The sequence below is a fragment of the Pseudomonas sp. RIT778 genome (assembly GCF_019718735.1).
GTDB lineage: Bacteria > Pseudomonadota > Gammaproteobacteria > Pseudomonadales > Pseudomonadaceae > Aquipseudomonas > Aquipseudomonas aphyarum.
This window is the reverse complement of the sequence record NZ_JAIHBA010000001.1, coordinates 167,726-225,020: the sequence shown is the minus strand read 5'-3', so window position 1 is coordinate 225,020 and position 57,295 is coordinate 167,726. Positions and strand designations below refer to the sequence as shown.

51 protein-coding genes (2 of these 51 cut by a window edge) are annotated in these 57,295 nt (G+C 60.5%); 35 read left to right on the top strand and 16 right to left on the bottom strand.

Translation table 11 applies throughout. The annotated features are described in order from the left end of the window. Positions 1-1,047: the 5' end (the start) of a glycerol-3-phosphate 1-O-acyltransferase PlsB gene (gene plsB, locus K5E37_RS01105; RefSeq protein ID WP_221532922.1), read on the bottom strand. It extends 1,458 nt beyond the left edge of the window; the window shows 1,047 of its 2,505 coding nt (coding positions 1-1,047); it begins with the start codon at positions 1,045-1,047; the stop codon falls past the left edge of the window. Between the two features lie 237 nt (positions 1,048-1,284). Between plsB and K5E37_RS01100 the strand changes: the two genes are divergently transcribed. After that, entirely contained in the window at positions 1,285-1,494 is a 210-nt protein-coding gene (locus K5E37_RS01100; RefSeq protein WP_007954750.1) for a cold shock domain-containing protein, read from the top strand. Positions 1,495-1,626: 132 nt separating this feature from the next. Here K5E37_RS01100 and K5E37_RS01095 read toward each other — a convergent pair whose 3' ends face one another. From K5E37_RS01095 to K5E37_RS01080, 4 genes are all read right to left on the bottom strand, one after another. Next, positions 1,627-2,004: a hypothetical protein gene (locus tag K5E37_RS01095; RefSeq protein ID WP_221532921.1), complete on the bottom strand. Its 378-nt coding sequence runs from the start codon at positions 2,002-2,004 to the stop codon at positions 1,627-1,629. A 75-nt stretch (positions 2,005-2,079) separates the two neighbouring features. Next, positions 2,080-2,889: a putative RNA methyltransferase gene (locus K5E37_RS01090; RefSeq protein WP_221532920.1), complete on the bottom strand. Its 810-nt coding sequence runs from the start codon at positions 2,887-2,889 to the stop codon at positions 2,080-2,082. Next, complete coding sequence (gene dapE / locus K5E37_RS01085; protein WP_085605201.1) at positions 2,889-4,040, bottom strand: succinyl-diaminopimelate desuccinylase; 1,152 nt, start codon at positions 4,038-4,040, stop codon at positions 2,889-2,891. The genes K5E37_RS01090 and dapE overlap by 1 nt, the downstream gene beginning before the upstream one ends. A gap of 98 nt (positions 4,041-4,138) precedes the next feature. Next, a complete protein-coding gene (locus K5E37_RS01080) occupies positions 4,139-6,730 on the bottom strand; it encodes a glycosyltransferase (RefSeq protein WP_074691288.1) in 2,592 nt (863 codons plus the stop codon). Between the two features lie 274 nt (positions 6,731-7,004). On the opposite strand from K5E37_RS01080, the gene tcdA reads away from it, so the two are divergent. Beyond that, complete coding sequence (gene tcdA / locus K5E37_RS01075) at positions 7,005-7,823, top strand: tRNA cyclic N6-threonylcarbamoyladenosine(37) synthase TcdA (protein WP_039769652.1); 819 nt, start codon at positions 7,005-7,007, stop codon at positions 7,821-7,823. 141 nt (positions 7,824-7,964) lie between these two features. Here the strand turns inward: tcdA and K5E37_RS01070 are convergent, their stop codons facing one another. The 4 genes from K5E37_RS01070 to K5E37_RS01055 all read right to left on the bottom strand — a co-directional run bounded on the left by K5E37_RS01070 (position 7,965) and on the right by K5E37_RS01055 (position 11,151). Then, the gene (locus K5E37_RS01070) at positions 7,965-8,372 is read right to left on the bottom strand and encodes a SufE family protein (protein ID WP_085688747.1); all 408 of its coding nucleotides are present in this window, start codon (positions 8,370-8,372) and stop codon (positions 7,965-7,967) included. After that, positions 8,369-9,574 (bottom strand): aminotransferase class V-fold PLP-dependent enzyme, encoded by a 1,206-nt coding sequence (locus K5E37_RS01065; protein ID WP_085605207.1) that lies wholly within the window; start codon positions 9,572-9,574, stop codon positions 8,369-8,371. The genes K5E37_RS01070 and K5E37_RS01065 overlap by 4 nt, the downstream gene beginning before the upstream one ends. A 148-nt stretch (positions 9,575-9,722) precedes the next feature. Further along, positions 9,723-10,757: a 2,3,4,5-tetrahydropyridine-2,6-dicarboxylate N-succinyltransferase gene (gene dapD, locus K5E37_RS01060; protein ID WP_221532919.1), complete on the bottom strand. Its 1,035-nt coding sequence runs from the start codon at positions 10,755-10,757 to the stop codon at positions 9,723-9,725. 31 nt (positions 10,758-10,788) lie between these two features. Continuing rightward, a complete protein-coding gene (locus K5E37_RS01055) occupies positions 10,789-11,151 on the bottom strand; it encodes an ArsC family reductase (protein ID WP_221532918.1) in 363 nt (120 codons plus the stop codon). A gap of 182 nt (positions 11,152-11,333) precedes the next feature. On the opposite strand from K5E37_RS01055, the gene K5E37_RS01050 reads away from it, so the two are divergent. After that, the gene (locus K5E37_RS01050) at positions 11,334-12,965 is read left to right on the top strand and encodes a Na+/H+ antiporter (protein WP_007954765.1); all 1,632 of its coding nucleotides are present in this window, start codon (positions 11,334-11,336) and stop codon (positions 12,963-12,965) included. A gap of 8 nt (positions 12,966-12,973) precedes the next feature. Here K5E37_RS01050 and K5E37_RS01045 read toward each other — a convergent pair whose 3' ends face one another. From K5E37_RS01045 to map, 4 genes are all read right to left on the bottom strand, one after another. Continuing rightward, entirely contained in the window at positions 12,974-13,702 is a 729-nt protein-coding gene (locus K5E37_RS01045) for a M12 family metallopeptidase (protein ID WP_221532917.1), read from the bottom strand. A gap of 167 nt (positions 13,703-13,869) precedes the next feature. Beyond that, the gene (gene dapC, locus K5E37_RS01040) at positions 13,870-15,069 is read right to left on the bottom strand and encodes a succinyldiaminopimelate transaminase (protein WP_221532916.1); all 1,200 of its coding nucleotides are present in this window, start codon (positions 15,067-15,069) and stop codon (positions 13,870-13,872) included. 43 nt (positions 15,070-15,112) lie between these two features. After that, the gene (locus K5E37_RS01035) at positions 15,113-17,815 is read right to left on the bottom strand and encodes a [protein-PII] uridylyltransferase (protein ID WP_221532915.1); all 2,703 of its coding nucleotides are present in this window, start codon (positions 17,813-17,815) and stop codon (positions 15,113-15,115) included. Between the two features lie 40 nt (positions 17,816-17,855). Beyond that, positions 17,856-18,638, bottom strand: a complete 783-nt coding sequence (map, locus tag K5E37_RS01030) for a type I methionyl aminopeptidase (RefSeq protein WP_039769663.1) — start codon at positions 18,636-18,638, stop codon at positions 17,856-17,858. A 374-nt stretch (positions 18,639-19,012) separates the two neighbouring features. Here map and rpsB point away from each other — a divergent pair, with 374 nt between their 5' ends. The 23 genes from rpsB to ispD all read left to right on the top strand — a co-directional run bounded on the left by rpsB (position 19,013) and on the right by ispD (position 45,148). Continuing rightward, positions 19,013-19,750: a 30S ribosomal protein S2 gene (rpsB, locus tag K5E37_RS01025; protein ID WP_008052780.1), complete on the top strand. Its 738-nt coding sequence runs from the start codon at positions 19,013-19,015 to the stop codon at positions 19,748-19,750. Between the two features lie 190 nt (positions 19,751-19,940). Beyond that, positions 19,941-20,804 carry a translation elongation factor Ts gene (gene tsf, locus K5E37_RS01020; RefSeq protein WP_011332682.1) on the top strand — a complete coding sequence of 288 codons (864 nt, stop codon included), beginning with the start codon at positions 19,941-19,943 and terminating at the stop codon, positions 20,802-20,804. A 211-nt stretch (positions 20,805-21,015) separates the two neighbouring features. Then, positions 21,016-21,759: a UMP kinase gene (gene pyrH / locus K5E37_RS01015; RefSeq protein ID WP_003222124.1), complete on the top strand. Its 744-nt coding sequence runs from the start codon at positions 21,016-21,018 to the stop codon at positions 21,757-21,759. Then, on the top strand, positions 21,756-22,313 hold the full coding sequence (gene frr, locus K5E37_RS01010) for a ribosome recycling factor (RefSeq protein ID WP_007954771.1): 558 nt from the start codon (positions 21,756-21,758) through the stop codon (positions 22,311-22,313). Before pyrH ends, frr begins: the two co-directional genes overlap by 4 nt. 14 nt (positions 22,314-22,327) lie before the next feature. Continuing rightward, on the top strand, positions 22,328-23,083 hold the full coding sequence (uppS, locus tag K5E37_RS01005; protein ID WP_007954779.1) for a polyprenyl diphosphate synthase: 756 nt from the start codon (positions 22,328-22,330) through the stop codon (positions 23,081-23,083). After that, on the top strand, positions 23,083-23,889 hold the full coding sequence (locus K5E37_RS01000; RefSeq protein ID WP_007954781.1) for a phosphatidate cytidylyltransferase: 807 nt from the start codon (positions 23,083-23,085) through the stop codon (positions 23,887-23,889). Before uppS ends, K5E37_RS01000 begins: the two co-directional genes overlap by 1 nt. Next, positions 23,886-25,076, top strand: a complete 1,191-nt coding sequence (ispC, locus tag K5E37_RS00995) for a 1-deoxy-D-xylulose-5-phosphate reductoisomerase (protein ID WP_221532914.1) — start codon at positions 23,886-23,888, stop codon at positions 25,074-25,076. Before K5E37_RS01000 ends, ispC begins: the two co-directional genes overlap by 4 nt. Before the next feature lie 53 nt (positions 25,077-25,129). Further along, positions 25,130-26,482, top strand: a complete 1,353-nt coding sequence (gene rseP, locus K5E37_RS00990; RefSeq protein ID WP_007954785.1) for a sigma E protease regulator RseP — start codon at positions 25,130-25,132, stop codon at positions 26,480-26,482. 74 nt (positions 26,483-26,556) lie between these two features. Continuing rightward, positions 26,557-28,932, top strand: coding sequence for an outer membrane protein assembly factor BamA (gene bamA, locus K5E37_RS00985; RefSeq protein ID WP_007954787.1), 2,376 nt, complete (start codon positions 26,557-26,559; stop codon positions 28,930-28,932). A gap of 45 nt (positions 28,933-28,977) precedes the next feature. Further along, positions 28,978-29,481, top strand: a complete 504-nt coding sequence (locus K5E37_RS00980) for an OmpH family outer membrane protein (RefSeq protein WP_003222140.1) — start codon at positions 28,978-28,980, stop codon at positions 29,479-29,481. A gap of 3 nt (positions 29,482-29,484) precedes the next feature. Further along, positions 29,485-30,540: a UDP-3-O-(3-hydroxymyristoyl)glucosamine N-acyltransferase gene (lpxD, locus tag K5E37_RS00975; protein ID WP_007954790.1), complete on the top strand. Its 1,056-nt coding sequence runs from the start codon at positions 29,485-29,487 to the stop codon at positions 30,538-30,540. 106 nt (positions 30,541-30,646) lie between these two features. Beyond that, a complete protein-coding gene (gene fabZ / locus K5E37_RS00970; protein WP_003222142.1) occupies positions 30,647-31,087 on the top strand; it encodes a 3-hydroxyacyl-ACP dehydratase FabZ in 441 nt (146 codons plus the stop codon). Further along, a complete protein-coding gene (gene lpxA, locus K5E37_RS00965; protein ID WP_007954792.1) occupies positions 31,084-31,860 on the top strand; it encodes an acyl-ACP--UDP-N-acetylglucosamine O-acyltransferase in 777 nt (258 codons plus the stop codon). The genes fabZ and lpxA overlap by 4 nt, the downstream gene beginning before the upstream one ends. Positions 31,861-31,862: 2 nt before the next feature. After that, a complete protein-coding gene (gene lpxB, locus K5E37_RS00960; RefSeq protein ID WP_011332691.1) occupies positions 31,863-32,993 on the top strand; it encodes a lipid-A-disaccharide synthase in 1,131 nt (376 codons plus the stop codon). Positions 32,994-33,004: 11 nt separating this feature from the next. After that, positions 33,005-33,631, top strand: coding sequence for a ribonuclease HII (gene rnhB, locus K5E37_RS00955; protein ID WP_007954798.1), 627 nt, complete (start codon positions 33,005-33,007; stop codon positions 33,629-33,631). A 76-nt stretch (positions 33,632-33,707) separates the two neighbouring features. Then, a complete protein-coding gene (gene dnaE / locus K5E37_RS00950) occupies positions 33,708-37,229 on the top strand; it encodes a DNA polymerase III subunit alpha (RefSeq protein WP_221532913.1) in 3,522 nt (1,173 codons plus the stop codon). A 139-nt stretch (positions 37,230-37,368) separates the two neighbouring features. After that, complete coding sequence (locus K5E37_RS00945) at positions 37,369-38,316, top strand: acetyl-CoA carboxylase carboxyltransferase subunit alpha (protein WP_007954801.1); 948 nt, start codon at positions 37,369-37,371, stop codon at positions 38,314-38,316. Between the two features lie 146 nt (positions 38,317-38,462). Next, a complete protein-coding gene (gene tilS, locus K5E37_RS00940; RefSeq protein WP_221532912.1) occupies positions 38,463-39,791 on the top strand; it encodes a tRNA lysidine(34) synthetase TilS in 1,329 nt (442 codons plus the stop codon). Between the two features lie 274 nt (positions 39,792-40,065). Further along, positions 40,066-41,697, top strand: coding sequence for a CTP synthase (locus tag K5E37_RS00935; protein WP_007954805.1), 1,632 nt, complete (start codon positions 40,066-40,068; stop codon positions 41,695-41,697). 5 nt (positions 41,698-41,702) lie between these two features. After that, on the top strand, positions 41,703-42,548 hold the full coding sequence (gene kdsA, locus K5E37_RS00930) for a 3-deoxy-8-phosphooctulonate synthase (RefSeq protein ID WP_007954807.1): 846 nt from the start codon (positions 41,703-41,705) through the stop codon (positions 42,546-42,548). Between the two features lie 156 nt (positions 42,549-42,704). Then, positions 42,705-43,994, top strand: coding sequence for a phosphopyruvate hydratase (gene eno, locus K5E37_RS00925; protein WP_007954808.1), 1,290 nt, complete (start codon positions 42,705-42,707; stop codon positions 43,992-43,994). Between the two features lie 171 nt (positions 43,995-44,165). After that, positions 44,166-44,444, top strand: a complete 279-nt coding sequence (ftsB, locus tag K5E37_RS00920; protein ID WP_003222158.1) for a cell division protein FtsB — start codon at positions 44,166-44,168, stop codon at positions 44,442-44,444. After that, positions 44,441-45,148: a 2-C-methyl-D-erythritol 4-phosphate cytidylyltransferase gene (gene ispD, locus K5E37_RS00915; protein WP_221532911.1), complete on the top strand. Its 708-nt coding sequence runs from the start codon at positions 44,441-44,443 to the stop codon at positions 45,146-45,148. The genes ftsB and ispD overlap by 4 nt, the downstream gene beginning before the upstream one ends. On the opposite strand, the gene K5E37_RS00910 is transcribed toward ispD, so the two are convergent. After that, on the bottom strand, positions 45,145-46,041 hold the full coding sequence (locus tag K5E37_RS00910; protein ID WP_007954817.1) for a LysR substrate-binding domain-containing protein: 897 nt from the start codon (positions 46,039-46,041) through the stop codon (positions 45,145-45,147). The genes ispD and K5E37_RS00910 overlap by 4 nt on opposite strands. Before the next feature lie 115 nt (positions 46,042-46,156). Here K5E37_RS00910 and K5E37_RS00905 point away from each other — a divergent pair, with 115 nt between their 5' ends. From K5E37_RS00905 to rpoS, 8 genes are all read left to right on the top strand, one after another. After that, positions 46,157-47,269 carry an S-(hydroxymethyl)glutathione dehydrogenase/class III alcohol dehydrogenase gene (locus K5E37_RS00905; protein WP_007954819.1) on the top strand — a complete coding sequence of 371 codons (1,113 nt, stop codon included), beginning with the start codon at positions 46,157-46,159 and terminating at the stop codon, positions 47,267-47,269. Positions 47,270-47,324: 55 nt separating this feature from the next. Next, positions 47,325-48,170: an S-formylglutathione hydrolase gene (fghA, locus tag K5E37_RS00900; protein WP_085605227.1), complete on the top strand. Its 846-nt coding sequence runs from the start codon at positions 47,325-47,327 to the stop codon at positions 48,168-48,170. Between the two features lie 43 nt (positions 48,171-48,213). After that, positions 48,214-48,687, top strand: coding sequence for a 2-C-methyl-D-erythritol 2,4-cyclodiphosphate synthase (gene ispF, locus K5E37_RS00895; RefSeq protein ID WP_007954821.1), 474 nt, complete (start codon positions 48,214-48,216; stop codon positions 48,685-48,687). Further along, on the top strand, positions 48,684-49,742 hold the full coding sequence (gene truD / locus K5E37_RS00890) for a tRNA pseudouridine(13) synthase TruD (protein WP_011332702.1): 1,059 nt from the start codon (positions 48,684-48,686) through the stop codon (positions 49,740-49,742). The genes ispF and truD overlap by 4 nt, the downstream gene beginning before the upstream one ends. Then, entirely contained in the window at positions 49,730-50,479 is a 750-nt protein-coding gene (gene surE, locus K5E37_RS00885) for a 5'/3'-nucleotidase SurE (RefSeq protein WP_007954824.1), read from the top strand. Before truD ends, surE begins: the two co-directional genes overlap by 13 nt. 41 nt (positions 50,480-50,520) lie before the next feature. After that, a complete protein-coding gene (locus K5E37_RS00880; RefSeq protein ID WP_170844894.1) occupies positions 50,521-51,156 on the top strand; it encodes a protein-L-isoaspartate(D-aspartate) O-methyltransferase in 636 nt (211 codons plus the stop codon). Between the two features lie 211 nt (positions 51,157-51,367). Next, complete coding sequence (locus K5E37_RS00875) at positions 51,368-52,249, top strand: peptidoglycan DD-metalloendopeptidase family protein (RefSeq protein ID WP_085605229.1); 882 nt, start codon at positions 51,368-51,370, stop codon at positions 52,247-52,249. Between the two features lie 106 nt (positions 52,250-52,355). Beyond that, positions 52,356-53,363 (top strand): RNA polymerase sigma factor RpoS, encoded by a 1,008-nt coding sequence (gene rpoS, locus K5E37_RS00870; RefSeq protein WP_221532910.1) that lies wholly within the window; start codon positions 52,356-52,358, stop codon positions 53,361-53,363. Between the two features lie 490 nt (positions 53,364-53,853). Here the strand turns inward: rpoS and fdxA are convergent, their stop codons facing one another. Both fdxA and mutS read right to left on the bottom strand, forming a co-directional pair. Then, the gene (gene fdxA / locus K5E37_RS00865) at positions 53,854-54,177 is read right to left on the bottom strand and encodes a ferredoxin FdxA (RefSeq protein ID WP_007908827.1); all 324 of its coding nucleotides are present in this window, start codon (positions 54,175-54,177) and stop codon (positions 53,854-53,856) included. Between the two features lie 163 nt (positions 54,178-54,340). Then, entirely contained in the window at positions 54,341-56,923 is a 2,583-nt protein-coding gene (gene mutS, locus K5E37_RS00860; protein WP_085605231.1) for a DNA mismatch repair protein MutS, read from the bottom strand. A gap of 210 nt (positions 56,924-57,133) precedes the next feature. Here mutS and K5E37_RS00855 point away from each other — a divergent pair, with 210 nt between their 5' ends. Beyond that, positions 57,134-57,295, top strand: partial view of an XRE family transcriptional regulator gene (locus tag K5E37_RS00855; RefSeq protein WP_085605233.1) — the 5' end (the start) only. 573 nt of this gene lie beyond the right edge of the window; the window shows 162 of its 735 coding nt (coding positions 1-162); the start codon lies at positions 57,134-57,136; its stop codon lies off the right edge, out of view.

The following is a 57,295-nucleotide window of genomic DNA, read 5'->3' as shown; positions in this document are numbered from 1 at the left end:
ACGCAGCAGGCTGCCGATCACCGGCATGTTCAGGTTGATACCGGCGGCGATGTGCGGCGGGGTCAGGCCGTTGCGAAACAGCAGGTACGAAAGCAGCAGGTAGTCGATGTGGCTGCGGTGGCACGGCACGTAGATCACTTCGTGACCCTGGGCAACCTTCTGCACGCCTTCGATGTGGTTGACCTTGATCCCGTCGTAGATCTTGTTCCAGAACCAGCTCAGCACCACTTCCAGAAAACGGATCGCGGTGTAGGTGTAGTCCGAGGCGATCTCGTTGCCGTAGCGCAGGGCCTGGGCCTTGGCTTTTTCCGGGGAGATATTTTCGCGCTCGGCTTCGTCGAGGATCGCTTGCTTGACCAGCGGTTGGTTGAGCAGGCCTTTGACCAGGTTGCGGCGGTGGGAAATGTCCGGGCCGATCACCGCAGCTTTCAGATTGCGGAAGTGCACCCGCAGGATCCGCTGGGCCATGCGCACGGTGCGTTCGTGGCCCTTGTTGTGTTCGATCAGCTCGCGCAGGTGGATCGGTGCGGAGAATTGCACGCGGGTCTTGCGCCCCAGAATCATGATGCTCAGCAAACGACGCAGGCGCCCGGTGACCGCCCAGCTGTCGGCGAACAGCAGTTTCCACGGGCTGTTTTCGCTGTCCGGCGACTGGCCCCAGAACACGCTGACCGGAATGATCTGCGCGTCTTCGGCAGCGTTCTGGCTGAGGGCGCTGACCAGTCGGGTCAGGGTTGGTGGTGCGCCGCGCTTGTCCTGGCGACCGAGCCAGTCCGGGTCCGGCGTCAGGTAGAAGAACGCCGCCGGTTCGATCAGCGAACCCACGGATACCGGCAGCACCGGGCGCGGCAGGCCGGCCTTGGTGCACTCGGTGTCGACCACCGCCAGATCAGTCAGCGATGGGTTTTGCAGGACGTAGAACACCGGACGACTGCGGTCGAGGTTGAGGGTGAACGACGACTGGTTGATCGTCTCGGAGCGAACCCAGAGATACAACAGTCGGCGCAAGGTGCCAAACACAAGACGGCGGAACGGGGAACGGGTCATACGGCTTCTGCGTGAGTGGATAAACCGAGCGTTTGCTCGGGCGGTCGATAGTGTGCCGGATTCATGGAAAATCGGCAAAAAAGCGGCGAAGTAATCTCCTGTTGAGAGTTTTGCCGCCTGTCATATACTCGGCGATCTGTCGCCGGGGCCCTTTTATGGACGTCGGACGCAGGCTGACGTTCCTCAAAGGCTTTCCTGCGAAAAGCCTGTTCAATAATAAAAAAGGAGTATGAACAGATGGCAACACGTGAAACCGGCAACGTGAAGTGGTTCAACGACGCCAAGGGCTACGGCTTCATTCAGCGCGAAGACGGGGTGGACGTGTTCGTGCACTACCGCGCGATCCGCGGCGAAGGCCACCGTTCGCTGACCGAGGGTCAGCAGGTTGAATACGCGGTGGTGGAAGGGCAGAAGGGCTTGCAGGCTGAAGACGTTGTAGGTCTGTAATGATCGTTCCCACGCTCTGCGTGGGAATGCCTCAATGGACGCTCTGCGTCCGCTTTGGGACGCGGAGCGTCCCGGGCTGCATTCCCACGCGGAGCGTGGGAACGATCAACATTGGCATTGTGTTGCTGGTTTTTACGCAGTTTTCCAGGTGATCTCTTCTTCACCGTCTTCGCTGATGCGAATCCAGCGATCCGCCGTCTCTTCACCTTCTTCCTCGACCCACGTGCCTGGCGCGCAGCGCACTTCGACTTTCAGCGCGGCAAAGGCTGCGCGGGCGCAGGCGATGTCGTCGTCCCATGGGGTCGCATCGCTTTCCAGGTACAGGCTGTTCCACTTGCCCACGGCTTTCGGCAGCCAGGTCACCGGGATGTTGCCGGCCTTGCACTTGTAGGTCTGACCTTTCTGTACCCAGTCGCTGCAAGGGCCGAGGGCGGCGCCCAGCCAGGCGGAAATGGCCTTGTGGTCGACGTCGGCGTCTTTCAGGTAAATCTCGATGTCCGGTTGGCGCATGGATGTCCTCACTGCGGGTCTGAAAAATCCATTCGCGGATTTAGCCGGCCCCGGGTCGTTGCCCGAGACCAAAAGTTATTGAAGAACGAAATAATCGTAGCGCATCGAGACGGTGGTCACGAACGGCTCGGGCTGTTCGATGACCGCCGCGCGGCGCTCGGCACTGGCGCGCCAGCCGTGGGGCGTCATCGCCAGCAGGTTGGCGCGATCCTCGGGCTTGTCCAGCGTCAATTTGAATTCCAGGGTTTCACTGTGCGCCAGCGCCATGCCTTCCGGCACCAGGGCCAAATGCTTGTCGTCGGTGTATTCGCGCACTTCGTCGTACAGGCGCTCGCGCAGTTCCATCAGATGGCCGCTGGTCGGGCCGACTTTCATCAGACCGCCGCCAACACTGAGCAGGCGCTTGGCCTCTTCCCAGTCCAGCGGACTGAAAACGCTGGCCAGAAACTGGCAGCTGCCGGAAGCCAGTGGCACCCGGGCCATGCTGGCGATCAACCAGGTCAGCGCCGGATTGCGTTTGCAGGCGCGTTTGACCGCTTCCTTCGAGATATCCAGCGCGTAACCGTCAGCATCGGGCAAAGCTTCGGCGATCTGCGCGGTGTAGTAACCCTCGCCGCAACCGATATCGACCCAGCGCGCCGACGCATAACCCGCCGCCAGCTCCGCCAGACGCTTGGCCACCGGCGCGTAATGCCCGGCGTTCAGAAAGTCGCGGCGGGCCTCGACCATGGCCTGGTTGTCGCCGGGATCGCGGCTGTTTTTGTGCTGCACCGGCAGCAGGTTCAGGTAACCCTGGCGCGCGCGGTCAAAGCGGTGGCCGGCAGGGCAGACCACGCCGTTGTCCACCGCGTTCAGCGGTTCACTGCAGATCGGGCACGCGAGCATCAGGCGAGCAACTTGATCAGGGTCTGGTAGTAGATCTCGGTCAGCACGTCGAGATCGGCCGCCAGCACGCGCTCGTTGACCTGGTGGATGGTCGCGTTGACCGGGCCCAGTTCAACCACTTGCGTACCCATAGTCGCGATGAAACGGCCATCGGAGGTGCCGCCGCTGGTGGACGCCTTGGTCTCGCGGCCGGTGATCTGCTTGATGCTCGACGACACCGCGTCGAGCAGCGCGCCCGGCTCGGTGAGAAACGGCAGACCGGACAGCGCCCAGTCGATGTGCCAGTCCAGACCGTGCTTGTCGAGGATGTCGGCGACGCGTTTCTGCAGACCTTCAACGGTCGATTCGGTGGAGAAGCGGAAGTTGAACAACGCCACCAGATCACCCGGAATCACGTTGGTCGCGCCGGTGCCGGAGTTGACGTTGGAAATCTGGAAACTGGTCGGCGGGAAGAAGTCGTTGCCGTGATCCCAATGCTCGGCGGCCAGTTCGGCCAGAGCCGGGGCAGCGAGGTGGATCGGGTTCTTCGCCAGGTGCGGATAGGCCACGTGGCCCTGCACGCCGCGCACGGTCAGTTTGGCGCCGAGGGAGCCGCGACGACCGTTTTTCACCACGTCGCCCACCAGCGTGGTGCTCGACGGTTCGCCGACGATGCACCAGTCCAGACGCTCGTTACGGGCTGCCAGACGCTCGACCACTGCCTTGGTGCCGTGATGCGCCGGGCCTTCTTCGTCGCTGGTGATCAGGAACGCAACCTTGCCTTTGTGATCCGGGTAGTCGGCGACAAAGCGCTCGGCCGCAACGGTCATCGAGGCCAGGCTGCCTTTCATGTCCGCAGCGCCACGGCCGCAGAGCATGCCGTGTTCGTCGATCACCGCGTTGAACGGGTCGATCTGCCAGGCAGTCACCGGGCCGGTCGGCACCACGTCGGTGTGGCCGGCGAAGCACAGCACCGGGCCGTCGTCTTTGCCGTGAGTCGCCCAGAAGTTATCCACATCTTCGATGCGCATCGGTTCCAGCTGGAAACCGGCATCGCCCAGGCGCTGCATCATCTGCTTCTGGCAATCGGCGTCGACCGGCGTCACGGACGGACGGCGGATCAGGTCGATGGCGAGTTGGAGGGTCGGCGAAAGGTCGGCGTGGGCCGTCATGGAGAACTCCGAAAGCTGGGGGGCAAGGCGCGCAAAATGGCGGTTATCTTAAAGCAAAACGGCGACCATTGGCCGCCGTTTAGTGCATCCGGAAGGATTTAGACCACCGGTGCCGGTTCAGGCGCCGCCGATGGTTTTGGCAGCGACGACAGGAACGCCATGATCAGCGCCGCCACGTACGGCAGCGACTGCACCAGCAGCATGGCCACCCAGAAGCGCATGTCGTTGCTCGGAATGCCTTGCACCAGGAAGATCCCCAGCGCGGCGCCCCACAACAGCAGCATGATGAACAGCTCTTCCCGGGCCTCGGAAATCGCCACCCAGAAGCCATGGTTGTCGGCGTTTTTCGGGGTGCGGAAGAACGGAATGCTGCTGGTGAAGAAGCCGTACAGCACCGCTTTGGCGATGGTATGCGACAACGCCAGGCCGGCCAGTGCCGCGCAGAACGCATCCTTGAGGTTCACGCCCACGGCGCGACGGTAGAGGAAGATGATCTTGCCGACCTTGAACACGAACAGCGCCAGCGGCGGGATCGCAAAGATCAGCAGCGGCGGATCGACTCGTTGCGGCACGATGATCATCGCCGCCGACCACAACAGCGCGCCGACGGTGAAGAAGATGTTCATGCCATCCGCGACCCACGGCAGCCAGCCCGCGAGGAAGTGGTAACGCTGGCCGCGAGTCAGCTCGGTGTCCTTGCCGCGCAGCAGGCTGCGGGTGTGGCGCTTGATGATCTGAATCGCACCGTAGGCCCAGCGGAAACGCTGCTTCTTGAAGTCGATGAAGGTGTCCGGCATCAGACCCTTGCCGTAACTGTCGTGGTAATACGCCGCCGACAGGCCTTTCTCGAATACCCGCAGACCGAGTTCGGCGTCTTCACAGATGCACCAGTCGGCCCAGCCCAGTTCTTCCAGAACCGAGCGACGGGTCATGGTCATCGTGCCGTGCTGGATGATCGCGTCGCGGTCGTTGCGGGTGACCATGCCGATATGGAAGAAGCCTTTGTATTCGGCGTAGCAGAGCTTCTTGAAGGTGCTCTCGTTCTGGTCGCGGTAATCCTGCGGCGACTGCACCACGGCGATTTTCGGGTCGGCGAAGTGCGGCACCATGTGCTTGAGCCAGTTCGGGTGCACGCAGTAGTCCGAGTCGATCACCGCGATCACTTCGGCATCCTTGGCGGTATGCGGGATCAGGTAGTTCAGCGCGCCGCCCTTGAAACCGGCCAGGGGCGAGACGTGGAAGAACTTGAAACGCGGGCCGAGGGTTTCGCAGTAGTCGCGCACCGGTTCCCAGACCGCCGGGTCCTTGGTGTTGTTGTCGATGATCAGGACTTCGAAGTCCGGATAGTCGAGGTTGGCCAGGGCGTTGAGGGTCTGTTTGACCATCTCCGGCGGCTCGTTGTAGCAGGGCACGTGAATCGAGACTTTCGGGCGGTAGTCCGAATCTCCGACCACCGGCAGGAATTCACGGCGACGCTTGTGAATCCATACCGCTTCGGCCAGTTCGTGGGCCTCGGTCAGCAACACGATGAACACCCCGAGCGCACCGAGCGCCAGCAGGAAGCCCACCGTCAGGCTGAACCACGTGCTGTATTGCTGGCTGTAGTCGTAACCGATCCACACCAGCACCGAACCGCAGAGGAATGCGATAAAGGTCAGGAAGGTACGGCCGCGCTGACGCAGGGCCGAGCCGTCGATCATCAGCAGGGTCAGCGACAACAGCGCCAGCACCACCGAGCCGATGGCCAGCACGCGCCATTGCGGGATCGCCACCACCGGGCCTTCGAAGTTGAATTTCTGCTGGCGCGCGGCGTTGAACACGCCCCAGTAAGCGCCGACCGAACCTTCGTCACTGGCCTTCCATGGCTGGTCAAACGCTTCGATCACGAAGTAGTTGAAGCCCTGGCGATTGAGTTTGTTGACCAGCGTGCGCAGGTAGATCGCCTGATCCGCCGGCGACGCATCGGCGCCACCGCGCATGCGGCCGTTGCTCGGCCAGCCCACTTCGGACAGCAGCAGCGGCTTTTTCGGGAACATCTTTTTCAGGTCGCGGGCACGGTCGAAAACGAACTGCCCGGCCTTGTCCACCGGAATGAATTCCCAGTACGGCAGCACGTGTGCGGCGATCAGGTCGACGTGCTTGGCCAGCTCCGGGTGCTCTTCCCAGACGTGCCACTGTTCGGAGGTGGTCACCGGCACTTTTACGGCCGCGCGCACGCGGTCGAGCAGCACGCTGAGTTGTTCGGCGGTGATTTCCTTGCGGAAGATCGCTTCGTTGCCGACCACCACGCGAACCACGCTGCGCGAGGTGTTGGCCAGTTCGATGGCGCGGGTGATTTCCCGCTCGTTACGCTCCTGGTCGGGGCTGATCCAGATCCCCAAGGTCACGCGAAGGCCGAATTCTTCCGCCAGTTTCGGGATGTCCTGCAGGGAGCCGTCGACCGAGTAGATGCGGATGTTGTCCGTCAGCTTGCTCATGATCTCCAGGTCGCGGCGCATTTCATCGTCGGACGGATACTGATCCTTCTGTGGGAACTGTCCCTGCTGGAACGGTGAATAGGAGAAACCGGAGATCTGCTCCGGCCAGTTCGGCGCGGAGACGGGGCGGTTGATCAGCGCCCAGAAACCGGTGAACAGGGCGGCGATTGCCAGAACCACCACCAGGTTGAGTCCAAATTTACGCGATGACATAGCTGTGTCGGGTTCCAAAGGCTGTGGAACGAAGGGTCGGCTGGTTGACGCCAAGAGGGCGCGCATCCTACACCGGCAGTTCGCCGAGTCCTACAAGAGACAGGGAAATGCCGGACGTTGGGCAATCCAACCTGACTTAAGTTCTTTCGTTTCAGCGTGTAAGACAAATCTTTGTTACGTGCAGCTTTAATTAAAGCAGGCGCGTTCGCCGTTCATAGCGCAAAGATGCTCTTGGCCGCCGACGGCCCTATAATGCGCGCCGGTTTTTAGGGTAATGGTCATGAGTACAGAAGATCCGCGGTTTGCAGGCATCGCCCGTTTGTATGGCATCGAGGGCCTCGAGCGCCTGCGTGCAGCCCATGTGGCGATTGTCGGCGTCGGCGGCGTCGGTTCCTGGGCGGCGGAAGCCATGGCCCGTTGCGGGGTGGGCGAGATTTCGCTGTTCGACCTCGACGACGTCTGCGTCAGCAACGCCAACCGGCAGCTGCATGCGCTGGACAGCACCGTCGGCAAACCCAAGGTCGAGGTGATGGCCGAGCGTTTGCGCGGGATCAACCCGGACTGCAAGGTGCACGCCGTGGCGGACTTCGTCACCCGCGACACCATGGCCGAATACATCACGCCGAACATCGACTGTGTGATCGACTGCATCGACGCAGTCAACGCCAAGGCCGCGCTGATCGCCTGGTGCAAGCGGCGCAAGATCCAGATCATCACCACCGGCGGTGCCGGCGGGCAGATTGATCCGACGCTGATTCAGGTTTGCGACCTCAACCGTACGTTCAACGATCCTCTGGCTTCGAAAGTGCGCTCGACGCTGCGTCGCGACTACGGTTTCTCGCGCACCGTGACCCGCCATTACAGCGTGCCGTGCGTGTTCTCCACGGAACAGCTGCGCTATCCGAAACCGGACGGCAGCATTTGCCTGCAGAAGAGTTTTGTCGGCGACGGCGTGAAGCTGGACTGCGCCGGCGGGTTTGGCGCGGTGATGATGGTGACGGCGACGTTCGGCATGGTCGCGGCGACCAAGGCGGTGGACAAGATTGTAGCGGGCGTTCGGCGCCCGGCGGATCGGGTCAAGCCTCAGGCCTGAAGCCCAGGGCTGCGTGATCGATCGTTCCCACGCTCCGCGTGGGAATGCAGCCCGGGACGCTCTGCGTCCCAAATCAAGAGCCGAACGCGGAGCGTCCGTTGAGGCATTCCCACGCAGAGCGTGGGAACGATCATTAAACGATCAGTCAGGGGCGAGTTCACGCATCCGCTGCAGTACGGCATTCAAGCCATTGCTGCGCGAAGGCGACAACTGCCGCGACAGTCCCAGCTGATTGAACCAGTCCGGCAGATCAACCAACTGCAATTCGCCGGCGGTCAAACCGTTGACCCGCAACAACAGCAACGCCACCAACCCGCGAATCATCCGCGCATCGCTGCTGGCCGCGAACTGCCAGTGACCGTCGCGCAATTCACCGACCAGCCATACCTGACTCTCACAGCCGTGCACCCGATTGGCCTCGCACTTGTCTGCATCGCTCAACGGTGGCAGGCGATCACCAAACTGCATCAACAGTCGCGCCCGCTGTTCCCAACCGGCGGCGTTCTGAAACGTTTGCAGCGCCTCGGCGGCTTCGACCGGCAGGCTCATCGCAACAACTCCAGCGCCTGATCCAGCGCTTCAAAGAAGCGCTCCAGATCCTCGGAATCGTTGTACAGCGCCAGCGACACACGGATCGCCCCGGCCAGTTCGAAACGCTTGAGCAGTGGCATCGCGCAGTGATGCCCGGCACGTACGGCGATGCCCTGTTCGGTCAGCAAGTGCGCCAGATCGGCGTTGTGCACGCCTTCGACGACAAAACTGGCCAGCGCCAGTTGCGGCTTGCCCAGCAGACGGATGCCGTTGCGGGCCGCGAGGCCGCGCAACAAATAATCGTGCAGCGCAGCTTCGTGGGCGGACACCGCGTCCTGATCCAGACCCGCGAGGTAGTCGAGAGTCGCACCGAGGCCGATCACGCTGGCAATCGGCGGCGTTCCCGCTTCGAAGCCCAGTGGCGCCGGGCGAAAACGCGCGTCGTGATAATTGGCTTCCAGCACCATCTCGCCGCCGAACTGCCACGGGCGAAGTTGCTCCAGCGCTGCGTTGCGCCCGAACAGCACGCCGAGGCCATCGGGGCCGTACAACTTGTGGCTGGAAAACACGTAAAAATCGCAACCGAGCGCCTGCACGTCATGCCGGCCATGAACCACGCCTTGAGCGCCATCGACCACGGTCAGCGCGTTGTGCGCCTTGGCCATCGCCAGCAACGCCGGCAACGGTTGCCATGCCCCAAGCACGTTGGACAACTGACTGACTGCCAGCAAACGGGTGCGCGGGCCGATCAGGTGAACGGCGGCGGCGAGGTCGATCACGCCGTCATCGTCCAGCGGCAGGATCACCAGCTTCAGGTCGCGACGTTGTGCCAGTTGCTGCCACGGCAGCAGGTTGGCGTGATGCTCCAGGGCGCTGATGACAATTTCATCGCCCGGATGGAAAAGATGTTCCAGGCCATAAGCCAGGAGATTCAGCGCACTGGTGGCGCCGTGGGTGAAGATGATCTGCCCGCTGTCACCGGCATTCAGCCACTGGGCAACCTTCAGGCGGCTGTCCTCGAACGCCTGCGTGGCGTGGGCGCCGGGCAGATGCTGCGCACGATGCACGTTGGCCGCGCCATTGGCGTAGTAATGCGCCAGCGCGTCGAGCAGGGCCTGGGGTTTTTGCGTGGTGGCGGCGTTGTCCAGGTAAGTCTGGTCTTGCCGTTGCAGGGCGGCGATGGCCGGGAAATCGGCGCGCCAGGGGGAGGGAATCATCATCTGTTCAGCCCTGTGAACTTGGGCGGGTGTAAACCGAACCTTGTGGGAGCGGGCTTGCTCGCGAAAGCGTCGTGTCAGTCGAAATCAAGGGTGACTGACACACCGTCTTCGCGAGCAAGCCCGCTCCCACAGGAGGTCACAGCGGCGCTTAGTTGTGAGCGTGCAGCGCTTCGTTCAGTTCGATCGCCGATTTGTGGGTTTTGCATTCCACAGCGCCGGTTTCCGAATTGCGACGGAACAGCAGGTCAGTCTGACCTGCCAGATCACGGGCCTTGACCACTTTGACCAGGTTGTTGTGCTCGTCCAGCAGCGCCACCTTGGTGCCGGCGGTCACGTACAGGCCCGACTCGACGGTGTTACGGTCGCCCAACGGGATACCGATACCGGCGTTGGCGCCGATCAGGCAGCCTTCGCCGACCTTGATCACGATGTTGCCGCCGCCCGACAGGGTGCCCATGGTCGAGCAACCGCCGCCCAGGTCCGAACCCTTGCCGACGAAGACGCCAGCGGAAACGCGGCCTTCGATCATGCCCGGGCCTTCGGTGCCGGCGTTGAAGTTGATGAAACCTTCGTGCATCACGGTGGTGCCTTCGCCCACGTAAGCGCCCAGGCGCAGACGTGCAGCGTCAGCGATACGCACGCCGGCCGGTACCACGTAGTCGGTCATTTTCGGGAACTTGTCCACCGAGAACACTTCCAGCAGCTCGCCGCGCAGACGGGCTTCGAGTTGCAGCTCGGCCAGTTCGCTCAGGTCGATCGCGCCCTGGCTGGTCCAGGCCACGTTTGGCAGCAGCGGGAAGATCCCGGCCAGGCTCACGCCGTGCGGCTTGACCAGACGATGGGACAGCAGATGCAGCTTTAGATAAGCCTCAGGAGTCGAGGTCAGCTGAGTGTCTTCGGCCAGCAGGGTGGCGACCAGTGGCTTGTGGCTTTCAGCCAGACGGGTCAGCAACTTGCCTTGTACCGCGTCGATGCCTTTCACGGCTTCAGCCAGTTGCGCAGCTTGTGCGGTGGTGAAGGTGATGGCCTGGTTGCCTTCGGTGTAGCCGAGGATCGGTGCAACAGCGGCAACCAATTCGGCCGAAGGATTCAACAGCGGCTGGGCGTAGAACACTTCCAGCCATGCGCCTTGACGGTTCTGGGTGCCGACGCCGAAGGCAATACTGAACAGGGAGTTGGACATGTGAATACCTCTACAAAAAGTGACGGGCTGCTTACTTGAGGGCGGCCGCGTAGATATCTGGCTTGAAGCCAATCAGGGTTCGGTCACCGAGATCGAGCACCGGGCGCTTGATCATCGAGGGTTGAGCGAGCATCAGTTCGATGGCTTTCGATTGGTCGAGATCGGCTTTGCGTTCGTCGTCGAGTTTGCGAAAGGTCGTGCCTGCGCGGTTCAACACCGTTTGCCAGCCATGCTCGTCGCACCATTGGGTCAGGTGCTCGCGGTCAATGCCGGCGGTCTTGTAATCGTGGAAGTCATAGCTGACAGCGTGTTCATCGAGCCAGGTGCGCGCCTTTTTCATGGTGTCGCAGGCTTTGATGCCGAAAAGGTGCAACGTTTTGCTTGAAATGGTCAAGGAATTGCCCCCTTTACAGGTGCTGGAAAAAAATGGTGTCGGATTATGCCATGACCAGACGGTTTCGCGGCGCCGAGGTTGCTATTGCTGTGGGCGCCTGCGACATAGGTGCAACGGTCAGCCACAGCCTAAGCGGCTAATATGGCAGTTCAACGCTGTCGATTGTCCGGGATTTCCGCTTTATGCAAACTGCTTATACCGTCCTGATCCTGCTGATGCTGGTCAGTGTCTCGCGCCTGGTGGGACGGGTGATTCCGCTGCCATTGCCGCTGGTACAGATCGCCGCTGGCGCCTTGCTGGCCTGGCCGACCCTCGGCCTGCACGTGGCCCTCGATCCCGAACTGTTCCTGTTTCTGTTCCTGCCGCCGCTGCTGTTTTCCGATGGCTGGCGCATGCCCAAGCGCGAATTGTGGCGCCTGCGCGGGCCGGTGCTGACGCTCGCGGTCGGGTTGGTGCTGTTTACCGTGGTCGGTGCCGGTTACTTCATTCATTGGCTGCTGCCGACAATTCCATTGCCGGTGGCCTTTGCGCTGGCGGCGGTGCTGTCGCCGACCGACGCCGTGGCGGTTTCGGCCATCGCGCAAAACCGTTTGCCGACGCCGCTGATGCATATGTTGCAGGGCGAGGCGTTGATGAACGATGCGTCAGGCCTGGTGACGTTCAAGTTCGCGCTGGTCGCGGCGATCACCGGTGCATTTTCACTGGCCAATGCCAGCCTGACATTCGTGCTGGTGGCGGTCGGCGGGCTGGCGGTGGGTGTGGCGCTGAGCTGGCTGGTCGGCCGGTTACGCGCCTGGATGATTGCCCGGGGCTGGGACGATCCGGCGACCCACGTGGTGTTCATGTTGTTGCTGCCGTTTGCCGCTTACGTGCTGGCCGAACGGCTCGGCGCGTCGGGCATTCTTTCGGCAGTGGCAGCGGGGATGATGCAGAGCTGGCTCGACCTGCTGCCGCGCCAGACCAGCACCCGTTTGCTCAACCGCAGTGTGTGGTCGTTGCTGGAGTTCGCCTTCAATGGCTTGATCTTCCTGCTGCTGGGCCTGCAACTGCCGGACATCATTAAAGCGGTGGTCAGCCACGAGACCTCGTTATGGCCGACTCTGTTCTATCGCTGCCTCGACGTGGTGGCGATTTTTCTGGCGCTGGTGCTGTTGCGTTTCATCTGGGTGCAGAGCATCTGGCGTCTTTCGGTGCTGCTGCGCCGTCTGCGTGGCAAAGGTGATCTGACACAAGTGCCGACCGCCCGTTCCTGCTGGCTGCTGACCGTCGGTGGCGTACGCGGTGCGGTGACCCTGGCAGGCGTGATGTCGGTGCCGATGCTGATGGGCAGCGAGGCGTTCCCCGAGCGCGATCTGCTGATCTTCATCGCTGCCGGGGTGATCCTGTTGTCGCTGGTGGCGGCCTGTATTGCGCTGCCTTTGTTGTTGCGCGGCATCGAAAAGAGCCCGGACGACAAACGCCGGCAGGAAGTGCGCGACGCCTGGCGCAAGACCGCGGAAGCAGCGATTCATGCGCTGGAAACCGAAGAGGTCAACCCGCAGGACGCCGCGCAAGCCGCACTGGCAGCGGAGCTCAAGGCGCGGATCATGTCTGAATATCGTCATCAGCTTGAGGTCTTCAACGATTCGGCCGAAGCCCAGGCGCTGGCGTTCCAGATGGATCTGCTGGAGCGCCGTCTGCGGCTCAAGGCACTGCGCGCGCAACGCCTCGAGTTGTACAGCCTCAGCCGTCAGCACCAGATCGGTGATGACGTGCTGAGGGAAGTTTTGGGCGAGCTCGACTTGAGTGAGGCCAACCTGGGGCAGGTCAAATAGGCAAAGCGTTAACCGGGGTAGAGCAATCTCATCAGGCGTTTGTCTTTCTTGCTGATCGTGCGGTTGATCGGCACTTCCCAGTTGCCCACCGTCAAAGTGTTGGCCACGGGGTGGTGCATGATCGACCTGCGATCGTAGGCGGTGTAGATCGCGTCCAGCGTGTCGAAGGAGGCGAACAGGTTTCTGTCGACCTGCTCCTCGGTCAGCGGGTTCATCTCGCGATTTTTGTAGAACTCATACACCTTGGGTTTATCCCACGGAATCTTTGCCTGTGGGTGCTGATGTTCATGCAGCGCGCCCAGTGCATGCCCGAACTCGTGCATCACGATCACTTCGAAGTCCTGGTGATCCGGCTTTACGCCCAGGTTCATGGTCGGATAGTCCGGATGAATCAGCAGCGCATCGGTGCCGAGCATCGAACTGTTGTCGTTGTTTTTAGTGGCGATGCGGATGTCGCCCAGCAGGTCATCGACGAATTCAAACGTGAGGTTGATGTACGGCAACCACTGGCTGGCGGCGTCGATGATCTTCTTTTTGTGATCGGTATCGGGCGCATCCAGAAAGGCGATCTTCAGTGTGCGGCCATTGGCCCACAGTTTTGAGTAGTTGACGACGGAGCGCTTGCGGCGAGTGCCGGTCGCGGTGCCGGCATTGGCCGGATTTTCGTTGATGGCGGCTATATACGCCGCCTGATCGTCGGGCCATTGATTGAGTTGGCAATCGAGCAGTTCTGTCATTTTTCACTTCTTCCATGAAGTCAAAGGTCGGTTTTTAGTGATGCGCAGCGAACGGCGCCGCTCAAGACTAACGTCTGGCGCGCAGGGGAGCTGGGTAGAAAAGGAGGGGAACTGTTACGTGATATTTGATCGCCCGTGCCGGATTGCCCGGCACGGGCGTTCAGGCATTACTTGTGGCGCAAAACGAAATCGCGGATACGCTCGGCAGCCTCGACGCATTCCGCCAGCGGCGCAACCAGCGCCATGCGCACGCGCCCGGCGCCCGGATTGACGCCATCGACGTCACGGGACAGGTACGAACCCGGCACCACGGTCACGTGTTCTTCGGCAAACAGACCCCGGCAGAACGCGGCATCGTCGCCTTGCACATTCGGCCACAGGTAGAAGCTGCCATCCGGACGCTGCACGTCCATCACCGGGCTGAGGATCGCCAGCACGGCATCGAACTTCTCGCGATACAGCGCACGGTTGGCGCGTACGTGCACTTCGTCATTCCACGCGGCGACGCTGGCCAGTTGGGTCTGAACCGGCATCGCGCAGCCGTGGTAGGTGCGGTACAGCAGGAAGCCCTTGAGGATGTCGGCGTCGCCGGCAACGAAACCGGAGCGCAGGCCCGGCAGGTTCGAGCGCTTGGACAGGCTGTGGAACACCACGCAGCGCTTGAAGTCCTTGCGACCCAGTTCGGCGCAGGCGCTGAGCAGGCCCGGCGGCGGAGTCTGTTCGTCGAAGTACAGCTCGCTGTAGCACTCGTCGGCGGCGATCACGAAGTCGTATTCGTCGGCCAGGGCGATCAGCTTTTTCAGCACGTCGACCGGAATCAGCGCGCCGGTCGGGTTGCCCGGCGAGCACAGGAACAGGATCTGGCAGCGTTTCCAGATGTCCGGCGAAACGGCGTCGAAATCCGGGTTGAAGCCGTTCTCGTCCAGGCATGGCAGGTAGTGCGGCTTGGCGCCGGCGAGGAACGCTGCGCCTTCGTAGATCTGATAGAACGGGTTCGGGCTGACGACCAGCGCGTCATCGCCACGGTTGACCACGGTCTGGGTGAAGGCGAACAGCGCTTCACGGGTGCCGTTGACCGGCAGCACGTTGCGCGCCGGGTCGATCCAGCCGCCCGGCACGCTGAAGCGACGCTCGCACCAGGCGGCGATGGCTTCGCGCAGGGCCGGAATGCCGAGGGTGGTCGGGTACACCGCCATCTGATCCAGATTGTTCGCCAAAGCCTCGGCGACAAAACTCGGCGAGCGATGCTTCGGTTCGCCGATGGACAGCGCGATCGGGCGCTTGTCCGGGTTTGGCGTGACGCTGCCGAGCAGGGCGCGGAGCTTTTCGAACGGGTAGGGCTGAAGCTGGGACAGAGCGTTGTTCATCGGTGCGGGATCTCGTGCAAAGCGGTTGAATCCGGGCGCGCAATCAAATGCTGATGCGCGACAGTTTGATATCGGGTTCCTGATTGACGCTCAGCTGTTCGACGATGGCATCCTGCAAACGGCTGCACAGCAGCGGGTCGGACAGCGGTTGATTGTGGGCGTCGGTGATGAAGAACACGTCTTCCACCCGCTCGCCCAGGGTGGCGATCTTGGCGTTCTGCAGCGACAGATCGAACTCGAGGAAAATCCCGCCGACCCGTGCCAGCAGGCCCGGGCGATCCGGTGCCGTGAGCTCCAGCACCGTTACCGGGCGCTGGGCGTCGTTGTGGATCGTCACCTGCGGGGCGAACGCGAAATGCTTGAGCTGGCGCGGCACCCGACGCTGGATGATCGTCGGGTAGTCGGCCGGGTTGCGCAGCGCTTCGGTCAGGCCGTCGCGAATCTGCTTGACCCGGACCGGGTTGTCGCCAATCGAGTCGCCATCGGTGTCGAGCACGATGTAGGTGTCGAGGGTGAACTGGCTGCTGGACGTGATGACCCGGGCGTCGTGAATGTTCAGGTTGAGCTGGTCCATCGCGGCCACGGTCACGGCGAAGAAGTCGTGCTGGTCCGGCGCGTAGATGAAGATCTGCGTGCCGCCCTCGAATTCGCGCTGGGTGGTTTCCTTGATCAGCACCAGCGGACCGCCGTCGGCCGGTTGCTGGAGGATCGCGTCGGTGTGCCAGGCCACGTCGCCGGCGGTGTGGCGCAGGAAGTAGTCGTCGCCCAGTTGCGCCCACAATTGCTCGACGTCATCCGGATCGGTGCCGCCGCGTACCAGGATGTCCAGCGCCGCACTCTGGGTCTGGCGGATCTGCTCTTCGCGATCCACCGGATTCTCCAGGCCACGGCGCAGGGCGCGCTTGGTCTCGGTGTAGAGCTGGCGCAACAGGCTGGCGCGCCACGAGTTCCACAAGGTCGGGTTGGTCGCGTTGATGTCGGCCACGGTCAGCACGTACAGGTAGTCGAGACGGGTTTCGTCACCGACCGCCAGCGCAAAGTCATGAATCACCTGCGGGTCGGACAGGTCCTTGCGTTGGGCAGTGGTCGACATCGCCAGGTGGTTCTGCACCAGCCACACGATCAGGCGGCTGTCCCACACCGGCAGTTGGTGACGCTGGCAGAACGCCTCGGCATCGACCGCGCCGATCTCCGAGTGATCGCCATGCCGGCCCTTGCCGATGTCGTGATACAGGCCCGCCATATAGATGAGTTCAGGCTTGGGCAGTTTGGCCATGAGCTTGGCGGCCAGCGGGAATTTCTCCGACACCTGGGTGTACTGCAACTTGCGCAGGTGTTTGATCAGATTCAGCGTGTGCGCATCGACCGTATAGATGTGGAACAGGTCGTGCTGCATCTGCCCGACGATAAAGCCGAACTCCGGCAGGTAGCGCCCGAGAATGCCGTAGCGGTTCATCCGCCGCAGGTTGCGGTGGATGCCGATCTTGCACTTGAACAGTTCGATGAACAGGCTGGTATTGCGGATGTCGTTGCGGAAGTTGTCGTCGATCAGGTGACGGTTTTCCCGCAGCAGACGAATGGTGTCGGCACGCACACCTTTGATTTCCGGCTGCTGGGCCATCAGCACGAAGATCTCGAGCATGGCGAACGGCGTGCGGCGGAATACGTTGTCGTTGCGTGCCTCGATGTAACCGTCGTGCAGTTGGAAACGCGAGTTGATCGGCTGCGGCGGCGCTTCGTCTTCCGGCGCGAGGATGACTTCCTCGAAGTGCTGGATGATCAGGTCGCTGAGCTGGGCGATGCTCATCACCACCCGGAAATACTGCTGCATGAAGTTTTCGACAGCCTGTTTGGCGTCGTCGCCTTCAAAACCCAGCAGCCCGGCAATGGTGCGCTGGTGATCGAACAGCAAGCGGTCTTCGGAGCGACCGGCCAGCATGTGCAGGGCGTAACGCACCTTCCAGAGGAATTCCTGGGAGGAGGCCAGCAGGGCGTTTTCGCTCTCGACCAGGAATCCTTCGCCGGCCAGGGCGCGCAGGTTCAGGGTGCCGTACTGACGACGGGCCACCCACAGAATCGTCTGAATATCCCGTAGTCCGCCCGGCGAGCCTTTGACGTTGGGTTCCAGGTTGTATTCGGTGTCGTTGTACTTGTGGTGGCGGGCCTTCTGCTCGGCGCGCTTGGCCAGGAAGAAATCCTTGCTCGGCCACATGTGTGCGGTGCTGGTGACGTCGAGCATGCGCTGGCGCAGGCGCTCGGGGCCGCAGATGGTGCGGCTTTCCATCAGGTTGGTGACCACCGTCAGGTCGGCGCGGGCCTCTTCGGCGCATTCGTCGACGGAGCGAACGCTCTGACCGACTTCCAGGCCGATGTCCCACAGCAGCGTCAGAAAACGCTCGATGGAATCGCGGAAAATTTCGTGGTCGGCGCTGTCCAGCAGGATCAGAAGGTCGATGTCGGAATAGGGGTGCAATTCGCCGCGACCGTAGCCGCCGACCGCGACCAGCGCGATGTCGGCGTCTTCGCTCCAGTCGAACTGGTCCCAGGCTTTTTGCAGGATGTTGTCGACGAACCATGCCCGGTCTTCGATCAGTCGCCGGATGTCGCGACCGGCCCGAAAACGTGCATCGAGCACCTCGCGGGCCTGGCGGATCGCCTTCTTGAACGCCGCGATGGGACTCGCTTTCAGGGCCAGTTCAGCCTGGAACTGACCGCGGTCGAAGAGTTCGGGATCCACCTGCGGCATCGATTGGCTTTCCTTCTATAGGCTGGGAACGGTGTCTGGATCAGGCCGAGATGCGCGGGATGGTGTCGTCGCTGCGCAGGGTGAAAATCTCGTAGCCGGTGTCTGTGACAAGCAAAGTGTGTTCCCACTGTGCCGACAGCTTGCGATCCTTAGTGATCGCGGTCCAGCCGTCGCCCAGTACTTTGGTGTCGGCCTTGCCCTGGTTGATCATCGGCTCGATGGTGAAGGTCATGCCGGCCTTCAGTTCCATGCCGGTGCCGGCGCGGCCGTAGTGCAGGATCTGCGGCTCTTCGTGGAACACTTTGCCGATGCCGTGACCGCAGAACTCGCGCACCACCGAGAAGCCGTTCTTTTCAGCGTGCTTCTGGATGATTTCGCCGATGTCGCCGAGGCGGCAGCCGGGTTTGACGATTTCGATCGCCTTGTACATGCATTCCTGGGTGACCTGCGACAGGCGCTCGGCCCAGACCGGCACGGTACCGACGTGGAACATGCGGCTGGTGTCGCCGTGGTAACCGTCCTTGATCACGGTGACGTCGATGTTCAGGGTGTCGCCGTTTTTCAGCGGCTTGTCGTTCGGGATACCGTGGCAGACCACGTGGTTGATCGAGGTGCAGATCGACTTCGGGTAGCCCTTGTAGTTGAGCGGGGCAGGGATGGCCTGCTGCACGTTGACGATATAGTCGTGGCAGATCTGGTTCAGCTCATCGGTGGTCACGCCCGGCTTGACGTGCTCGGCAATCATTTCCAGCACATCGGCGGCCAGTTTGCCGGCGACACGCATGCCAGCGATGTCCTCGGGGGTTTTGAGGGTGACGGTCATACAGGCTCTCTCTGCGCTCGGCGGCGCTTGCTGATACGAACAGGGGCGCGGCTGTTGATATGGCGGCCCCGAAAAACGCGATTCTAACAGACCAAAGGCGCAAATCCGCGCCTGCGTGCATCGCTTCTCTCTATACAATGCGGTGCATTGTCCCGATTCCAAGGGGCTGGCGCGCATGTCCCTGACGCGATTGCAGATTCCGGGTTCCGTTTGCGTCGTCCCTGTGGTATAAAATGCGCCGCTTTCCGGGGATAGCCCCGAGAGCATTAACCCACACACGTGTCGACACGATGGCCTGGGTGCCTTTGATCCTCGGATCAATGGTTGGTCATTGGGATGCGTGGAGGCCCAACCCGACTTATCAAGGAACTATCATGTCCCAAGTCAACATGCGCGATATGCTGAAGGCCGGTGTGCACTTCGGTCACCAAACCCGTTACTGGAATCCGAAAATGGGTAAATACATTTTCGGCGCGCGTAACAAGATTCACATCATCAACCTTGAAAAAACCCTGCCAATGTTCAACGAAGCTCTGACTTTCGTAGAGCGTCTGGCCCAGGGCAAAAACAAGATTCTGTTCGTCGGCACCAAGCGTTCCGCTGGCAAGATCGTTGCTGAAGAAGCAGCACGTTGCGGTTCGCCGTACGTCGATCACCGCTGGTTGGGCGGCATGCTGACCAACTTCAAGACCATTCGTGCTTCCATCAAGCGTCTGCGTGACCTTGAAGTACAAGCCGAAGACGGTACTTTCGCCAAGCTGACCAAGAAAGAAGCGCTGATGCGCACTCGCGATCTTGAGAAGCTGGATCGCTCCCTGGGCGGCATCAAGGACATGGGCGGTCTGCCAGACGCACTGTTCGTGATCGACGTTGACCACGAGCGCATCGCGATCACCGAAGCCAACAAGCTGGGCATCCCGGTCATCGGCGTTGTCGATACCAACAGCAGCCCGGAAGGCGTTGACTACATCATCCCAGGCAACGATGACGCAATCCGCGCTATCCAGCTGTACATGGGTTCGATGGCTGACGCAGTCATCCGCGGTCGCAACAACGTTGCTGGCGGTACTGTAGAATTCGCAGCTGAAGAAACTCAGGCTGCAGCTGAGTAATTGACGCCCTGGCGTTGACTCAGTAAGCAAAAAGGGGGCTTGGCCCCCTTTTTGCCACCTCGAAAACCATTTGTCGGCAGCGCAGCTACAGCATCTGTAACGTGCAGCGGCTACAAGGTGGCTCGGGAAGAATTGAACGCCCGTTCGATCGGGTGGAATGGTTGAAAACCTATCCAAGAGGAATTTGAAAATGGCAGCAATTACTGCAGCGTTGGTCAAAGAACTGCGCGAGCGTACCGGCGAAGGCATGATGGATTGCAAGAAAGCCCTGGAAAAGGCTGGCGGCGACATCGAAAAAGCCATTGATGACATGCGTGCTTCGGGCGCGATCAAGGCTGCCAAGAAAGCTGGCAACGTTGCCGCTGAAGGCGCTATCGCCATCAAGGACGACGGCAAGGCTGCCGTTCTGATCGAAGTCAACTCGCAGACCGACTTCCTGGCTCTGCAGGACGACTTCAAAAACTTCGTTGCTGCCAGCGTTGACAAAGCATTCGCTGACAAGCTGACCGACGCAGCTCCGCTGATCGCTGCTCAAGAAGCCGCTCGCGAAGCACTGGTTGCCAAAGTGGGCGAGAACGTCAACATCCGTCGCCTGGTGCGCGTAGAAGGCGACGTAGTCGGCACCTACCTGCACGGCAACAAGATCGGTGTTGCTGTTGTCCTGAAAGGCGGCGACGTCGAGCTGGCCAAAGACATCGCAATGCACGTTGCTGCAAGCAACCCTGAGTTCCTGCTGCCTTCGCAAGTCTCCGACGAAGCGATCGAGCGTGAAAAGGCTGTGTTCCTGCAGCTGAACGAAGAAAAAATCAAAGGCAAGCCAGAAAACATTGTTGAGAACATGGTCAAAGGCCGTATCAGCAAGTTCCTGGCAGAAGCAAGCCTGGTTGAGCAGGCGTTCGTCAAGAACCCTGAAATCAAGGTTGGCGAGCTGGCCAAGAAAGGCGGCGCTGAAATCGTTTCCTTCACTTACTTCAAAGTAGGCGAAGGCATCGAGAAGCCGGTCGACAACTTCGCTGAAGAAGTTGCTGCCCAGCTGGCTGCCGCCAAGCAATAAGACGGTTTTTCAACTGTCGCCCGAAAGAGGCTGCCCGCTCACGCGCGCAGCCTCTTTTCAGATAGGGTTACCAATTTTTAATTGGTTTCCCCTTGGAACTGACTTACAAAGCCATGTTCCGATGGCGCTGAAGCAGCGCCAAGCTAGAGTGAACGCCAGCTGTAAACAGCTCGCAAAGAATTTTTAAAATACGCCGCAGGAGAGATTCGCAATGGCTCAGCAGGGCAGTGGTTATCAGGCTCGCTATAAACGCATTCTACTCAAGCTTAGCGGCGAGGCCCTGATGGGCTCGGAAGAGTTCGGGATCGATCCGAAGGTGCTGGATCGCATGGCGCTGGAAGTCGGCCAGTTGGTCGGCATCGGCGTCCAGGTCGGTCTGGTGATCGGTGGTGGCAACCTGTTCCGCGGTGAAGCGCTGAGCAAGGCCGGTATGGATCGGGTCACGGGCGACCACATGGGCATGCTGGCCACTGTGATGAACGCCCTGGCCATGCGCGACGCGCTGGAACGTGCCAATATCTCGGCCATCGTGATGTCGGCCATCTCCATGGTCGGTGTGACCGATCACTATGACCGTCGCAAGGCCATGCGCCACCTGAACTCCAAGGACGTGGTGATCTTCGCGGCCGGTACCGGCAATCCGTTCTTTACCACGGATTCGGCAGCCTGCCTGCGCGCCATTGAAATCGACGCTGATGTCGTGCTCAAGGCGACCAAGGTCGATGGCGTCTACACCGCTGACCCGTTCAAAGACCCGCATGCCGAGAAGTTCGATCATCTGACATACGATGAAGTACTGGATCGCAAGCTGGGTGTAATGGATCTGACGGCTATCTGCCTGTGCCGCGATCACAAGATGCCGCTGCGCGTATTTAACATGAACAAGCCCGGTGCCCTGCTGAACATTGTGCACGGCGGCGCAGAAGGGACTTTGATCGAGGAAGGCCAACAATGATCAACGAAATCAAGAAAGACGCCCAAGCGCGTATGCAGAAATCCCTGGAGTCTCTGAACCACGCGTTCGGCCAGATTCGTACCGGCAAGGCTCACCCGAGCATCCTCGGCAGTGTCATGGTGCCTTACTACGGCACCGACACCCCGCTGAGCGGCGTTGCCAACGTCACCGTGAAAGACTCGCGCACCCTGCAGGTCGTGGCGTTCGAGCGCAACATGCTCGCTGCCGTCGACAAGGCAATCCAGAGCGCCGGTCTGAACCTCAACCCGACCAACCTGGGTGAGTTGCTGTTGATCCCTATGCCGGCCCTCACCGAGGAAACGCGTAAAGGCTTCACCAAGCAGGCGCGTAGCGCTGCTGAAGACGCGCGTGTTGCCGTGCGCAATATTCGTCGTGATGCCTTGGGCGAGCTGAAGAAACTGGTCAAGGACAAGGAAATCAGCGAAGACGAAGAGCGTCGTGCCATCGCTGATATCGATAAGCTGACCAAAGAATCCGAGGCCCAGATCACCAAGGCCACGGACGAGAAAGAAAAAGACCTGATGGCCGTATAAGGGTCGAGTTTTAAATGGACAAGACCAAGCAGACTGCGCCGTCCGCGGTGCCGCGCCATGTCGCGATCATCATGGATGGCAATAATCGCTGGGCGAAAAAACGCTTCATGCCGGGTGTCGCCGGGCATAAAGCGGGCGTGGATGCTGTACGGGCGGTGATTGAGGTGTGTGCCGAGGCCAAGGTCGAGGTGCTCACCCTGTTCGCTTTTTCCAGTGAAAACTGGCAGCGCCCGGCCGATGAGGTCAGCGCCTTGATGGATCTGTTCTTCAAGGCGTTGCGTCGCGAGGCCAAGCGCCTGAACGACAACAACATCAGTCTGCGCATCATTGGTGACCGTACGCGGTTTCATCCTGAGCTTCAGGCGGCCATGCGTGAAGCGGAAGCGATGACTGCCGGTGCCAACCGTTTCATCCTGCAGATCGCCGCCAACTACGGCGGTCAGTGGGATATTGCGCAAGCGGCGCAGCGTCTGGCGCGTGAAGTTCAGGCCGGTCATCTGCGGCCGGAAGACATCACGCCGGATCTGCTGCAGACCTGTCTGGTCACCGGTGATCTGCCGTTGCCCGACTTGTGCATCCGCACCGGTGGCGAGCACCGCATCAGCAATTTCCTCTTGTGGCAGCTGGCTTACGCCGAGTTGTACTTCTCCGACCTGTTCTGGCCGGACTTCAAACACGAAGCCATGCGCAATGCGCTGGCCGATTTCGCTTTGCGCCAGCGTCGCTTCGGTAAAACGAGTGAGCAGGTTGAAGCTGGAGCCCGGGTTTAATGCTTAAACAACGCATCATCACTGCACTGATTCTGCTGCCGATCGCCCTGGGCGGTTTTTTCCTGCTCGAAGGCTCAGGTTTTGCCCTGTTCATCGGGCTGGTCGTGAGTCTGGGGGCCTGGGAATGGGCGCGTCTGGCTGGCTTCACCGCGCAGGCATTTCGTGTCGGCTACGCGGCAGTGGTCGCGCTGATGCTGTTCGTCATGTACATCCTGCCGGGGCTGGCGCCTTGGGTGCTGGGCGCTTCGGTGATCTGGTGGGCACTGGCGACGTGGCTGGTGTTGACGTACCCGCGTTCCAGCGAGCGTTGGTCCAGTGCCGCCAGCAAGCTGGTGATCGGTTTGCTGATTCTGTTGCCCGCCTGGCAAGGGCTGGTGCAGATCAAGCAATACCCGCTCGGCAACTGGCTGATCATGGCCGTGATGGTGCTGGTCTGGGGTGCTGATATCGGGGCGTATTTCTCCGGTCGCGCGTTCGGCAAGCGCAAGCTGGCGCCGCAAGTCAGTCCCGGTAAAAGCTGGGAAGGCGTGTATGGCGGTCTGGCGCTGAGCCTGGTCATCACCACCCTGGTCGCGCTGTTCCGTGACTGGACGGTGGCGCAACTGTTCAAGGGGTTGATCGGTGCGGCGGTGATTGTCTTCATCTCGGTGGTGGGCGATCTGACCGAAAGCATGTTCAAGCGTCAGTCCGGCATCAAGGACAGCAGTAATCTGCTGCCCGGCCACGGTGGCGTGCTGGATCGTATCGACAGCCTGACGGCGGCGATCCCGGTGTTCGCGGTGCTGCTGTGGATGGCGGCGTCGTGAGTCGCCCGCAGCAGATTACCGTCCTGGGCGCGACCGGTTCGATCGGTCTGAGCACCCTGGATGTCATCGCCCGGCATCCGGAGCGTTATCAGGCTTTCGCCCTGAGCGGTTTTACCCGTCTGAGCGAACTGTTTGCCCTGTGTGTTCGCCATCTCCCGAAATATGCAGTGGTGCCGGAAGCCGGCGCTGCCCGCAATCTGCAGGACGATTTGCGTGCGGCAGGCCTGTCGACGCAGGTGCTGGTCGGCGAGGAAGGCTTGTGTCAGGTCGCTGCTGCGCCCGAGGTGGATGCTGTCATGGCCGCCATCGTCGGCGCCGCCGGTCTGCGTCCGACCCTCGCGGCTGTCGAGGCGGGCAAGAAGATTCTTCTGGCCAACAAGGAAGCGCTGGTCATGTCCGGCGCCTTGTTCATGCAGGCCGTGCGCAAGAGCGGTTCGGTCCTGCTGCCGATCGACAGTGAGCACAACGCGATTTTCCAGTGCATGCCGCAGGACTTTGCTCGCGGGTTGAGCAAGGTTGGGGTCCGCCGGATTTTGCTGACAGCCTCTGGCGGCCCTTTCCGGCAGACGCCGATGGCCGAACTGGCGCATGTTTCACCTGACCAGGCGTGTGCACACCCGAACTGGTCGATGGGCCGCAAGATCTCGGTCGATTCGGCCAGCATGATGAACAAGGGGCTCGAGTTGATCGAGGCCTGCTGGTTGTTCGATGCCAAGCCTTCGCAAGTCGAAGTGGTGATCCATCCACAAAGCGTGATTCATTCGCTGGTCGATTATGTGGACGGCTCGGTGCTGGCGCAGTTGGGCAATCCCGACATGCGTACGCCGATTGCCAATGCTCTGGCCTGGCCTGAGCGCATCGATTCGGGCGTGGCGCCGCTGGATCTGTTCGCTGTTGCGCGCCTGGATTTCGAAGCCCCCGACGAAGAGCGCTTTCCGTGTCTGCGTCTGGCGCGGCAAGCTGCCGAGGCGGGAAACAGCGCCCCGGCCATGCTCAATGCGGCGAATGAAGTGGCGGTTGCCGCGTTTCTCGACGGACGGGTTCGCTACCTGGAAATCGCGAGTATCATCGAGGAAGTCTTGAACCTCGAGCCTGTGGTGGCCCTGGACAATCTCGATGCGGTGTTCACCGCTGACGCGACTGCCCGGACATTGGCCGGACAGTGGTTGAGTCGTCACGGCCGATAGGTCTTGCAACACATGGCTTCACGCGGCACTGGACAGGATTGCGGAGAAAGTAGATGAGCGCGCTCTATATGATTGCCGGCACCCTGATCGCTCTGGGTGTGCTGGTCACCTTTCACGAATTCGGCCATTTCTGGGTCGCGCGTCGCTGTGGCGTCAAGGTTCTGCGTTTCTCCGTGGGCTTCGGCATGCCGCTGCTGCGCTGGCATGACAAGCAGGGTACCGAGTTCGTGGTCGCGGCCATTCCGCTGGGTGGTTACGTCAAGATGCTCGATGAGCGCGAAGGCGAAGTACCGGCCGATCAGCTCCATCAGTCATTCAATCGCAAGTCTGTTCGTCAGCGTATCGCCATTGTAGCGGCCGGCCCTGTGGCCAACTTTCTGCTCGCGCTGGTGTTCTTCTGGGTGCTGGCCATGCTCGGCAGCGAGCAGATTCGCCCGGTCATCGGTTCGGTGGAGTCCGGCAGCATCGCCGCAACGGCCGGACTGAGCGCCGGCCAGGAGATCGTCGCGATCGATGGTGAGCCGACCTCGGGCTGGGCTGCGGTCAACCTGCAACTGGTGCGACGTCTCGGGGAAAGCGGTTCCTTGCAGGTACTGGTGCGCGAGCAGGGCTCTACGGCGGATACGCCTCGTGAACTGGCACTCGATAAATGGCTCAAGGGGGCTGACGAGCCGGATCCGATTCGCTCTCTCGGCATTCGCCCTTGGCGCCCGGCATTGCCGCCGGTGCTGGCCGAACTCGACCCGAAAGGTCCGGCCCAGGCAGCCGGGCTGAAAACCGGCGATCGTCTGCTGACGCTGGATGGCAAGGCGCTGGATGACTGGCAGCAAGTAGTCGACACCGTTCGTACGCGTCCTGATACCAAAATCGTGCTGCGCGTCGAGCGCGACGGTGTTCAAATCGACGTCCCTGTGACACTGGCCGCGCGTGGCGATAAAAAGTCTCCAAGCGGTTACCTGGGGGCGGGTGTTAAGGCTGTCGACTGGCCGCCGGAAATGATCCGCGAGGTCAGTTACGGGCCTTTGGCGGCAATTGGCGAGGGTGCCCGTCGCACCTGGACCATGAGCGTCCTGACGCTGGATTCACTGAAGAAAATGCTCTTCGGCGAGCTCTCGGTAAAAAACTTGAGTGGACCGATAACCATTGCTAAAGTGGCGGGCGCTTCTGCCCAGTCGGGCGTCGCTGATTTCCTGAATTTCCTTGCTTATCTGAGTATTAGCCTGGGGGTTCTGAATTTGCTGCCCATTCCTGTACTGGATGGGGGGCATTTGTTGTTTTATCTGATCGAGTGGGCGCGTGGTCGTCCCTTGTCGGATCGGGTGCAAGGTTGGGGGATACAGATCGGTATCAGTTTGGTGGTCGGGGTGATGTTGCTTGCTCTGGTCAACGATCTGGGTCGTCTGTAACGCTTCGCTGAATTGCGAATCTGCCGCATTTTGCGGCAGTTTGTTTATTGCCAGTTGGAATAAGAAAGGACTTCATGAAACGTCTGCTGCTAACTGCGGTTCTCACCGTATTGATGATCGCCGAAGTTCACGCCGAGTCCTTCACTATCTCTGATATTCGCGTCAATGGCCTCCAGCGGGTCTCCGCGGGTAGCGTCTTTGGTGCCTTGCCGTTGAACGTCGGCGAGCAGGCGGATGATCGTCGCCTGGTGGAATCCACTCGTGCGTTGTTCAAAACCGGTTTCTTTCAAGATATCCAGCTGGGCCGCGAAGGCAACGTTCTGGTGATCACTGTCGTCGAACGTCCCTCGGTCGCGAGCATCGAGATCGAGGGCAACAAGGCGATCTCCACCGAAGACCTGATGAAAGGCCTCAAGCAATCCGGTCTGGCCGAAGGCGAGATCTTCCAGCGCGCGACCCTCGAAGGTGTGCGTAACGAGCTGCAACGTCAATACGTTGCACAAGGTCGCTACTCGGCTACCGTCGATACCGAAGTGGTCTCGCAGCCGCGCAACCGTGTCGGCCTGAAAGTGAAGATCAACGAAGGCACCGTCGCTGCCATTCAGCACATCAACGTGGTGGGCAACACGGTTTTCCCCGAGGAAGACCTGACCGACCTGTTCGAACTGAAAACCACCAACTGGCTGTCGTTCTTCAAGAACGACGACAAGTACGCCCGTGAAAAACTGTCCGGTGACCTGGAGCGTCTGCGTTCCTACTACCTGGACCGCGGCTATATCAACATGGATATCGCTTCGACCCAGGTGTCCATCACCCCGGACAAGAAGCACGTCTACATCACCGTCAACGTCAACGAAGGCGAGAAGTACACCGTTCGTGACGTCAAGCTCAGCGGTGACCTGAAGGTTCCTGAAGATCAGGTCAAGTCCCTGTTGCTGGTGCAGAAAGGGCAGGTGTTCTCGCGCAAGCTGATGACCACCACCTCCGAGCTGATCACCCGTCGTCTGGGTAACGAGGGTTACACCTTCGCCAACGTCAACGGCGTGCCACAACCGCACGACGAAGATCACACCGTCGATATCCTGTTCGCTGTCGATCCGGGCAAGCGTGCCTACGTCAACCGCATCAACTTCCGTGGCAACACCAAGTCCGAGGACGAAGTGCTGCGTCGTGAAATGCGTCAGATGGAAGGTGGCTGGGCTTCGACCTACCTGATCGACCAGTCCAAGACCCGTCTGGAGCGTCTGGGCTTCTTCAAGGAAGTCAACGTCGAGACCCCGGCCGTGCCAGGTGTCGACGACCAGGTTGACGTGAACTACAGCGTTGAAGAGCAGGCTTCCGGTTCGATCACCGCCAGCGTCGGTTTCGCCCAGAGCGCCGGTCTGATCCTCGGTGGTTCGATCACCCAGAACAACTTCCTCGGTACCGGTAACCGCGTCAGCGTCGGCCTGACCCGCAGCGAATACCAGAGCCGCTACAACTTCGGCTACGTTGACCCCTACTGGACCGCCGATGGCGTGAGCCTGGGTTACAACGCCTTCTACCGCACCACCGACTACAAAGACCTCGACGTCGACGTAGCGAGCTATGCGGTAGACAGCCTGGGCGCCGGCGTGAACGTGGGCTACCCGATCAGCGAGACTTCGCGTCTGACCTTCGGCCTGTCCGTTCAACAGGATGAGATCAAGACCGGTACCTACACCGTTGACGAGATTTTCGACTTCGTTAACAAAGAAGGCGACAAGTACCTGAACTTCAAGGCCTCCGCCGGCTGGTCCGAGTCCACCTTGAACAAGGGTGTATTGCCGACCCGTGGTCGCTCCCAGAGCCTGACGCTGGAAACCACCGTTCCAGGCAGCGATCTGTCGTTCTACAAACTTGATTACCGTGGTCAGCTGTTCCAGCCGATCAGCGAAAACTACACCCTGCGCCTGCACACCGAACTGGGTTATGGCGACGGTTACGGTTCGACCGACGGCTTGCCGTTCTATGAAAACTACTATGCTGGTGGTTTCAACTCGGTTCGTGGCTTCAAGGACAGCACCCTGGGCCCGCGCAGTACGCCGAGCCGAGGCACCAACCCGGGCACATTGGCTGACCCGGACCAGGATCCGCTGCCGTTCGGTGGTAACGTCCTGATCCAGGGCGGTGTCGAGGTTCTGTTCCCGCTGCCGTTCGTCAAGGATCAGCGTTCCCTGCGTACTTCGGTATTCTGGGATGTCGGTAACGTATTCGACTCCAAGTGTTCCGATACTACGAACGCCAACGGTACTAAATCGAACACTCAGTGCAACGACATCAGCCTCAGCAACATGGCCAGCTCCGTCGGTGTCGGCGTGACCTGGGTTACCGCACTGGGCCCGCTGAGTTTTGCACTGGCGATGCCGATCAAGAAACCGGATGACGCTGAAACTCAAGTGTTCCAATTCTCCCTCGGCCAGACGTTCTAAGCGTCTGACCCAAGATAACGACAATGGATTTTGTAGGAGTGCATCGTGCGTAAGTTGACTCAATTGGTTCTCCTGGCCTCCGTACTGGTGGCAGGCCCGGCATTTGCCGACATGAAAATCGCCGTTCTGAACTATCAGATGGCTCTGCTGGAATCCGACGCGGCCAAGAAGTACGCCGTGGATGCCGAGAAGAAGTTCGGCCCGCAACTGACCAAACTCAAGACCCTGGAAAGCAGCGCCAAGGGCATTCAGGATCGTCTGATGGCCGGTGGTGACAAGATGCAGCAAGGCGAGCGCGAGCGTCTGGAGCTTGAGTTCAAGCAAAAGGCTCGTGACTTCCAGTTCCAGTCCAAGGAGCTGAACGAAGCCAAGGCTGTTGCCGACCGCGAAATGCTCAAGCAACTGAAGCCGAAACTGGATAGCGCAGTGGAAGAAGTCATCAAGAAAGGTGGTTTTGACCTGGTGTTCGAGCGTGGCGCAGTGATCGATGTCAAACCTCAGTACGACATCACGCGCCAGGTTATCGAGCGCATGAATCAGCTGAAGTAACCCATGACCGTGACCATCAAGCTCGGCCAGTTGGCCGAGTTCCTCGGCGCCACCCTGAGTGGCGACCCCGAGAAGCAAATTACTGGGCTAGCCACCTTGCAGGAGGCTGGCCCAGCTCAGTTGAGCTTTCTGGCAAACCCCCAATACCGTAAATACCTGGCAGGCTCGCAAGCTGCAGCCCTGTTGCTCAAGGCTGCCGACGCGGAAGGTTATGCCGGTGATGCGCTGGTGGTGCCGGATCCTTACCTGGCTTACGCGCGCATTTCCCATCTGTTCGATCCGAAGCCCAAGGCAACTGCCGGCGTTCATCCGACGGCGGTGATCGCCGAGGACGCCGTGGTCGATCCGAGTGCCAGTGTCGGTCCCTTCGTGGTGATCGAAGCCGGTGCTCGAATCGGCGCGGACGTAACGCTCGGCGCACATTGCGTCGTCGGTGCCCGCAGTGAAATCGGCGAGGGCGGCTGGCTGGCCCCGCGGGTCACGCTGTATCACGATGTGCGGATCGGCAAGCGTGTGGTGATCCAGTCCGGGGCCGTGCTCGGCGGTGAAGGCTTCGGCTTTGCCAACGAGAAGGGCATCTGGCAGAAAATTGCCCAGATCGGTGGCGTGACCATCGGCGACGATGTGGAGATTGGCGTGAATACCGCCATCGACCGCGGTGCGTTGGCCGATACCGTGATCGGTAACGGCGTGAAACTCGACAACCAGATTCAGATCGCCCACAACGTGCAGGTCGGTGACCATACCGCCATGGCAGCGTGCGTGGGGATTTCCGGCAGCACCAAGATTGGCAAGCACTGCATGCTCGCCGGGGGTGTTGGCCTGGTCGGGCACATCGATATTTGCGACAACGTATTCCTGACCGGGATGACCATGGTGACCCACTCGATTACCGAGCCGGGTGCCTATTCTTCCGGCACAGCCATGCAACCTGCGGCCGAATGGCGCAAAAGCGCGGCCCGTATTCGTCAGCTCGATGACATCGCGCGACGTTTGAAACAGCTGGAAAAGCGGTCCGGGGAAGTGACCCCCGACGGTAATGCTTCATCTGAAGGCTGATACCATTTCCATATCAAGTGTGCACAGCCTCTGGACTGCCTCCTTGATTTGCTAGAGGAGTGCGCGTCAGTCGCGCTCCCAATCTTTACATAGGCTTCCCCCCGAAATGATGGACATCAACGAGATTCGCGAATACCTGCCTCACCGTTACCCGTTCCTGCTGGTGGACCGGGTAGTGGAGCTGGATACGGAAGGCAAGCGCATTCGCGCCTACAAGAATGTCAGCATCAACGAACCGTTCTTCAATGGTCACTTCCCTGCGCATCCGATCATGCCGGGCGTGCTGATCATCGAAGCCATGGCTCAGGCTGCCGGGATCCTCGGTTTCAAGATGCTTGACGTGAAACCGGCCGACGGCACGCTTTACTACTTCGTCGGTTCCGACAAGCTGCGCTTCCGCCAGCCGGTGCTGCCGGGTGATCAGTTGATCCTTGAAGCCAAGTTCATCAGCTGCAAGCGTCAGATCTGGAAGTTCGAATGCCAGGCTTCGGTCGATGGCAAACCGGTCTGCTCGGCTGAAATCATCTGTGCGGAACGCAAGCTATGAGTTTGATTGACCCTCGCGCAATCATCGATCCGTCGGCCGTCCTGGCTGATGGCGTCGAGGTCGGCCCGTGGTCGATCATCGGTGCAGGTGTGGAAATCGGCGAGGGAACGGTCATCGGGCCACACGTGATCCTCAAAGGTCCGACCCGTATCGGCAAGCACAACCGCATCTACCAGTTTTCCTCGGTAGGCGAAGATACGCCGGACCTGAAATACAAGGGCGAAGAAACCCGCCTGGTGATCGGTGACCACAACGTCATCCGCGAAGGCGTGACGATTCACCGTGGCACCGTTCAGGATCGTTCCGAAACGACCCTGGGTGATCACAACCTGATCATGGCCTATGCCCACATCGGACATGACAGCGTCATCGGCAACCACTGCATCCTGGTCAACAACACTGCGTTGGCCGGCCATGTGCACGTTGATGACTGGGCGATCCTGTCCGGTTTCACCCTGGTGCATCAGTATTGCCACATTGGCGCCCACAGCTTTTCCGGCATGGGCACGGCGATCGGCAAGGACGTTCCGGCGTTCGTCACCGTATTCGGCAACCCGGCCGAAGCGCGCAGCATGAACTTCGAGGGCATGCGCCGTCGCGGTTTCAGCGAAGACGCCATTCACGCCCTGCGCCGTGCGTACAAAACGGTGTATCGCCAGGGCCTCACCGTCGAACAGGCGCTGGCCGAACTGGCCGAGCCGTCTGCACAGTTCCCGGAGGTCGCGATGTTCCGTGACTCCATCCAGTCGTCGACCCGCGGCATCACCCGCTGACCATGGCCAATCTGCGTATTGCGCTGGTGGCGGGGGAGGCTTCCGGTGACATTCTGGGCGCCGGTCTGATGCGTGCCCTCAAGGCACAGCATCCTGCGGTGGAGTTCATTGGTGTCGGCGGCCCGCTGATGCAGGCCGAAGGCCTGACCTCCTATTTTCCGATGGAGCGTCTGTCGGTCATGGGGCTGGTGGAAGTTCTCGGTCGGTTGCGTGAATTGCTCAAGCGCCGCAAGGACCTGATCGCCACGCTTATCGCTGAAAAGCCGGATGTCTTCATCGGCATCGATGCGCCGGATTTCAACCTCAATATCGAACTCAAGCTGCGTCAGGCCGGGATCAAGACCGTGCACTACGTCAGCCCTTCGGTGTGGGCATGGCGGCAGAAGCGGGTGCTGAAGATCCGCGAAGGCTGCGACCTGATGCTCACGCTGTTGCCGTTCGAAGCCAGATTCTACGAAGAGAAGGGCGTACCGGTGCGGTTCGTCGGCCACACGCTGGCCGACACCATTCCACTGGAGGCCGATCGCGCCGCTGCGCGGGCCGAACTCGGTCTGCCGGACGGCCCGCTGGTGGCTTTGATGCCCGGCAGCCGGGGCGGCGAAGTCAGTCGTCTGGGTGCGCTGTTCCTTGATACCGCCCAACGCCTGCGGGCCATGCGCCCGGGCGTGCGTTTCGTCATACCGTGCGCCAACCCCGAGCGCCGTGCCCAGCTCGAAGAGCTGCTGGCCGGCCGCGACCTGCCGGTGACTCTGCTCGATGGCAAATCCCATCTGGCCCTGGCGGCGTGCAATGCGGTCCTGATCGCGTCGGGTACGGCGACCCTGGAAGCGCTGCTTTACAAGCGCCCGATGGTCGTGGCTTATCGCCTTGCGCCGCTGACGTTCTGGATTCTCAAGCGCATGGTCAAGAGCCCGTACGTATCCCTGCCAAACCTGCTGGCCCAGCGATTGCTGGTGCCGGAATTGTTGCAGGATGATGCGACGGTCGAGGCGCTCGCCCAGACCTTGTCGCCGTTGATCGACGGTGGCGAAGAACAGACCCGCGGTTTCGACGAAATTCATCGCACTCTGCGCCTGGACGCTTCCAATCAGGCGGCTGACGCCGTTCTGAACCTGATCGGGCAAACACGATGAGCAAGACAAGCATGCAGATGGGCCTGGATTTCACCCTGGTCGCCGAAGTCGAAGAACTGGTGGCCGGTGTCGATGAAGTCGGGCGCGGCCCGTTGTGCGGCGCGGTCGTCACCGCAGCGGTGATCCTCGATCCGAACCGGCCGATTCTCGGTCTCAACGACTCGAAGAAACTCACCGAAGCCAAGCGCGAAAAGCTCTACGACGAAATCTGCGAGAAGGCGCTCAGCTGGTGCATCGCCCGCGCCGAAGTCGAAGAAATCGACGAATTGAACATCCTTCACGCCACCATGCTGGCGATGCAGCGCGCCGTCGCTGGCCTGCACATCCAGCCGAAACTGGCGATGATCGACGGCAACCGCTGCCCGAAACTGCCGATGCGTTCCGAAGCGGTGGTCAAGGGCGACAGCAAGGTCCCGGCCATTGCAGCGGCCTCGATTCTGGCCAAGGTCAGCCGCGACCGCGAGATGGCGGCGTTCGAATTGATCTACCCGGGTTACGGCATCGGCGGCCACAAAGGCTACCCGACGCCCGTTCATCTGGAAGCGCTGGTGCGTCTCGGGCCGACGCCGATTCACCGGCGTTCCTTTGCCCCGGTTCGGCAGGCTTATGAAGCGCTGGAAGGTCTCGCGCAGGTTTAGCGGCGAGGCTGATGTTTTGTTCGGGGCCCGGTACAATCCGGGCCTTGTTGTCTCTATGTAACTGGACAGGATCACTATGCCGGCTTCATTCGTTCATCTACGCCTGCACACTGAATACTCCCTGGTCGACGGGCTGGTGCGGATCAAGCCGCTGGTCAAGGCCCTGACCGGCATGGGCATGCCGGCCGTTGCGGTGACCGACCAGAACAACATGTGTTCGCTGGTCAAATTCTATAAAAACACCATGGGCGCGGGGATCAAGCCGATCTGCGGCGCCGACCTGTGGCTGTCGAACAAGGACCCGGATGGTCCGTTGAGCCGCCTCAGCCTGCTGGTCATGAATGCCCAGGGCTATCGCAACCTGACCGAGCTGATTTCCCGTGGCTTCATCGAAGGTCAGCGCAACGGCATGATCATCATCGAGCGTGAATGGGTCGCCGAGGCCAACGAGGGCCTGATCATGCTGTCCGCCGCCAAAGAAGGCGAGATCGGTATGGCCATGATCGGCGGCAACCCTGCCGAGGCCGAAACCCTGGCGCGCGAATGGATGGCGGTGTTCCCGGATCGTTTCTATCTGGAAGTCCAGCGCACCAACCGTCCGAATGACGAAGAACAGCTGCACGGCGCCGTGGCCCTGGCCGACAAGCTTGGCGCACCACTGGTCGCCACCAACGATGTGCGCTTCATCAAGCAGGAAGACTTCGCCGCTCACGAAACCCGCGTCTGCATCGGTGAGGGCCGGGCCCTCGACGATCCGCGGCGTTCGAAGAACTACAGCGATCAGCAGTACCTGAAAAGCGCCGAAGAAATGGCCGAGCTGTTCAGCGACCTGCCGGATGCGATCGAGAACACCGTCGAGATCGCCAAGCGCTGCAACATCGACGTGAAGCTGGGCAAGCACTTCCTGCCCGACTATCCGATTCCCGATGGCATGACCATCGACGAGTATTTCCGCAAGGTGTCGTTCGACGGTCTGGAAGATCGCCTCAGCGTGCTGCTGCCCAAGGACACCACCGAAGACTACGAGGCCAAGCGTCAGGTCTACGTCGACCGGCTGAATTTCGAGCTGGATATCATCATCCAGATGGGGTTCCCCGGTTACTTCCTGATCGTGATGGACTTTATCCAGTGGGCCAAGAACAACGGCGTGCCGGTGGGCCCAGGCCGGGGGTCGGGTGCCGGTTCGCTGGTGGCCTATGTGCAGAAGATCACCGACCTCGACCCGCTGGAATATGACCTGCTGTTCGAACGTTTCCTTAACCCGGAACGGGTATCGATGCCCGACTTCGACGTCGACTTCTGCATGGACGGTCGCGACCGGGTAATCGATTACGTGGCCGAAAAATACGGCCGTAACGCCGTAAGCCAGATCATCACCTTCGGTTCCATGGCCGCGAAGGCCGTGGTGCGTGACGTGGCGCGGGCCCAGGGCAAGTCGTTCGGCCTGGCGGATCGCCTGTCGAAGATGATTCCGTTCGAAGTCGGCATGACCCTGGAAAAAGCCTACGAGCAGGAAGAAATCCTGCGTGACTTCATCAAGGTCGATGAAGAAGCGGCGGAAATCTGGGAGATGGCGCGCAAGCTCGAAGGCGTGGTGCGTAACGTCGGTAAACACGCCGGTGGTGTGGTGATCGCGCCGACCAAGCTGACCGACTTCTCGCCGATCTATTGCGACGAGGCCGGCGACGGCCTGGTGACCCAGTTCGACAAGGATGACGTTGAGGCGGCCGGTCTGGTGAAGTTCGACTTCCTCGGCCTGCGGACCCTGACGATCATCGACTGGGCGCTGAAAACCATCAACCGCGACCGCGCGAAGGTCAACGAGCCGCCGCTGGACATCGCGTTCATCCCGCTGGATGACAAACCGACTTATCAGTTGCTGCAAAAAGCTGAAACCACCGCAGTGTTCCAGCTTGAATCCCGTGGCATGAAAGAGCTGATCAAAAAGCTCAAGCCCGACTGCCTCGAAGACTTGATCGCACTGGTGGCCCTGTTCCGTCCGGGCCCATTGCAATCCGGCATGGTGGATGACTTCATCAACCGTAAGCACGGTCGGGCAGAACTTGCTTATCCGCACCCGGATTACCAGTACGAAGGTTTGCAGCCGGTACTGGCGCCGACGTACGGCATCATCCTGTATCAGGAACAGGTGATGCAGATCGCCCAGGTCATGGCCGGTTACACCCTCGGTGGTGCGGACATGCTGCGTCGGGCGATGGGCAAGAAGAAACCCGAGGAAATGGCCAAGCAGCGCGGCGGTTTCATTGAGGGTTGCGCGTCGAACAATATCGACGCGGATCTGGCCGGTAACATTTTCGACCTGGTAGAGAAATTCGCCGGTTACGGCTTCAACAAATCCCACTCCGCCGCCTACGGCCTGGTCTCGTACCAGACTGCCTGGCTGAAAGCCCACTACCCGGCGCCGTTCATGGCCGCGGTACTGTCGGCGGACATGCACAACACCGACAAGGTCGTGACCTTGATCGAGGAAGTGCGCACGATGAAGCTGCGCCTCGACGCGCCGGACGTGAACACTTCGGAGTTCAAGTTTACGGTGAACGACGAAGGCCGCATCGTGTATGGCCTAGGCGCGATCAAAGGCGTCGGCGAAGGCCCGGTGGAAGCAATCACCGAGGCCCGTCAGGCCGGTCCGTTCAAGGACCTGTTCGACTTCTGCGCCCGGGTCGACCTCAAGCGCATCAACAAGCGCACGCTGGACGGTCTGATCCGCAGCGGCGCGCTGGATCGCCTCGGCCCGTACTTCCATGACGAGCAAAAGGCCTATCAGGCCAACATCGACCGCAACCGCGCCGTGCTGCTGGCGGCGATGGAAGAGGCGATCAAGTCGGCCGAGCAGACCGCGCGCACCCGTGACAGCGGTCACGCCGACCTGTTTGGCGGGCTGTTCGTCGAGGAAGACGCGGACGTTTACGCGATCCACCGCAAGGCGAAAGAGCTGACCCTCAAGGAACGCCTCAAAGGTGAAAAAGACACCTTGGGCCTGTACCTGACCGGTCACCCGATCGACGAGTACGAAGGCGAAATCCGCCGTTTCGCCCGTCAGCGCATCATCGACCTGAAACCGGCCCGGGACACCCAGACCGTGGCGGGGATGATCATTGCCCTGCGGGTGATGAAGAACAAAAAGGGCGACAAGATGGGGTTCATCACCCTCGACGACCGCTCCGGGCGGATCGAGGCGTCGCTGTTCGCCGATGCGTTCCACTCCGCGCAATCGCTGCTGCAGACCGATGCGATGGTGGTGGTCGAAGGCGAGGTCAGCAACGATGACTTCTCCGGTGGCCTGCGGCTGCGCGTCAAGCGGGTGATGAGCATGGAAGATGCGCGCACCAACCTCGCCGAGAGCTTGCGCCTGAAGTTGCAGACCCAGGACCTGAAAGGCGATCAGCTACGCTGGTTGGGGGATTTGCTCAAGCGTCATCGCGGGGCGTGCCCGATCACCATGGAATACACCAGTCCTGATGCGAAGACCTTGCTGCAGTTTGGCGAGACCTGGCGGATCGACCCGGCGGATGCCTTGATTCAAGCCCTGCGTGACCAGTTCGGGCGAGACAACGTCTTCCTCCAATACCGTTGACCGGCAGGTGCCATCAAAGCGCCTGCCCACAACCTGAATTTTTAATCTCGACCTCAGCGCGCCTCTCCCTTAAGGTAGGGCGCGAATAGACAACCGGCCGGCCCAAGCTCATTTGGGACACGACCCAAGACGGACGCCTATGAACCCGAATTTTCTAGATTTCGAACAGCCGATCGCCGACCTGCAAGCCAAGATCGAAGAGTTGCGCTTGGTCGGTAATGACAATTCGCTGAATATCGGCGATGAGATCTCCCGCCTGCAGGACAAGAGCAAGACGCTGACCGAAGACATCTTCGGCAAGCTGACCAGCTGGCAGATCGCACGTCTGGCGCGTCACCCGAAACGTCCTTACACCCTGGACTACATCGACCACATCTTCACCGAGTTCGACGAACTGCACGGTGACCGTCACTTCTCCGACGACGCGGCCATTGTGGGCGGCGTGGCACGTCTGGAAGACCAGCCAGTGATGGTGATCGGTCACCAGAAGGGCCGTGAAGTGCGTGAAAAGGTACGCCGCAACTTCGGCATGCCGCGTCCGGAAGGCTACCGCAAGGCTTGCCGCCTGATGGAAATGGCCGAGCGTTTCAAGATGCCGATCCTGACCTTCATCGACACCCCGGGTGCCTACCCTGGCATCGACGCCGAAGAGCGCAACCAGAGCGAAGCGATTGCCTGGAACCTGCGCGTCATGGCTCGCCTGAAAACCCCGATCATCGCCACCGTGATTGGTGAAGGTGGTTCCGGCGGTGCACTGGCGATCGGCGTGTGCGACCAGCTGAACATGCTGCAGTACTCCACCTACGCGGTGATTTCGCCGGAAGGTTGCGCTTCGATTCTGTGGAAAACCGCAGAGAAGGCGCCGGATGCTGCTGAAGCGATGGGCATCACCGCCGAGCGTCTGAAAGGCCTGGGTATCGTCGACAAGGTGATCGGCGAGCCTCTGGGCGGCGCCCACCGTGATCCGGCCGCTGCCGCTGCATCGATCCGCGCCGAGCTGAGCTCGCAACTGGCGATGTTGAAGAAGTTCGACAACGAAGCGCTGCTCAAGCGTCGTTACGATCGTCTGATGAGCTACGGTCTCTAAGTCGAGCCGTTTCGGCCAACGATGCAAAACACTGTGGGAGCGGGCTTGCCCGCGAATGCGATGTAACATTCAACGACTGTGTTGGCTGTTTCACCGCTTTCGCGAGCAAGCCCGCTCCCACATTTGGTTTGTGAAAAGGTAGAAAAATGGGTCAGCCCTCGATTGATTTGCCTTCCAGGCTTCTGCGCAATCTCAAGCCCTGGCTCGGTGCTTCCCATTGGCGCATCGCCTTCTCCGGTGGGCTCGATTCCACCGTTCTGCTGCACCTTCTGGCCAGTCTCGCCAAAACCCGATCCATTCCGGCGCTAAGCGCCATCCATGTTCATCACGGCCTTCAAGCTGCGGCCGACGCGTGGCCGGCGCATTGTCAGGCTATTTGCGATGAGCTGGCGGTGCCGTTGCAAGTGGTACGTGTACAGGTGCAGCCGGGGGCGAGTGTCGAGCGGGCGGCGCGGGATGCGCGTTATGCAGCGTTCAGTGCAGCGACTCAGTCCAATGATGTGCTGTTGACCGGTCAGCACCGTGACGATCAGGCTGAAACGCTGTTGTTTCGTCTGCTGCGTGGCGCCGGGGTCCGAGGACTCTCAGGCATGCCAGCCCAACGCGTGCTGGGGCAGGGTAGTCTGGCTCGGCCGTTGCTCGATGTTGCTCGTGCAGAGCTGGAAGCCTATGCGCAGAGCCATGGCCTGCTCTGGGTCGATGACCCGTCGAATCAGGATCGGCAGTTCTCACGCAACTATCTGCGCCATCAGGTCATGCCGCTGCTGACCGGTCGCTGGCCGCAGGCGCACGCCAGCATGTCCCGCAGTGCGGCGCATTTGCGTGAGGCGCAAGGCTTGCTCGATGAGCTGGCGCAAATCGATCTGACTACAGCGAACTTGCCCGGCGAGTTCGAGTGGTCGGGATTGCCGTCACTGGAGTTTGCAGTCATCGAAGGCTTGTCCGAGGCCCGTCAGCGAAACGCGCTCAGTCACTGGCTTGAACCTTTGACCCGACTGCCGGATACCGACCATTGGTCGGGTTGGGCGGACCTGCGTGATGCCGGCAACGATACCTCGCCGATCTGGCGTCTGGCGGATGGCGAGTTGCATCGAGGCGCCGGTCGCTTGTGGTGGCTCAGCGGGCAATGGCTACGCGCACCGGTGGTCAGCGGCGACTGGCATGACCTGTCGTCAGCGCTACGCTTGCCCGATAACGGACGTGTCATGTTCAGCGGTCAGACTCCCGCCGGGCCGCTGCAAATCCGCTATCGGCAGGGCGGCGAGGTGATGGAGCTGGCGGGACGCGGCCATCGCGACCTCAAGCGCCTGCTCAATGAACGCGCGGTGCCGGGCTTCATGCGTGGCAGATTGCCGCTGCTGTTTCGCGGTGAAGAATTGCTCGCCGTGGCGAACCTGACGGGGCTCGACGGCAATCCTCTGGAAGGCTGGCGATTGCATTGGCAGCCTTCTGACGAAGATCAAGGTTTGAGATGAAGGGGGCATTCCGGTAGACTACGCTCCCTTCTTGATACAACTTCTGTGGATTCGCCTGAATTGCAGGAGTTGCCGATTACCAAGCAGTCTTTGCTGGGCGATTCCAAAAAATGTGTAGCGAGCAACGTACCGGTGTTTTCACTTCCGGTCTGTCCCAACGCGGCGGTTTTTTTGAAAGGTGCACTGTGATTAATGCAGGTGATCGGGGGCTTCGGCCTTCCTTCGCTTTCCCCGGCGGCTCGGACCGCTTTAACGCAGACTTCTAGGGTTTTTCATGACGCGCTACATATTCGTCACGGGCGGTGTTGTTTCTTCTTTGGGGAAAGGCATTGCATCGGCTTCATTGGCGGCCATCCTGGAGGCGCGGGGGCTTAAGGTCACCATGCTGAAGCTGGATCCGTACATCAACGTCGACCCGGGCACCATGAGCCCGTTCCAGCACGGTGAAGTGTTCGTCACCCACGACGGCGCCGAGACCGACCTGGACCTGGGCCACTACGAGCGGTTCATCCGCACGACCATGACCCAGAACAACAACTTCACCACCGGCCGTGTCTACGAACACGTGCTGCGCAAAGAGCGCCGTGGTGACTACCTGGGTGCAACCATCCAGGTGATTCCGCACATCACCGACGAAATCAAGCGTCGCATCATCAAGGGTGCCGGCGATGCCGACGTGGCCCTGGTGGAAATCGGCGGTACCGTTGGCGACATCGAGTCGCAACCGTTCCTCGAAGCCATCCGCCAGCTGCGTGTGGAAGTCGGTTCCAAGCGCGCGATGCTGATGCACCTGACCCTGGTTCCGTACATCGCCACTGCGGGCGAGACCAAGACCAAGCCGACCCAGCACTCCGTGAAGGAACTGCGTTCGATCGGTCTGCAGCCAGACGTGCTGATCTGCCGCTCGGACCATCCGGTGGATGTGTCGTCGCGTCGCAAGATCGCACTGTTCACCAACGTTGAAGAGCGTGCGGTGATCTCCCTGGAAGACGTCGACACCATCTACAAGATCCCGGCCGTGCTGCACGCCCAGGGTCTGGACGATTTCGTCGTCGAGCGTTTCGGTCTGCAATGCAATGGTGCCGACCTGTCCGAGTGGGAAAAGGTCGTCGATGCCAAGCTGAATCCAGAGCACGAAGTCACCATCGCGATGGTCGGCAAGTACATGGAGCTGCTGGACGCCTACAAGTCGCTGATCGAAGCGATGAGTCACGCCGGCATCACCAACCGTACCAAGGTCAACCTGCGCTACATCGATTCCGAAGACATCGAGAACCAGGGCACTGCGCTGCTGGAAGGCGTCGACGCGATCCTCGTACCGGGCGGCTTCGGTCTGCGTGGCGTGGAAGGCAAGATCACTGCCGTTCAGTACGCTCGCGAAAACAAGGTTCCGTACCTGGGTATCTGCCTGGGCATGCAAGTGGCGGTCATCGAGTTCGCCCGTAACGTGCTGGGCTGGAAAGACGCCAACTCCACCGAGTTCGATCGTGCCAGCGGCCATCCGGTTGTCGGTCTGATCACCGAGTGGGAAGACGCTACCGGTGCAGTCGAAACCCGTACCGAAGCGTCCGATCTGGGCGGCACCATGCGCCTCGGCGCTCAGGAATGCCTGCTCGAAGCCGGCTCCAAGGTGCACGACTGCTACGGCAAGGATGTGATTGTCGAGCGTCACCGTCACCGTTACGAAGTGAACAACAACCTGCTGCCGCAAATCATCGAAGCCGGCCTGAAAATCTCCGGTCGCTCTTCCGATGCAGCGCTGGTTGAAGTGGTCGAAGCCCCGGATCATCCTTGGTTCGTCGCTTGCCAGTTCCACCCAGAGTTCACCTCGACGCCACGCGATGGCCATCCGCTGTTCAGCGGCTTCGTCAAAGCGGCATTGGCTCAACACCAGAAGAAGGCGTAACCCCGATGGCACAGAAGATCATCCGCGTCGGCGACATCGAGATTGCCAACGACAAACCCATGGTGCTGTTCGGCGGCATGAACGTGCTGGAAAGCCGTGACATGGCCATGCAGGTTTGCGAAGAGTACGTGAAGGTCACCGAAAAGCTCGGCATCCCTTACGTTTTCAAGGCCAGCTTCGACAAGGCCAACCGTTCTTCTGTGACCTCCTATCGCGGTCCTGGCCTGGAAGAGGGCATGCGCATCTTCCAGGACATCAAACAAGCCTTCGGCGTGCCGATCATCACCGACGTCCACGAGCCTGACCAGGCCGCGGTCGTCGCTGAGGTCTGCGACATCATCCAGCTGCCGGCCTTCCTGTCGCGCCAGACCGATCTGGTCGTCGCGATGGCCAAGACCAACGCTGTGATCAACATCAAGAAAGCCCAGTTCCTCGCGCCTCAGGAAATGAAACACATCCTGAACAAGTGCGTGGAAGCGGGTAACGATCAGTTGATCCTCTGCGAGCGCGGTTCGAGCTTCGGCTACAACAACCTCGTGGTCGACATGCTCGGCTTCGGCATCATGAAGCAGTTCGAGTACCCGGTATTCTTCGACGTGACCCATTCGCTGCAAATGCCTGGCGGTCGTTCCGACTCCGCCGGCGGTCGCCGCGCCCAGGTCACCGACCTGGCCAAGGCTGGCATGAGCCAGTCGCTGGCGGGCCTGTTCCTCGAAGCGCACCCGGATCCGGACAACGCCAAATGCGACGGCCCTTGCGCCTTGCGTCTGGACAAACTGGAGCCATTCCTGGCCCAGCTCAAAGCCCTGGACGAACTGGTGAAGAGTTTTCCGACGGTAGAAACCGCGTAAACCTCAATTCTCCGGTAAAGTACCGCACGATTTGTCGCTCATGCCCTCGGGTATGAGCGTTGTCGTCTGCAAGCTGCCCGCTGCACACCACTTGCCGACGGTAAAAAGATTTCCTCTAGCTGCGTCGTTTTCGTCAACTTTGGAGTGTTTACAACAATGGCAAAAATCGTCGACATCAAAGGTCGTGAAGTTCTCGACTCCCGTGGCAATCCCACCGTGGAAGCGGACGTGCTTCTCGACAACGGCATCATCGGCAGCGCTTGCGCGCCGTCCGGTGCATCCACTGGCTCGCGTGAAGCGCTCGAGCTGCGTGATGGCGACAAGAGCCGTTACCTGGGCAAGGGCGTGCTCAAGGCGGTAGCCAACATCAACGGTCCGATCCGCGATCTGCTGCTGGGCACCGACCCAAGCGACCAGAAAGCGCTGGATCACGCGATGATCAAGCTGGACGGTACTGAAAACAAAGCGACCCTGGGCGCCAACGCCATCCTCGCCGTGTCCCTGGCTGCGGCCAAGGCGGCTGCACAGGATCAGGACCTGCCGCTGTACGCTCACATCGCCAACCTGAACGGCACCCCGGGCGTGTACTCGATGCCGGTTCCGATGATGAACATCATCAACGGTGGCGAACACGCCGACAACAACGTCGACATCCAGGAATTCATGGTTCAGCCGGTTGGCGCCAAGTCTTTCTCGGAAGGTCTGCGCATGGGCACCGAGATTTTCCATCACCTGAAAGCTGTGCTGAAGGCCCGTGGCCTGAGCACTGCTGTCGGTGACGAAGGCGGTTTCGCGCCGAACCTGGCGTCCAACGAAGACGCACTGAAAGTGATCTCCGAAGCTGTTGCCAACGCCGGTTACAAGCTGGGCACCGACGTGACCTTGGCTCTGGACTGCGCGGCCAGCGAGTTCTTCGAAGACGGCAAGTACAACCTGTCCGGCGAAGGCCAGGTGTTCACCGCTGAAGGTTTCGCCGACTACCTCAAAGGTCTGACCGAGCGTTACCCGATCATCTCGATCGAAGACGGTCTGGACGAGTCCGACTGGGCTGGCTGGAAGATCCTCACCGACAAGATCGGCGAGAAGACCCAGCTGGTAGGCGACGACCTGTTCGTGACCAACACCAAGATCCTGAAAGAAGGCATCGATAAAAAGATCGCCAACTCGATCCTGATCAAGTTCAACCAGATCGGCACCCTGACTGAAACCCTGGAAGCCATCCAGATGGCCAAGGCTGCCGGTTACACCGCCGTGATCTCGCACCGTTCGGGCGAAACCGAAGATTCGACCATTGCCGACCTGGCTGTGGGTACTTCGGCTGGCCAGATCAAGACCGGTTCGCTGTGCCGTTCCGACCGCGTTTCCAAGTACAACCAACTGCTGCGTATCGAAGAGCAGTTGAATGGCAAGGCCAAGTACAACGGTCGCAGCGAGTTTCGCGGCTGAGCAGTAAATGATAGAAAGACACCGGATTGTGTCGGAAAAGTCGTGACAGCGATGGATTTGCCACTAATCTGATGCCTTATATGCACAAGCCTGGATATTCCAGGCTTCGTGCTATCAGATGCTTCAAAGTTTTGGCGTGGCTGTCTTTTTTCACTGGATACCTGATATTCGATGCGCAGTCCTTACTGGTTGTTTCTCGTTTTGCTCTTGCTGCTGGCCGGTCTGCAGTACCGCCTGTGGGTGGGCAATGGCAGTCTGGCGCAAGTCGCCGAACTGAATCAGCAGATTGCTGATCAACACGCCGAGAACGAAGCCTTGCTGGAGCGCAACCGGGTGATGGACGCTGAAGTCAGCGAGTTGAAAAAAGGCATGGAGACCGTTGAAGAGCGGGCTCGTCACGAACTGGGCATGGTCAAGGACGGCGAAACCCTTTACCAGTTGGCCCAATGATCGATTCCCTGCCGGCCTTCTGGGCCGTGATTCCTGCCGCGGGCGTCGGTGCCCGTATGGCCGCGGACCGTCCCAAGCAATACCTGCAACTGGGCGGGCGCACAATTCTCGAACACAGCCTCGGCTGTTTCCTCGATCACCCGAGCCTGAAGGGCCTGGTGGTCAGTCTTGCCGTCGATGATCCTTATTGGCCGAACCTGGCCAGCGCCAGCGATCCGCGAATTCAGCGTGTCGACGGTGGTGCCGAACGTTCCGCCTCGGTGCTCAACGCCTTGCTTCATCTGCATGCCCAAGGTGCCGACGACGAGGACTGGGTGCTGGTGCACGATGCGGCGCGGCCCAATCTGAGCCGTGACGATCTCGACAAATTGCTCGCTGAGCTGGCGAACGATCCGGTCGGCGGCCTGTTGGCCGTGCCAGCGAAGGACACCTTGAAACGGGTCGACAAGCACGGTCGGGTGGTGGAAACCGTCGATCGCAGTGTGATCTGGCAAGCCTATACGCCGCAGATGTTCCGCCTCGGTGCGCTGCACCGGGCTTTGGCCGACAGTCTGGTGGCGGATGCAGTGATCACCGATGAAGCCTCGGCGATGGAGTGGGCCGGCATGGCGCCGCGCCTGATCGAAGGCCGTGCGGATAACCTGAAAGTCACCCGCCCCGAAGACCTCGAATGGTTGCGTCAGCGCTGGACCAATCGTCGTTAAATCCGGTACTCCGGCCGTTCGGCCAAACCTTCCTTGAGAAAATCCACCAGTTTGCGCACCTTCGGCGACAAGTGCCGTTGCTGCGGATACAGCGCCCACACCGCCGTATTCGGCGGTTGATGCGCCTCCAGCAAAGAAATCAACGCACCGCTGTGCAGATGCTCCAGCACGTAATAGTCCGGCAACTGACACAAGCCGACACCTTGTAGTGCCGCATCGAGCACCGCTTGCCCACTGTTGCAGCGCCAGTTTCCCTGTACCCGCTGGGAAAATTCCCGCCCGTTTTGTTCAAGCTGCCAGATGTCCGAACTGCCGATCAGGCAATTGTGTCGTCCCAGTTCCGACAAACTGTGTGGGCGTCCGTACCGTTCAAGGTAGGAAGGCGATGCACACAGATACATGCGCCGCGGTGCCAGGCGAGTCGCCACCAAACGGGAATCCTGAAGGCGCCCAAGACGAATCGCCAGGTCCAGGCCTTCATGCACAAGATCGAGTTGCCGGTTAGTCAGTTCAATATCGATGCGCAGTTGCGGGTAATGCCCCATGAACCGGGTCACCAGCGGCACGATGAAGCGTTCGCCATACGCCACGGCGCAGGTCATGCGCAGCATGCCTTTGGGTTCGCTGGTCAGGTCGCCGACTGCGCGCAACGCTTCTTCGCGACCATCCTGCAGACGCTGGCAATGTTGCAGGAAGGTCTGGCCGGCTTCGGTAAGCGTGACGCGCCGGGTGCTGCGATACAGCAGTCGCGTTTGCAAACGCTCTTCCAGTCGTACGATTTGTCGACTGATGTGCGAGGAAGAAACGCCCAGGCGTTCGGCAGCGGCAGTGAACTGGCTGCATTCGGCAACGGCGACGAACTCGTCGATACCTTCCCAGCGGTTTTCAGACATCGGGATTATCCCTGTATGGCAATAATGTTTTGCTTTTGTCCGGATTATTCATCAAGCAGCGCTGGACTACACTCCCTGTCTGGTTTTTATTCAATGGATTCACTGGAGAGTCAGCATGATCAAGTCGCGCGCCGCCGTTGCCTTCGAGGCCAAGAAGCCGCTGGAAATCGTAGAAGTCGATGTCGCCATGCCCAAGGCCGGTGAAGTGTTGCTGCGCGTGGTGGCTTCCGGGGTTTGCCACACTGACGCTTACACCCTGTCCGGCGCTGACCCGGAAGGTATCTTCCCGTCGATCCTCGGCCATGAAGGCGGCGCCATCGTCGAAGCGATCGGCGAAGGCGTGACCTCGGTGGCCGTCGGCGACCACGTGATTCCGCTGTACACCCCGGAATGTGGCCAGTGCAAATTCTGTAAGTCGGGCAAGACCAACCTGTGTCAGGCCATTCGCGCCACTCAGGGCAAGGGCCTGATGCCGGACGGTACTTCGCGCTTTTCCTACAAGGGACAAACGATTTTCCACTACATGGGTACTTCGACGTTCTCCGAGTACACCGTGCTGCCGGAAATCTCCGTGGCCAAGATCTCCAAGGATGCGCCGCTGGAAAAGGTCTGCCTGCTCGGTTGCGGCGTGACTACCGGTATCGGCGCAGTGATCAACACCGCCAAGGTCAAACCAGGTGACACCGTGGCCATCTTCGGTCTCGGCGGCATCGGTCTGTCTGCCGTGATTGGCGCGGTGAAAGCCAAGGCCTCGCGCATCATCGCCATCGACATCAACCCGGCCAAGTTCGAAATCGCCAAGCAACTGGGTGCGACCGACTGCGTGAACCCGAAAGACTTCGATCGTCCGATCCAGGAAGTGATCGTCGACATGACCGATGGCGGCGTCGATTTCTCCTTCGAATGCATCGGCAACGTGCAACTGATGCGCGCAGCCCTCGAGTGCTGCCATAAAGGCTGGGGCGAGTCGGTCATCATCGGTGTGGCCGGTGCCGGCCAGGAAATCGCTACCCGTCCGTTCCAGTTGGTCACCGGCCGCGTCTGGCGTGGTTCGGCGTTCGGTGGCGTGCGTGGCCGTACCGAATTGCCAAGCTACGTCGACATGGCGCAAAGCGGCGAAATCCCGCTGGATACTTTCATCACTCACACCATGGGCCTGGAAGACATCAACAAAGCCTTCGACCTGATGCACGAAGGCAAGAGCATTCGCACCGTCATTCATTTCTGATCAATCGCGATGCCACGGCTGCCGATGTGCAGCCGTGGCTGCGTAGGAGTCCTACATGAGTCTGGAAAACATCTCCTGTCAGAAAAGTTTCGGCGGTTGGCACAAGCGCTATCGCCATCGTTCCGAAGTGCTGGGTTGCGACATGGTGTTTGCCGTGTATCTGCCGCCGCAGGCAGAGCAGGGCGGCAAGTTGCCGGTGCTGTACTGGCTGTCGGGCCTGACCTGCACGGACGAGAACTTCATGCAGAAGGCCGGCGCGATGCGCATGGCGGCAGAGCTCGGCCTGATCATCGTGGCGCCGGACACCAGCCCCCGTGGTCCGGATGTCCCGGGCGATCCTGATGGCGCCTGGGATTTCGGCCTCGGTGCCGGGTTTTATCTGAATGCCACGCAGGAACCGTGGTCGCGGCACTATCGGATGCATGACTATGTCGTGCAGGAATTGCCTTCACTGGTTGAAGCGCATTTCCCGGCGTCGGACAAGCGCAGCATCAGCGGCCATTCCATGGGCGGTCACGGTGCGCTGGTCTGTGCGTTGCGCAATCCGGGTCGTTACCAGTCGGTTTCGGCGTTTTCGCCAATCAACAATCCGATCGACTGCCCGTGGGGCCAGAAGGCATTCACCCGCTATCTGGGCGAAGACCGTTCGAAGTGGCGCGAGTGGGATGCCTGTGCACTGATCGCCGAAGCGGACGAGAAACTGCCACTGCTGGTCGATCAGGGTGATCGCGACGATTTCCTCGCCACCCAACTCAAACCGGAAGCCCTGCAACAAGCGGCAAAACAAGCGGGTCATCCGCTCACGTTGCGCCTGCAACCGGGCTACGACCACAGCTATTTCTTCATCGCGAGCTTCATTGACGACCACTTGCAGCATCACGCACGCGCCCTGAAGGGTTAATGCAGGTAGAATCACGCCCTGACAAAATTCGGGGCGTTTTTTTATGCGTATTGGCCACGGCTATGATGTGCACCGTTTCGCTGAAGGCGATTTCATTACTCTGGGCGGCGTGCGAATCGCACACGGCTTCGGGCTGCTCGCTCACTCCGACGGTGACGTCCTGCTGCATGCCTTGAGTGACGCCTTGCTCGGTGCCGCTGCGCTGGGCGATATCGGCAAGCATTTCCCGGACACCGACCCGCAATTCAAGGGTGCTGACAGCCGAGTGCTGCTGCGTCACGTGGTCAGTCTGATCCACGCCAAAGGCTGGAAGGTCGGCAACGTCGACAACACCATCGTTGCCCAGGCACCGAAGATGGCCCCTCATATCGAATCGATGCGCGCGCTGATTGCCGCGGATCTGCAAGTAGAACTGGATCAAGTGAACGTGAAAGCCACCACCACCGAGAAGCTTGGCTTCGTCGGTCGCGAAGAAGGCATCGCCGTGCATTCCGTTGCCTTGTTGCTGCGCGCATGAACGAACTGCAACTGCTCGGCCCGCGGGCCTATGGTGACGCCCTCGGCACCGCGGTACTGAAAGCCATCGCCGAAGATTTCCAGGTCGATGAAGTCCTCGACATTCCGTTCAGCGGTGACGGCGAGCACCTGTGGATCTGGGTGGAAAAGCGCGGCCTGAATACTGAAGAAGCCGCGCGCCGTATCGCCAAGGCCGCCGGTGTGCCGCTGCGTACGGTGAGCTATGCCGGGCTCAAGGATCGTCAGGCGCTGACCCGTCAGTGGTTCAGCGTGCAACTCCCGGGCAAGGCCGATCCGGATCTGTCGGCGGCGGAAAACGACACGCTGAAAATCCTCAAGACCACCCGCCACAAGCGCAAGCTGCAGCGCGGTGCGCATTCGGCCAACGGTTTCACCCTGCGCCTGACCCAGTTCAATGGCGACAAGGCTGCCATCGACGAGCGTCTGCAACTGATCGCCAAACAAGGCATCCCGAATTACTTCGGCGCCCAGCGTTTCGGCCATGACGGTGGCAACGTCGTCGATGCCCGTTCGTGGGCCGCGCGCAAGGCACTGCCGGAACAACGCAATGTGCGTTCGCGCCTGCTGTCGACCGCGCGCAGTTTTCTGTTCAATCAGGTGCTCGCGGCGCGGGTCGCCGATGGCACCTGGCAGCGTGCCCAGGTCGGCGATCTGCTGGCGTTTACCGACAGCCGCAGCTTTTTCCCGGCCGGTGAGGCCGAGTGCAGCGACCCGCGCCTGGCGATTCTCGACCTGCATCCGACCGGCCCGCAGTGGGGCGAAGGTGACTCGCCGGCGGCCGGGGTTGTCCATGATCTGGAGCAGGGAATTGCCGCACGCGAGGCGGATCTGCGCGATTGGTTGATTAATGCCGGTATGAGCCACGAACGTCGCATCCTGCGGCTGCCCATTGGCGGGTTGACGTGGCATTATCCCGAGCCTGACATTCTGCAACTGGAATTCGTCCTCCCGGCCGGATGCTTCGCCACCGTATTGGTGCGCGAACTCGTTGATCTGGTGCCGGTGGGGCAGACGGACAGCCCATGCGTATTCTGATTTCTAACGACGATGGGGTGACTGCGCCCGGTCTTGCCGCGCTTTATGCTGCGCTGGCGGATTACACCGAGTGCGTGGTTATCGCCCCGGAACAGGACAAGAGCGGTGCCAGCAGCTCGCTGACACTCGACCGTCCGCTGCATCCGCAATACCTGGCCAACGGCTTTATCAGCCTCAATGGCACACCGACCGATTGCGTCCATCTGGGGCTCAACGGGTTGCTCGAACGCGAGCCGGACATGGTGGTTTCGGGTATCAACCTGGGCGCCAACCTGGGTGATGACGTGCTGTATTCCGGAACGGTGGCAGCCGCCCTCGAGGGCCGCTTTCTCGAGCGCCCGTCGTTTGCCTTCTCGCTGGTTTCGCGCCAGGTCGACAACCTGCCCACGGCTGCCTACTTTGCGCGCAAACTGGTCGAGGCCCACGCCGGGCTCGATCTGCCACCGCGCACGGTGTTGAACGTGAACATTCCGAATCTGCCGATCGATCACATTCGCGGCATTCAACTGACCCGTCTCGGCCATCGCGCCCGTGCGGCGGCACCGATGAAAGTCGTGGACCCGCGCGGCAAGGCCGGTTACTGGATCGCAGCGGCAGGTGATGCGGAAGACGGCGGGCCGGGCACCGATTTCCATGCCGTGATGCAAGGTTACGTATCCATCACTCCGTTGCAGCTCGATCGCACCTTCAATGATGCCTTCAGAAGTCTCGACGGCTGGCTGGAGGGGCTCAACTGATGGCTCGTGAACAAGACGACAGGCTGCGCAGCGGCATCGGGATGACGTCCCAACGAACCCGTGAGCGCCTGATCCAGCGTCTGTACGAAGAGGGCGTTTCCAACGCCAGCGTGCTGGAAGTGATCCGCCGCACCCCGCGACACCTGTTCGTCGATGAAGCGCTGGCGCACCGTGCCTATGAAGACACCGCGCTGCCGATCGGCAACAACCAGACCATTTCCCAGCCTTATATGGTGGCGCGCATGAGCGAGCTGCTGCTGGAGGCCGGGCCGCTGGATAAAGTGCTGGAGATCGGCACGGGTTCCGGTTACCAGACGGCGGTGCTGTCGCAACTGGTCGAGCGGGTGTTCTCGGTGGAGCGCATCAAGGTGCTGCAGGATCGGGCCAAGGAACGCCTGGTCGAGCTCAACTTGCGCAACGTGGTGTTTCGTTGGGGCGATGGCTGGGAAGGCTGGCCGGCGCTGGCGCCGTATAACGGCATCATCGTCACGGCGGTGGCGACCGATGTGCCTCAGGCTCTGCTTGATCAACTGGCACCGGGCGGGCGGATGGTGATCCCGGTCGGCTCCGGTGAAGTGCAGCAATTGATGCTGATCGTGCGCGAAGAAAACGGCTTCTCCCGACACGTTCTCGGGGCGGTGCGTTTCGTGCCATTGCTCAACGGTCCGCTGGCCTGAGCATTTGTTCGGGACCGCTGAATTCCTGTCGAACGCGCCTGTCTTACAGCGGCAGCGAATGTTTAAACAGGATGGATCGTCTACAAGCAAACGTGTGCGCCGAGCCATAGCGCTTCTATAAAGGTAAAGCCGGTTGCGCCCGTTATACTTGCGAAGTTTCATGCCGGAATCGGCATTCCACATTTTTCAGCCACCACAAAGGGAGCGGCGGGTGAGTCTCACAGTCATTGCGCAGCGTATGGGTAACACGAGCTTTCAGCGCCTGGTGACTGGCCTTGTCTTGAGCACCTTGCTGGTCGGTTGCTCCAGCACAAAATCGAACAACGTTCGGGTCGTCGATCGCAACAATGCGGTGGCCCAGCGTCCGGTCGTGACGACCGGGCAGTATGTAGTCCGTCCGGGCGATACTTTGTTTTCCATCGCTTTTCGCTACGGCTGGGACTACAAAGCCCTCGCCGCCCGGAACAATATTCCTACGCCATACACGATCCATCCGGGTCAGACGATTCGCTTCGATGGCCGCACCGGTTCAACGTCGACGGCGGTCGTCACCAACTCCGGTTCCTCAGCGTCTTCGTCCAGTAAAACCACGGTTATCCGGCGCCAGGCAAATGGCACGACAACGACCACAACCACGGGTTCCGGTGCGGCTTCCACTACGGTTGTACCGTCCGTCGCCAACAAGCAAACACCCGCTCCGCTGCCTCCACCGGGCCCGGCCCCGACCGGCTGGGGATGGCCATCTAATGGCATTCTGATTGGTAAATTCTCTTCAAACGGTAGTTTGAATAAAGGAATTGATATCGCCGGAGATTTGGGACAGCCTGTTTTAGCTGCGTCTGATGGGACGGTGGTATACGCCGGGAGTGGCTTAAGGGGCTACGGCGAATTAGTCATCATCAAACACAGCGAAACCTACGTCAGTGCTTACGGACACAACCGTCGGCTGTTGGTACGGGAGGGACAGCAGGTCAAGGTCGGACAGACAATTGCCGAAATGGGGTCAACGGGTACAGACCGGGTGAAACTGCATTTTGAGATTCGCCGACAAGGTAAACCTGTAGATCCGCTGCAGTTCCTGCCAAGACGTTGATTTGCAGACCAGCCTGTTCCGTCGCGTAGAGGGGACAGGCTCCAGCGTTGCCAAGGATGAAGGCGTCGCTTGAGCTTGGGGTCGAACTCACCAAGGGACTATAACAATGGCTCTCAGTAAAGAAGTGCCGGAGTTTGACATCGACGATGAGGTTCTCCTGATGGAGACCGGCATCGATTCGGATTCGATGTCGAATTATGAAGGGGCTGCTCCACCTTCCGTTCGTGCCAAATCCAAACACTCCGCTTCACTTAAACAACACAAGTACATCGATTACACTCGGGCACTCGATGCCACGCAGCTGTACCTCAACGAAATCGGCTTTTCCCCACTGCTCTCCCCGGAAGAAGAAGTTCATTTTGCGCGCTTGTCGCAAAGTGGCGATCCTGCCGGGCGCAAGCGCATGATCGAAAGTAACCTGCGGCTGGTGGTCAAAATCGCCCGGCGTTACGTCAATCGGGGGCTGTCGCTGCTGGATCTGATCGAAGAGGGCAACCTCGGACTGATCCGCGCGGTGGAAAAGTTCGATCCCGAGCGCGGCTTCCGCTTCTCGACCTACGCGACCTGGTGGATTCGTCAGACCATCGAACGCGCAATCATGAATCAGACCCGGACCATCCGGTTGCCGATCCATGTGGTCAAGGAGCTCAACGTGTACCTGCGGGCTGCACGGGAGCTGACGCAAAAGCTCGACCACGAACCTTCACCCGAAGAAATCGCCAACCTGCTGGAAAAACCGGTGGGCGAGGTCAAGCGCATGCTGGGCCTGAACGAGCGGGTTTCTTCGGTCGACGTCTCGCTGGGTCCGGATTCGGATAAAACCCTGCTGGACACCCTGACGGATGACCGTCCGACCGATCCGTGCGAACTGCTGCAGGATGACGACCTTTCGCAGAGCATCGATCAATGGCTCTCGGAACTGACCGACAAGCAACGCGAGGTGGTCGTGCGCCGCTTCGGCCTGCGCGGCCACGAGAGCAGCACGCTGGAAGATGTAGGCCTGGAGATCGGCCTGACCCGGGAACGGGTGAGACAGATCCAGGTGGAAGGCCTCAAGCGCCTTCGTGAAATTCTCGAGAAAAACGGCCTGTCGAGCGAGTCGCTGTTTCAATAAGCCACCCGCATGACCGCTATGCAGAAAGCCCCGACTGGTTCGGGGCTTTTTGTTGGCGCACTGAAAGCGGGATACGTTCCCAGCTTGTAGGTTTGCGTTGTAAGCCTTTGCTGACTGTATCGTAAGTGTTCGTTATTTTTACACTGCCGCTGAAGGCGATTACGCACATTTCTGATTCATAAGATAATGATTTATATGGTTATTTTTTTTAATGTGAAGGGCTTATGACAACAGGTTCGTGCGCTGGAGGCCGGTTGCCCCCGGCGGGGAAATCTCTAGTATCTGGGTTGTGTCGACGGATAGACACGCCCATCAAGGAAGAGGGGAACGGACATCGCAGGAAGCGATTCATCAGGACGATGAAAAGGAACACAGGGAATAGGGAAAAAATGTGGGCGGGTCAAACCGCCCCTTTTTTTGCCTGAAGAAAAGCAAAACCCGGAAAAGCAAAAAGGCCCGCGAGGGGCCTTTTCTTCAAACGCGGGACAGATCAGCGTTCGAGGTCTTTGATCTTGCCTTTGACGCCATCCCACTCTTCGGCATCCGGCAGCGATTCTTTCTTCTCGGTGATGTTCGGCCAGATTTCGGCCAGCTCAACGTTCAGCTGAATGAACTCCTGCATCTCTTCCGGAACTTCGTCCTCGGAGAAAATGGCTACGGCCGGGCATTCCGGTTCGCACAGGGCGCAGTCGATGCACTCATCCGGGTGAATCACCAGGAAGTTCGGGCCTTCGTAGAAGCAGTCCACCGGACAGACTTCTACGCAGTCGGTGTACTTGCACTTGATGCAGTTGTCGGTGACGACGAAGGTCATTTCTAATTTTCTCCTCAGGCGGCGGCAGCGTTGCCCCTTCACGGTTGGGGTCGCCAGGTTCGGGAGCGATGTCTGCCAGCCAGGCTATTAGCCAGCAGCATCCCAAACCGCGCGAGATTCTAACAGCTTGAAGCCGTTTGCGTTATATCCGGTTCGTCGGTGCTTAGATCCGGTTCTTTAGTGCATAGAGCATTTCGAGTGCACGACGCGGTGTCACGTCATCCAGATCCAGTTTCGCCAACTCATCCAGCACCGGATGCGGGAGGCTGGCAAACATGTCGCTCTGCTGCGGTGTCGCCGGTTTGCCCTTGGCGGCCGGTTTCGGCGCCTCATGCGGCAGCGCGGTATCTTCCAGGCGGCTCAGGTGCTCACGAGCGCGCACGATCACCTCGCTCGGCACGCCGGCCAGCTGTGCGACCGCAAGGCCATAACTCTGGCTCGCCGGCCCCGGCAACACATGGTGCAGGAACACGATGCGTTCGTTGTGCTCGGTAGCGTTGAGGTGCACGTTGGCCACCAGCGGTTCGGCTTCCGGCAAAACGGTCAGTTCGAAATAGTGCGTCGCAAACAGAGTATAGGCGCGCAGCTGCGCCAGACGCTCCGCCGCTGCCCACGCCAGGGACAGACCGTCGAAGGTGCTGGTGCCGCGACCGACTTCGTCCATCAACACCAGGCTGCGCTCGGTGGCATTGTGCAGGATGTTCGCGGTTTCGCTCATTTCCACCATGAAGGTCGAACGCCCGCCAGCGAGGTCGTCGCTGGAACCGATCCGGGTGAAAATCCGGTCCACCAGCGACAGTTCGCAACTGGCCGCCGGCACGAAGCTGCCGATGTGGGCCAGCAGCACGATCAGTGCAGTCTGGCGCATATAGGTGGATTTACCGCCCATGTTCGGGCCGGTGATCACCAGCATGCGGGTGTTGTCGTCCAGGCTCAGGTCGTTGGCCACGAACGGCGTGGTCAGCACTTGCTCGACCACCGGGTGACGACCCTGGGAAATGCGCATGCACGGTTCGCTGACGAAGGTCGGGCAATTCAGGTCGAGATTCAGCGCACGTTCGGCGAGGTTGCTCAGTACGTCCAGTTCGGCCAGCGCGCCAGCGGTGTCCTGCAACGGCGGCAACTGGCTGATCAGATCTTCCAGCAGTGCTTCGTAGAGCATCTTCTCGCGAGCCAGGGCGCGGCTCTTGGCCGACAACGCCTTGTCTTCGAACTCTTTCAGTTCTGGCGTGATGAAGCGCTCGGCACCCTTGAGGGTCTGGCGGCGGATGTAGTCTGCCGGCGCCGACTCGGCCTGCTTGCTCGGCAACTCGATGAAGTAGCCGTGAATGCGGTTGTAGCCGACTTTCAGGTTGGCGAGGCCGGTGCGGGCCTTTTCCCGGGCTTCCAGATCGATCAGGAACTGGCCTGCGTTCTCGCTCAGCGATTGCAGCTCGTCGAGTTCGCTGTCGTAACCGGTTTTCAGCACGCCGCCGTCGCGGATGACCGCCGGCGGGTTGTCGATGATGGCTTTTTCCAGCAGCGCCGCCAGTTCCGGGTAGGTGCTGGTGGTGGTCGCCAGGCGTTGCAAATGCGGCGCTTCCAGATCGGTCATCGCCACTTGCAGTTCAGGCAGGGCACCGAGTGCATCACGCAGGCGGGCGAGGTCGCGAGGGCGGGCATTGCGCAGGCCAATCCGCGCCAGGATCCGCTCGATGTCGCCGATTTCCTTGAGCTGCGGTTGCAGGTTTTCAAAGCGATAGCGGTCGAGCAGGCAAGTGATCGAGGTCTGGCGAGCCAGCAGCACGGTCAGATCGCGCAGCGGACGGTTGAGCCAGCGGGTCAGCAAACGGCTGCCCATGGCGGTCTGGCAACGGTCGACCACCGATTGCAGGGTGTTGTCGCGGCCGCCGGCCAGGTTGGTATCGAGTTCGAGGTTGCGGCGGCTGGCGCCGTCCAGCACCACGGTGTCGTCCAGCCGCTCATGGCGCAGGCTGCGCAGATGGGGCAGGGCGGTGCGCTGGGTTTCCTTGGCATACGCCAGCAGGCAACCGGCGGCGCCGATCGCCAGGGTCAGGGTTTCGCAGCCAAAGCCTTTCAGGTCCTGGGTGGAGAATTGCTGACAGAGACTTTTCAGCGCCGAGTCGCGTTCGAAATCCCACGGTGCACGACGACGTACCCCACGGCGTTTTTCTGCCGGCAAATCCTTCGGCCAGTCATCCGGGATCAGCAACTCGACCGGGTTGACCCGCTCCAGCTCCGCCAGCAGATTTTCCCAGCCCTTGATCTCAAGCACGGTGAAGTTGCCGCTGGTGATGTCCAGCACCGCCAGACCGAACAGGCGCTCGTCGCCCAGCACCGCCGCGATCAGGTTGTCGCGACGCTCATCCAGCAACGCCTCGTCGCTGACCGTACCCGGGGTGATGATCCGCACCACCTGACGTTCCACCGGGCCTTTACTGGTGGCCGGGTCTCCGACCTGCTCGCAGATCACCACCGACTCGCCTAGCTTGACCAGTTTCGCCAGGTAACCTTCCGCCGCGTGATACGGAATCCCGCACATCGGAATCGCCTGACCCGCCGACTGCCCGCGCGCGGTCAGGGTGATGTCCAGCAACTTGGCCGCCTTCTTCGCGTCTTCGTAGAAGATCTCGTAGAAGTCGCCCATGCGGTAGAACATCAGCTGGTCCGGGTGCTGATTCTTCAGGCGCCAGTACTGCTGCATCATCGGAGTGTGGGAGGACAGGTCGGAGACGGCTTTATTCATCGGATTGTCAGGCAACTCGTTCAAAGGTGTGTGGCAAAAGCGCGGCAGTGGCCGGGCTTTTCCGCGATGGGCGCAAGGTTACCATGGGCGGTCTGTGGTACGCAGGCATCGCGGCTGGGTGACAGCTATCTGGCTTGAAAAGGTCGACTATGCACGATTTATGCAAATCAGCATTTGTCTTCGCGAAAAACTTCAAGCACTATGCGCGTTATGCAAAAACGCAACGTATCTACCGTCTTAAGAGCACTGCTCGACCAGCACGGGATCTCCCCCACGGAGCTCCACCGTCGCACCGGCGTGCCTCAATCCACGCTCTCGCGGATTCTCAGCGGGAAGATCGTCGATCCTTCGGATAAGCACATCTCGAAGATC

What these genes read in the sequence shown, in the direction of transcription:
- K5E37_RS01100 (WP_007954750.1), top strand. Translation starts at nt 1,285, where the DNA reads ATGGCAACACGTGAAACCGGCAACGTGAAGTGGTTCAACGACGCCAAG.
- K5E37_RS01095 (WP_221532921.1), bottom strand. Translation starts at nt 2,004, where the DNA reads ATGCGCCAACCGGACATCGAGATTTACCTGAAAGACGCCGACGTCGAC.
- K5E37_RS01090 (WP_221532920.1), bottom strand. Translation starts at nt 2,889, where the DNA reads ATGCTCGCGTGCCCGATCTGCAGTGAACCGCTGAACGCGGTGGACAAC.
- dapE (WP_085605201.1), bottom strand. Translation starts at nt 4,040, where the DNA reads ATGACGGCCCACGCCGACCTTTCGCCGACCCTCCAACTCGCCATCGAC.
- K5E37_RS01080 (WP_074691288.1), bottom strand. Translation starts at nt 6,730, where the DNA reads ATGTCATCGCGTAAATTTGGACTCAACCTGGTGGTGGTTCTGGCAATC.
- tcdA (WP_039769652.1), top strand. Translation starts at nt 7,005, where the DNA reads ATGGTCATGAGTACAGAAGATCCGCGGTTTGCAGGCATCGCCCGTTTG.
- K5E37_RS01070 (WP_085688747.1), bottom strand. Translation starts at nt 8,372, where the DNA reads ATGAGCCTGCCGGTCGAAGCCGCCGAGGCGCTGCAAACGTTTCAGAAC.
- K5E37_RS01065 (WP_085605207.1), bottom strand. Translation starts at nt 9,574, where the DNA reads ATGATGATTCCCTCCCCCTGGCGCGCCGATTTCCCGGCCATCGCCGCC.
- dapD (WP_221532919.1), bottom strand. Translation starts at nt 10,757, where the DNA reads ATGTCCAACTCCCTGTTCAGTATTGCCTTCGGCGTCGGCACCCAGAAC.
- K5E37_RS01050 (WP_007954765.1), top strand. Translation starts at nt 11,334, where the DNA reads ATGCAAACTGCTTATACCGTCCTGATCCTGCTGATGCTGGTCAGTGTC.
- K5E37_RS01045 (WP_221532917.1), bottom strand. Translation starts at nt 13,702, where the DNA reads ATGACAGAACTGCTCGATTGCCAACTCAATCAATGGCCCGACGATCAG.
- dapC (WP_221532916.1), bottom strand. Translation starts at nt 15,069, where the DNA reads ATGAACAACGCTCTGTCCCAGCTTCAGCCCTACCCGTTCGAAAAGCTC.
- K5E37_RS01035 (WP_221532915.1), bottom strand. Translation starts at nt 17,815, where the DNA reads ATGCCGCAGGTGGATCCCGAACTCTTCGACCGCGGTCAGTTCCAGGCT.
- map (WP_039769663.1), bottom strand. Translation starts at nt 18,638, where the DNA reads ATGACCGTCACCCTCAAAACCCCCGAGGACATCGCTGGCATGCGTGTC.
- rpsB (WP_008052780.1), top strand. Translation starts at nt 19,013, where the DNA reads ATGTCCCAAGTCAACATGCGCGATATGCTGAAGGCCGGTGTGCACTTC.
- tsf (WP_011332682.1), top strand. Translation starts at nt 19,941, where the DNA reads ATGGCAGCAATTACTGCAGCGTTGGTCAAAGAACTGCGCGAGCGTACC.
- pyrH (WP_003222124.1), top strand. Translation starts at nt 21,016, where the DNA reads ATGGCTCAGCAGGGCAGTGGTTATCAGGCTCGCTATAAACGCATTCTA.
- frr (WP_007954771.1), top strand. Translation starts at nt 21,756, where the DNA reads ATGATCAACGAAATCAAGAAAGACGCCCAAGCGCGTATGCAGAAATCC.
- uppS (WP_007954779.1), top strand. Translation starts at nt 22,328, where the DNA reads ATGGACAAGACCAAGCAGACTGCGCCGTCCGCGGTGCCGCGCCATGTC.
- K5E37_RS01000 (WP_007954781.1), top strand. Translation starts at nt 23,083, where the DNA reads ATGCTTAAACAACGCATCATCACTGCACTGATTCTGCTGCCGATCGCC.
- rseP (WP_007954785.1), top strand. Translation starts at nt 25,130, where the DNA reads ATGAGCGCGCTCTATATGATTGCCGGCACCCTGATCGCTCTGGGTGTG.
- bamA (WP_007954787.1), top strand. Translation starts at nt 26,557, where the DNA reads ATGAAACGTCTGCTGCTAACTGCGGTTCTCACCGTATTGATGATCGCC.
- lpxD (WP_007954790.1), top strand. Translation starts at nt 29,485, where the DNA reads ATGACCGTGACCATCAAGCTCGGCCAGTTGGCCGAGTTCCTCGGCGCC.
- fabZ (WP_003222142.1), top strand. Translation starts at nt 30,647, where the DNA reads ATGATGGACATCAACGAGATTCGCGAATACCTGCCTCACCGTTACCCG.
- lpxA (WP_007954792.1), top strand. Translation starts at nt 31,084, where the DNA reads ATGAGTTTGATTGACCCTCGCGCAATCATCGATCCGTCGGCCGTCCTG.
- lpxB (WP_011332691.1), top strand. Translation starts at nt 31,863, where the DNA reads ATGGCCAATCTGCGTATTGCGCTGGTGGCGGGGGAGGCTTCCGGTGAC.
- rnhB (WP_007954798.1), top strand. Translation starts at nt 33,005, where the DNA reads ATGCAGATGGGCCTGGATTTCACCCTGGTCGCCGAAGTCGAAGAACTG.
- dnaE (WP_221532913.1), top strand. Translation starts at nt 33,708, where the DNA reads ATGCCGGCTTCATTCGTTCATCTACGCCTGCACACTGAATACTCCCTG.
- K5E37_RS00945 (WP_007954801.1), top strand. Translation starts at nt 37,369, where the DNA reads ATGAACCCGAATTTTCTAGATTTCGAACAGCCGATCGCCGACCTGCAA.
- tilS (WP_221532912.1), top strand. Translation starts at nt 38,463, where the DNA reads ATGGGTCAGCCCTCGATTGATTTGCCTTCCAGGCTTCTGCGCAATCTC.
- K5E37_RS00935 (WP_007954805.1), top strand. Translation starts at nt 40,066, where the DNA reads ATGACGCGCTACATATTCGTCACGGGCGGTGTTGTTTCTTCTTTGGGG.
- kdsA (WP_007954807.1), top strand. Translation starts at nt 41,703, where the DNA reads ATGGCACAGAAGATCATCCGCGTCGGCGACATCGAGATTGCCAACGAC.
- eno (WP_007954808.1), top strand. Translation starts at nt 42,705, where the DNA reads ATGGCAAAAATCGTCGACATCAAAGGTCGTGAAGTTCTCGACTCCCGT.
- ftsB (WP_003222158.1), top strand. Translation starts at nt 44,166, where the DNA reads ATGCGCAGTCCTTACTGGTTGTTTCTCGTTTTGCTCTTGCTGCTGGCC.
- ispD (WP_221532911.1), top strand. Translation starts at nt 44,441, where the DNA reads ATGATCGATTCCCTGCCGGCCTTCTGGGCCGTGATTCCTGCCGCGGGC.
- K5E37_RS00910 (WP_007954817.1), bottom strand. Translation starts at nt 46,041, where the DNA reads ATGTCTGAAAACCGCTGGGAAGGTATCGACGAGTTCGTCGCCGTTGCC.
- K5E37_RS00905 (WP_007954819.1), top strand. Translation starts at nt 46,157, where the DNA reads ATGATCAAGTCGCGCGCCGCCGTTGCCTTCGAGGCCAAGAAGCCGCTG.
- fghA (WP_085605227.1), top strand. Translation starts at nt 47,325, where the DNA reads ATGAGTCTGGAAAACATCTCCTGTCAGAAAAGTTTCGGCGGTTGGCAC.
- ispF (WP_007954821.1), top strand. Translation starts at nt 48,214, where the DNA reads ATGCGTATTGGCCACGGCTATGATGTGCACCGTTTCGCTGAAGGCGAT.
- truD (WP_011332702.1), top strand. Translation starts at nt 48,684, where the DNA reads ATGAACGAACTGCAACTGCTCGGCCCGCGGGCCTATGGTGACGCCCTC.
- surE (WP_007954824.1), top strand. Translation starts at nt 49,730, where the DNA reads ATGCGTATTCTGATTTCTAACGACGATGGGGTGACTGCGCCCGGTCTT.
- K5E37_RS00880 (WP_170844894.1), top strand. Translation starts at nt 50,521, where the DNA reads ATGACGTCCCAACGAACCCGTGAGCGCCTGATCCAGCGTCTGTACGAA.
- rpoS (WP_221532910.1), top strand. Translation starts at nt 52,356, where the DNA reads ATGGCTCTCAGTAAAGAAGTGCCGGAGTTTGACATCGACGATGAGGTT.
- fdxA (WP_007908827.1), bottom strand. Translation starts at nt 54,177, where the DNA reads ATGACCTTCGTCGTCACCGACAACTGCATCAAGTGCAAGTACACCGAC.
- mutS (WP_085605231.1), bottom strand. Translation starts at nt 56,923, where the DNA reads ATGAATAAAGCCGTCTCCGACCTGTCCTCCCACACTCCGATGATGCAG.